Genomic DNA, 46,601 nt, shown 5'->3' with positions numbered 1-46,601 from the left:
GCAGTCCGGCCGCACGGGCCGAGCCGCCGCCCAAAACCCCAAACAAGGCGCCAGAGACTCACAAATACGAGCGAAATCCCTGCAATTTCTGCCCCCTCAACATCCCGGGCTACTGCGCAACAGGCCCACATGGGGGGGAGATTGGCAGGTCCGCCGTCCCGCTCTTCTTACGGCGTTGATAATTGGCGAAAGCGACTGAGCGCGTAATCTCCCCACTCGAGGGGGGAGATGTCCGGCAGGACAGAGGGGGGGTGCCTGGCGCCTGAGGTCCGTGCTTAGAACCGCTCTCAGTCGTAGGTCAGGTCGGTCGCCTTCCCGCCGAACACCCGGTAGGCATAGAACGAATAGAAAATGATGACCGGCAGCACGACCACGGTGCCGGCCAGGATAATGGCCAGGCTTTCCGGCGCCGAAGCCGCCTGCCAGATGGTCAGACGATCGGGCACCACGAACGGATAGAACGACCAGGCGAGACCGGCAAAGCCGAGCGCGAAGATGGCGGCCAGCGTCAGGAACGGAGTCAGCGAATGGCGGTCGTCGGGCCTGGGCAGATGAAAAGTCTGCCGCCACAGCCACAGGAACAACAGTGCCGACAGGATCGGCAGCGGCGACAGATAGAGCATCGAGGGCCAGACGAACCATTTGTCGAAGATGCGCGGGCTGGCGAAGGGCGTTGCCAGCGACACTGCGGCCATGCCGAGCGCGGTCAGCACAAGTGCGGTGCGCAGCCAGCGCACCGCCTTCCTCTGCAGATCGCCTTCTGTCTTGTAGATCACCCAGGCGGCGCCCATCGCCGCGTAAGCCGCGGCAAGGCAGAACGCCACCAGCGCGCCGAACGCCATGCCGCCCAGGCCGACATCGAGGCCGAGCACATAGACGCCGAGCATATAGCCCTGCGCCAGCGAGGCGATGACCGAACCCAGGAAGAAGATGCGGTTCCAGCGATGCTTGAGCTCGGTCGGCACCTTGGCGCGGAAATCGAAGGCGACGCCGCGCAGGATCAGCCCGACCAGCAGCACGAACACCGGAATGTAGAGCGCGGTCAGGATGACGCCGTGCGCCAGCGGGAAGGCGACCAGCAGCAGGCCGACGGCCAGCACCAGCCAGGTCTCGTTGGCGTCCCAGAACGGACCGATCGCCGCGATCATCGTGTCCTGCTCGGCGTCTTCGGCGGCGGCGAACAGGATGCCGATGCCGAGATCGAAACCGTCGAGAATGACGTAGATCAGGATGGCGAGGCCCATCAGACCGGCGAAGATCAGCGGCAGCAGGGTTGGCCAGTCGAAGGTCATGTCACTCTCCTGCAGCCGGCTGCGACATCGGCGCGTTGAGCACGCCCGGCAGCGGCGATGAATCACCGTCCTTCGCCGCCTTCAGCGCCAGGTGCACCAGCACGCCGAGATAGGCGATCAACAAAAGCACATAGAGGATGAGGTAGATGGCCAGCGTCAGCGCGACATGGCTGCCGGCCACCGGGCCGACGGCGTCGGCGGTCTTCAGCACGCCGGTCACCAGCCAGGGCTGGCGGCCGATCTCGGTGGTGTACCAGCCGGCCAGCGTCGCCAGCCAGCCCGACAGCGCCATCGGCACCATCAGCAAGGCGAGCGGCTTCGGCAGGCTGTGCCGGCGCTTGAGGAAGAAGGCCGCCGACCAGGAAACTGCAAGCATCAGCAGTCCCGTGCCGACCATGATGCGGAAGCTCCAGAAGATCGGAAAGACCGGCGGGTGGTTGCCGGGATAGTCGTTCAGCCCCGGCACCACGCCGCTGGTGCTGTGCCGCAGCACCAGGCTGGCGCCGTCGGGGATGGCGATCTCGAACCTGTTTTCCTTCGCCGCCTCGTCGGGCAGGGCGAAGAGAACCAGCGGCACGTTGGGGCCGGTGTTCCAGTTGGCCTCCATGGCGGCGATCTTCTGCGGCTGGTGCTCCAGCGTGTTCAGCCCATGCTGGTCGCCGGCAAGGATCTGGATCGGGATCAGGATCGCCGCGGTGAAAACGCCGGTGCGCAGCGCCTTCCACATCGATTCCGAGCGGTCGCCATAGAGATAGCGCAGCGCCGACAGGCCGGCGATCAGGAACGATACCGTCAGGCCGGAGGCCAGCAGCATGTGGACCAGCCGGTAGGGCATCGACGGGTTGAAGACGATCGCCCACCAGTCGACGGCGTGCGCGACGCCGTCGCGGATCTCGAAACCGGCCGGCGTCTGCATCCAGGAATTGAGCGCGATGATCCAGAAGGCCGAGACGGTCGTGCCACCAGCCACCAGCACCGTCGCCAGCGTGTGGATGCGGTTGGAGACGCGGCGGAAGCCGAACAGCATGATGCCGAGGAAGGCCGCTTCGAGGAAGAAGGCGGTGAGGATTTCATAGGCCAGGAGCGGCCCGGCGATGTTGCCGACCTTTTCCATGTAGCCCGGCCAGTTGGTGCCGAACTGGAAGCTCATGGTGACGCCCGACACCACGCCCATGGCGAAGGACAGCGCGAACACCTTCACCCAGGTGAAATAGGCGCGCATCCAGGCGGAATCGTTTGTCGCGTTGTAGCGGAGCTTGAAGAACAGCAGCACCCAGCCAAGCGCAATGGTGATCGTCGGAAACAGGATGTGGAACGAAATATTTGCGCCAAATTGCATGCGCGACAGGATGAGCGGGTCCATGGTGGGCTCCGGCTGCTTCTAATGAGGCAAGAATAGGCCTGTCGCGCGGGTCGGTCAAAGCGACGTGGCGCCGCGAGGCGGAACGCCGCAGCGCTCGGGCAAGATGACGCACACGTGCCGCTACCGTGCCGGGATTGCAACTGCCGCAGGCCACAATCGCCGGCCGGCAACGATTGTCGAGAACTGTCAGCAGCAGGATCGGCTTACGGTTGCACGCACCGACATTCAGCCTATATCAGGGGACCTCTTTCAGGCAGCCGTTTTCAGCCATGCCCTCCATCCTGTCCATTTCCGGGGTCTCCAAGACCTACGCCACCGGCTTCACCGCGCTCAAGGAAGTCAACCTCGACATCCAGCGCGGCGAGATCTTCGCGCTGCTCGGGCCCAACGGCGCCGGCAAGACGACGCTGATCTCGATCGTCTGCGGCATCGTCAATCGTTCGTCGGGCACCGTCACCGTCGACGGTCACGACATCAACAGGGATTACCGCGCCGCGCGCAGCCTGATCGGCCTGGTGCCGCAGGAACTGACCATCGATGCCTTCGAGAGCGTCTGGGCGACGGTCAATTTCAGCCGCGGCCTGTTCGGCAAGCCGGCCAACCCGGCGTTTGTCGAGAAGGTGCTGCGCGATCTCTCGCTGTGGGACAAGAAGGACGCCAAGGCGATCACCCTGTCGGGCGGCATGAAGCGCCGGCTAATGATCGCCAAGGCGCTGTCGCATGAGCCGCGCGTCCTGTTCCTCGACGAGCCGACCGCCGGCGTCGATGTCGAGTTGCGCCAGGACATGTGGGCGATGGTGCGGCGGTTGCGCGAGGACGGTGTCACCATCATCCTCACCACCCACTATATCGAGGAAGCCGAGGCGATGGCCGACCGCGTCGGCGTCATCAACCGCGGCGAGATCATCCTGGTCGAGAACAAGGCCGAACTGATGCGCAAGCTCGGCCGCAAGCGGCTGGTGCTGGAGCTGCGCAGCCCGCTGCCGGCGATTCCCGACGCCTTCTCGCGCTATGCGCTGGAGCTGTCGCCGGATGGCGGGCAGCTGACCTACACCTATGACAACCAGGCCGAGCGGCCGGGCGTCGCCTCGCTGATCCGCGATCTCGAGGCCGGCGGCATCCAGTTCCGCGACATCGACACTCAAAACAGCTCGCTCGAGGAGATCTTCGTCAATCTGGTGAGGAGAGAGCCATGAACGTGCGCGCGGCCATGAATCTACGTGCAGTATGGGCAATCTACCGGATGGAAATGGCGCGTGCCTTCCGCACCGTGCTGCAGAGCATCGTCTCGCCGGTCATCTCGACATCGCTGTATTTCGTCGTCTTCGGCTCGGCCATCGGCTCGCGCATCACCGAGATCGACGGCATCAGCTATGGCGCCTTCATCGTGCCGGGGCTGATCATGCTGTCGCTGCTGACGCAGTCGATCTCCAACGCCTCCTTCGCCATCTACTTCCCGAAATTCGTCGGCTCGATCTACGAATTGCTGTCGGCGCCGGTCTCCTATCTGGAGATCGTCATCGCCTATGTCGGCGGTGCGGCGACCAAGTCGATCCTGCTCGGCCTGATCATCCTGGCCACCGCCTCGCTGTTCGTGCCGCTGACCATCCTGCACCCGTTCTGGATGGTGGCGTTCCTGGTGCTGACGGCGGTGACCTTCAGCCTGTTCGGCTTCATCATCGGCATCTGGGCGAGGAGTTTCGAGCAGCTGCAACTGGTGCCGCTGTTGATCATCACGCCGCTGACCTTCCTCGGCGGCAGCTTCTATTCGATCAACATGCTGCCCGGCATCTGGCGCACGGTGACGCTGTTCAACCCTGTCGTGTATTTGATCAGCGGCTTCCGCTGGAGTTTTTACGGCAAGTCCGATGTCTCGGTCGGGGTCAGCCTCGGCATGACGATCGTCTTCCTGCTGGTCTGCATAACCATCGTCGCCTGGATCTTCAGGACCGGCTACCGGCTGCGCAACTGACGGGCGAAAGCACACTGAATCGCGGCTAAGGTCTGTTGAGATTCAGGTCAGGCCGGCATCACCTGAATCTCAACAGACCTAGATCGCCTTGACCAGCCGCAGCAGCCCCAGCATCTCGACATAAGTCCCCTCGCGGAAGGCGATGTAGACCGGCTCCTCGACACCGTGGAAGCGGCGCTTGAACGCCGCCTGGCCTTGCAGGTTGAACCTGCGGCGGTTGACCCAGGGCGAGTCGTAGGCGCGCTGGAAAGCGCTGCGCCAGAAATCGCTTTCGGCAAATCCGCTCGGGCCTACGTCAAGCATCGGCGACAGGCCGAGCGTGACCACCGAGATGCCTTGCTCGCGAAAACGGTCGACGGCGAATTTGGTCAGGCCGATCTCGGCGTGCGGCGAGGCGTCGATATGCTTGCGCTTGAACGCCGTGGTGTAGCCGATGACCTTGCCGTCGCGAAACAGCGGGTCGAAGTCGAGCAGGGCGACCAGCCCGCCATCGGGGCCGTGCAGCACGAAACGGCGCATGTCGGTGCCGAGATGGTCGGCGAACGGACGGTTGAGAAAGCCCATCTCCCAACGCTTGACGATGCGGTCGCCGCGCCAGTTTTCGGAGAGTCGGGCGATTTCGTCGAGATGGACGGTCCGCTTGTCCTCGTCGAACCAAAAGCCCTTCTTCAACAGCCAGCGCTCGGAATAGCGCACGGTCTCATTGCGCTTTCCGGAAAAATCATGGTCGGGCAGGTTGAGGCGGGTGTCGATGCCGAGACGATTGACCTTGTAGCCGAGCCCGGCCAGCACCCGCGCGGTCTCTTCGCCGATCTGCACGAACCACGGGCTGCCGGCGGTTTCGACGAAGCGTCTGATGTAATCGGGCCGATGTGCCGGAGCCGCCACCGGATCGCCGAGCGCGAAATGATGCCGCATCTTGGTGCCGAAGGCGATGTAGCCGCCGTCATCGCCGAAATAGGAAAGCTTGCCTTGCACGGCGGTCGAATAGGCAAGCGAGAAGTCGCCATGGCGGCGCACAAGCGCCAGGCGCTCGACATGGGTCAGCGCCTGCCGCGCCACCTTGGGCGCGGCGTCCTCAAGGATTTTGTCGAAATAGATCCGCAAGGAGGGCATGGTCGAGATTCCGCGTGCCGCCTACAGCGCCGCGCCCAGGACGCGCAAAGGTGCTGTAACACTTTGATTCTGCGCATGACCTCGGAAATCGAACTCGATTTCGGGCATGCACGTGGGGGATAACAGAGACCCGCCAGCCCCAGGGCCTCGAATCAATCACATTGCCGCGACCTGATTACCGTTGATATCGCGCATATGCCATATAGTGCGCAATCGCGGACGGCGCATGCTCGAAAATCGGGTTCGATTCGCGATATAAGTCATACGCGGGATCGAGCCGCCGCGGCCTCCCTTGGGGAAGCGTGGCGCCGGAAGGGTCGAATGGAGATCAGAGAGGGAATGGCTGAAGCGACTATCAGACCGGTGACGAACGAGCCGGTCGAGCCGGCAATCGTCGTCGGTGCCGGTGTCGCCGGGCTGGCCGTCGCGCATGCCTTGATGAACGCCGGCGTGCCGACGGCGATCCTGGAAAAGGAAAGCCGGTTGGCCGAACCCTGGCACCGGCGGCATCAGCAATTGCATCTCAACACCCACCGCGATCTGTCTTCGCTGCCCGGTCTCGCCTATCCGCCGGGCACGCTTGCCTTTCCGCACAAGACGGTCGTCATCCGCCATATGAATGATTTCAGGGAGGAAAACCGGCTGCCGGTGCAGTTTGGCGTTGCTGTCGAGGAGATCGTCTTCAAGGGCGATCACTGGGCGTTGCTGACCAGCGCCGGACTGCGCCTGGCCCGCCATGTCGTCATTGCCACCGGCCGCGACAGGCAGCCCTTCATTCCCGAATGGAAAGGCATGAAGGGTTTCGCCGGCCGCATCATCCACGCGGCGGATTTCGGCAACGCGCAGGACTATGCCGGCAAGAAAGTGCTGGTCGTCGGCGCCGGCAATTCGGGCTTCGACGCGCTCAATCATCTGGCCGGCATAAACACGGCCGCCATCTGGCTGTCGGCCCGCAACGGCCCCGCGCTGCTGCCCAAGCGGATCGGCAAGATCGCCGTGCATCGGCTTTCGCCGTTGATGGCGCGCTTGCCCTTGCGGGTCGCCGATGCGGTGATGGCGACAACGCAGCGCCTGGTTTTCGGCAACCTGACCAAATTCGGCCTGCCGCCCGCGCCTTCGGGTGGCGCCAGCCGCCTGACCTCGGACTATACCGCGATCGCCGCCGACGACGGCGCCGTCAGCGCCATCAAGTCGGGCAAGATCGTTGTGATGCCGGCCGTAAGGGAATTCACCCGCGACGGCGTGATCCTGGCCAATGGCAACCTGATCCATCCCGACATCGTCATTGCCGCGACAGGCTACCGCACCGGGCTGGAACCCATGGTCGGCAAGCTCGGCGTCCTCGACGGCAAGGGCGTTCCGCTCTTCAATGGCGGGCAGGCCGATCCGAAACTGCCCGGCCTGTGGTTCACCGGCATGCGGCCAAGCATTCGCGGCTGCTTCGCCAATGCCGGCATCCTGGCCAAGGCGATCACCAAACGGATTGCCGGCTCCGCCGGCGTCTCCCACCAATCCGGTGCTTCAGGCTGATTTCGGTTCGAGCCGTCGAAAACCGACGGCTTCCATCAGCATGTCCTCGTCGACCATGCCGACATTGTGGAGCGCAAGCGTCTCCGGCGGCACGGGTTTGACTCAGTTCTTGCCTTGTTATATAACATGTTATGGTTTGGCTAAAATGAGTTGATGATGGAAGACGTCCTGCGATCGCTTGGCTATCTGTGCCTGGGCAGCAGGCTGAAGCGTATCGGCGAGCAATTACAGGCCGATGCGCAGCGGCTGCTTGATGGCCTGGACGTTCCACTTCAGTCCAGCCAATACACGCTTTTGGCGGCGCTCGACAGGTTGGGGCCGCTGGCTGTTGGCGAACTGGCACAATCGCTTGGAGTAACCCAGCCCGGTGTGACGCGAAGCGTGTCGCTTCTGGCCGAGTTGGGACTGGTCGAGGCCATCCCGTCGAACGATGACCAGCGGCGCAGGATGGTCACTCTGACGGAGGCTGGTCAGCGCCTGGTCGATGTCGCAAAGCGAGACGTCTGGCCGCGCATCGACAAGGCCGTCGCCGATCTGTGCCAGGGTCTCTCAGGGCCTCTGCTCGATCAGCTGGCCGCGATCGAGGACGGTCTGGCTGCGGCCCCGCTCGATCGTCGAGTGAAAGAAGGTGCAGCGCAATGAAGCACTTGCTCGATCGCCCCATCTGGAGCGCGCTGGAAACGCGACATCGGGTCTTCGCGCAAGGCGACAATCTCGCCAGGCGCTACCCGTCCTCCATCGTTCCCTTCGCGGCCACTGCCGCGGACGACACGGAAAGCCTGCGGGCGCTCGGCAAGCTTGTTCCCCCGGACGAGAGCGTGATCATGCTTCAGGCGGACGCCATTGCTCTTCCTCCAGGCCTGGCTGCGATCTCGACCGCCCCCGGCGTCCAGATGGTGGCCGAGGCGCCATTGCAAACCGTGTCTGATCAGCGCGTGCAGCGTCTGACGCAAGACGATGCAGCCGAGATGCTCGCTCTGGTGTCCCTCACCAAGCCTGGCCCGTTCACGCTCGGGGCGCTGAGCCTCGGCGACTTCTGGGGTGTAAAAGTCGAGGGCAGGCTGGTGGCGATGGCCGGCGAGCGCATGAAGCAGCCTGGCTATACCGAACTCAGCGGCGTGTGCTCGCACCCGGAATTTCGCGGCGGCGGCCTCGGCCGGCTGCTGTCCCTGTTCGTGGCCAATCAGATCATGGCGCGCGGCGAGATACCCTATCTTCACGCCTATGCCAGCAATACCGCAGCCGTAGCATTGTACGAGACCATCGGCTTCAGATTGCGAAGCATGATCAACGTGGCCGTGGTTCAGCGCGCCGGGTGAGCGAACAAGGCATGGCCCGGCTTCAGGCCGACTTCGGTTCCAGCCGCCGAAAACCGACGGCCTCCATCAGCATGTCCTCTTCGATCATGCCGGCATTGTGCAGGGCGAGCAGGTTAAGCGCGATCTCCCGCGCCTCGGCCGAATCGGGAGATGCTTCGCGGCGCCGACAGGCTTCGTCAAAGACGCGCTGCAGCTTGGCGATATCGGCGGGCTTGAGCAGGCCACGGTCATAGACGGATTTCGGCATGGCGATCTCCTGGTAAAAGATCTAGGGCGCCACGTGTAAATTGCCAATCTTTCCCGGAGCTTGAGCGATTTCACGCAAAAAAAGGAGGGGTTTCGGATCACCGAAACCCTCCTTGAGATTGCAGTGCCTGATATCAGACCGCGATCTTGCCGCCGCCCTGTTTGGTGATGGCGACGACCGCCGGCCGCACCGGCATGTCAGGCTTGAAGTCGGGCCAGCGCGTCGACAGGTCCTCATAGTAGGACGGGCGGCCGAACGGCTGCCAGTCCTCGCCGCCGTCGCCCGGATGCTGGACGGCGACAAAGGCGGTCTGATCGTCAGGCGCAAACAGCGGGCCGCACATTTCGGCGCCGATGGGCACGCGGAAGAACAGTTTTGAGGTTGCCCGCGCCGAGCCTTCGGTGTCGACCGCCCACAGACCATCGGTGCGGCCGGTGGCTTTTGGGCCCTGGCCGTCGGTGGCGACCCACAGGCGCCCGGCCGAATCGACCGCGCAATTGTCGGGCATGCCGAACCAGCCATTGGCTGTCGTCGCCGTCGAGAAGGTGGCGCCGACATTGGCAACCGCCGGATCGCCGCATTTCAAAAGCACTTCCCACTTGCCCTTGGCAGCAGTGAAATCGCCACCATCCTCGGCGATCTCGACGATGTGGCCGAAAGCGTTTTCGGCGCGCGGATTGGCGGCGTCGACCTGGTCGGCCTTGCGCTTCGAATTGTTGGTCAGCATGACATAGACCTTGCCGTTGACGGCATTGGGCTGGATGTCCTCAGGGCGGTCCATCTTGGTGGCGCCGAGCAGGTCGGCGGCGCGGCGCGTCTCGATCAGCACGTCGGCCTGGCTGGCAAAGCCGTTTTCCGCGGTCAACGGACCTTGGCCGAAAACGATCGGCAGCCATTCGACGGAGCCGTCTTCCGCGAACTTGGCGACATGCAGCGTGCCGTCGTCGAGCAGATCCTTGTTGGCCGCGAGGTCATTGGGATTAAACTTACCGGTGGTGACGAACTTGTAGACATAGTCGAAGCGCTCGTCGTCGCCGAGATAGAAGACGACGCGGCCATCCTTGGCGACGATCGATTCGGCGCCCTCATGCTTGAAGCGGCCCATGGCGGTACGCTTCCTCGGCGTCGAGGTCGGATCGTTGACATCGACTTCGACGATCCAGCCGAAGCGGTTGGCTTCGTTCGGCTCCTTGGCCAGGTCGAAACGGTCATAGTGCGCCGCCCATTCATAGGCGCCTTCGGGAATGCCGAGGCGCTTGTAGTTGGCGGCTTCCTTGTGGCCCTCGGGCAATTCGCCGGAGAAATAGCCGTGGATGTTTTCCTCGGCCATCACATAGGTGCCCCAGGGCGTGACGCCGCCGGCGCAATTGTTGACGGTGCCCAACACCTTCGTGCCGGACGGGTCGGCATTGGTCTTGACGCGGTCATGGCCGGCGACCGGGCCGGACAGCGCCATTTCGGTGTTGGAGGTGATGCGGCGGTTGAGCTTGCCCTCGCGCACCACTTGCCATTTGCCGCCATCCTTGCGGATCTCGACGATGGTGCCGCCATGCGCCGCCATCTCGACATCGACCTGTTCCTTGCTGAGCGGCGCGATTTCGGCCGACTTCTTGCCGTCCTTCTCGACGATCTTCACGATGCCCGGGAACATCAGATGCGGGTTGGTGTATTCGTGGTTGACGACCAGCAGGCCGTGTTCGGCCGAGCCGTCGATGGCGATGTAGCCGACATAGTCGTTGTTGTAGCCGAACTGTTTCGCCTGCGCCTGCGCCGACTGTTTCGTCGGGTCGAACTCCGGCGAATCGGCAAACAGCGGATCGCCCCAGCGCAACAGCACATCGGCATCGTAGCCCGGCGCGACATGGTGCTTGTCGTCGATGCCGGCCTCCAACTCGTCGAACGCGAAGGCGGAGCCTTCGGCGGCCCGGGCCTGGTCGGCGCTGACCAGCGCCAGCGGGCTGACTGTGGCGGCGATCGCCGAGACGGCCAGCGAGCCTTTCAGGAAACAACGGCGCGAGAACCGCGCGGTGATGATCTCGCCCATGGTGCGGTTGTCGGTGAGGTTGGTGGCCGGGCCGTCGTTTTCCTCGAGCAGGCTGGTGCGGAATTTGGCGTCGGGGGAGCGGTGTTCGGTCATCTGGCTTGCCTCTGGCTTTAGGGGTGGCTGGAGCGTGTTGCCTGTTCAACCCCTTATAGCCGGCCGATCACATTTTCGTGACATCAAGAACTTTCAGCCGCAACAGGCATTCCGTGCTGTTGGCTAAGCATTCTGCGAGCAGCTCGGTGCGCTGGGACAATGGTCCCTTGCCGGGCCCGGCAAAGGTCCCCTGGTGGCACCGCATCGGTCGTGGGCCGGTTACCCAAGGCCGCCATGTCGGCGATGGTCGCCACTTGCGAACGCCTGCCCGAAATTCGCCTGCTTGAAATCCGCCGGCCTGATCGAAGAGGAGACCAAGGTGCGCAGATCGATCACGACCCGCAGTTGCTGGCTGGCGCTGAGGGCGACGTCGGCACTGGCGCTGGCCATCGCCCCCTGTCAACTCACCTTTCACGGCCCTGCTCCCGGCATCGTTGCCGCAAGCGCGCTTGCCAAGGATAGCGGACATGATAGCGGCGGTGGGGGCGGAAGCGGCAGCGGCGGGAGTGGCAACAGCAACAGCGGAAACGTCGGCGATGGCGGTTACTCCGGGTCCGGTGGCGGAGACGACGAAGAGGGAGATCATGTCAATGCGGCAACCGGCGACAGGGTCGAAGTAGAAGGCAACAAGATTGAGGTCGAGCATCCCGATGGCATCAAGGAAGAGATCGAGAACGGTCGTTTCGAAATGAAGGATGCACTCGGCCGCACGATTGTCGAACGTCCAGCGACGGCAAACGACATCAGTCGTCTTCAGGCTTTGTGAAGTAGATCAACAGGCTACAGCCAGCTTTACAAGTCACCTCCGCCGCCCCCGGCGGAGGTGACTTGATGTTCGGCGTGTGCAGCCGCCAGGCATCAGGAAAGCCCAGCTTCCCGTCGGCGATGGCGGTCGCCGCCGTCCATACGCGGCATTTATTAGCACATGCTTGGGACTTTAGTCCAATCTTGCGCTTGCAAAGGTCCTGGGTGACAAGCGCAACGGTCGGGTACGGCTTTCGAGGATCATTTCTTTCGGCGATGCTGTGCAACTGCAACGTCGACGGTGGCACGCCAGCTCAATCGACGGAGATCAGGATGCATGGATCGATGACGACCCGTTGTTGCCGGCTGGCGCTCAGATCGGCAGCCGCGCTGGCGCTGACCATCGCTCCCTATCAGATTGCCCTCCACGGCTCCGCTCCTGGGATCTACGCCGCTAGCGCTCAAGCCGGCAACGGCAACGGCGGCGGTGGCGGTGGTGGTGGTGGTGGCGGTGGCGGCGGCGGCAACGGTGGCGGTGGCGGCAACGGTGGCGGTGGTGGCAACAGCGGCGGCAAAGGAAACAGCGGCAACTCTAAATCCGGCCAGGGGCAGAGCGACAATGGCAACGGCCATCATGTCAACGCCAAGACCGGTGACCAGGTCGACGTGGAAGGCAAGACGATCACGGTCCGGCATCCCGACGGCATAACGGAAAAGATCGAGAATGGCCGTTTCAGTATGGAGGATTCGCTCGGGCGTACGATCATCGAGCGCGGAGCGACGCCTGCGGATGTCAGCCGCCTCAAAGCCTTGTGAAGTTGGCCAACAGGCAACGGCCAGCTTCACACGTCACCTCCGCCGGCCCCCCCGGCGGAGGTGACCTCGTTTTTGTCCGGCGTCACCCGCGGCATGGAGCGGTTTATCGTTTCACAGAAACGCAGAACCGCTCCATCTCTTTGTTTTGACGCAATTCCGGACGGAAAACCGTTTCACACTTTTCCTGGAATTGCTCTAGGAATGCCGAAGCCTCTACGAATGGTTCCGGTCCCGGTCGCGCGACTCACGCATCATCAAGGCTGCTTCGGTGCGGTTTCGCACATTGAGTTTCGAGAGCACGCCGGTCATGTGATGCTTCACGGTCTTCTCTTGCAGCTCCAGCCGCAAGGCAACTTCCTTATTGCTTAGCCCCTCCGCCACCAGCCGCAGAATTTCTGCCTGTCGCTCGGTGAGTTGCCGCAGCCGGTCCGCTATGCCGTCGGTCGGCTGCAGGGACTGGAGATCCGAAAGCAGGCGGGCCGACAGCGTCGGCGAAAGATAGCTTTCGCCGGCCGCCACGCTGTGCAGGATGTCGGCGAGCCCGCGCGACCCGATGCCTTTGAGGACATAGCCACGCACCCCAGCGTTCAGGGCCCTGGTCACATCGGCATTGGCCTCCGAGACGGTCAGCATGACGATCTTCTGGGCGGGATGGCCGGCAAGGATGCTTGCAACCGCGGTCAGACCGCCGCCCGGCATGGAGATATCGAGCAGCAATATGTCGGGCCGTACCGTCGACACGATGCGTTCGGCATCCTGCGCCGTGGCGCCCTCGCCAACCATCTCGAAGCCTCCGATTTCCGTCAGGCTGCGCGTCACGCCCTCGCGAAACAGGGGATGATCGTCGATAATGGCAATGCGAATGGCGTCGATCATGCTTGCTCCTCGACCGATAAACGGATCACCAATCGCGTGCCGTGCGGCCCGGTCAAGGTTTCGAACTGGCCGCCAATGCTTTCGACCCGCTCCCTGAGGCCGGCGAGCCCGAGGCCCTCGACGCGAGCTGGATCGAAGCCTGGCCCGCCGTCCGAGACTTCAACGAAAAGCCTGCCACCCTTCATCCCGGCACTCACCGCCTGATCCTTGCCTCGTCCGTGGCGATAGGCATTGTTCAACCCTTCCTGCACGAAACGATAGATGCTGATCTTCTCGGAGGCGCCGGGCTCTGGCAAGTGTCCGGCCAGCGTCAGTGTCACCGACGTTCCCGTCCTCAGCTCGTGTTCGTTGACGGCCAGCCGCAGAATGTCCGTTGTGGCAGCCGTCTCTATCTGCGGCAGGACGAGGCCGGTGCAGATACCGCGTATTTCGCGCATCGCGTCCTCCAGCGTCTTGCGGATCATCGCGACCTCGGTCGAGCGGCTTTCGCTCGAATGGCCATCGCCGGAAAATACCGGACTATCCATGCGCAGCGCCGCCAGCGCGACGAGTTGGGCCGGACCGTCATGGAGGTCGGCGCCGATGCGGCGCAGGTATCTTTCGTTGAGCGCGGTGGCGCGGCGGGACGCCCGCTGCACGCGTACCCGCAAGGCATTGTTTTGCGCCACCAGGCCCTGCAGCTCCGACACCTGGCGGCGCAGCGCCCCGCGCTGATCGTCGATGGTGCGACTGCCGCGCAGGACGATGCCGGACAGGAGCAGAAATGCCGCCAGGGTTGCGCCAGCCACGATCAGCCAGCTCGACAGCAGAGCGGAAGCCAGGGTGGCTTGGAAGTCGTCGGCGATTTCATAGAATTCGGTGACGGCCACCACTTCGCCAGACCAGGGTTCGCGCACGGGATTGTAGATCTCCAGCAACGGCAAGCCGATCGCCTCTTCCTGGATTTCGTTCTCATCGAACGTATCGAATTGGGCGACGACATTGCCCTGGAAGGCGGAACGCAAACCGTCGGTCAGATCGAAGCGGCGGCCAATCAAGGCTGCATCCTTCGCGTAGAGAACCGTGCCGTCACGGCGCCAGAGCCTGAACGATACGATGCGCTTGCCGAGCGCGCCTTGGCCAAGCGTCTCGTCGAGCGCCTGCTTGGCGCTGTCGCTGAGTTCCTGGCTCTTGCGCAAGTCGGGCAGCAGCGGCGCAATCACGCTGTCGACATAGAGGGCCGTCGTGGCGGCCGAATTGCGGGTGACGCCTTCCCGGATCTGTGACGTCACCCAGGCGCCCACCACCAGCATGACGGCCAGAAGCCCAAAGCCGCCGGCAACGAGGAATTGCAGGGCGAGAGAAAGCTCGCTCCAGCGTCGCGATACGTTTTGAAGAATGCGAATCATGGTCCCCGACCGCCCTTCAATCGATAGGCTGGGCGATACCGGCACATTGAGCTTCCATCTTGCGGTTGCCAAGACTTTGTTTGATCAAGGTCGCTTGACGTCCCGGCGCGCTTCGGAAACAAGTCCGCGATACACGCGGCGCGAGCCGCTTCGAGAGGGGACGGGACGTGAGCTTTTCGGGGTTGCTGCAGCTTGGCTTTTCGACAGTGATCTTCCTGCTGGCGGCGATGGCGGCCAAGCAATGGGGCATGGCGCCGAGCCTTGGCAAGATCCTGCTGACGCTGGCGCTCTATTCGCTGGGCAATCTGATCATGCTGCGGCTGATCCGCGAATTCGGCATGTCGGTGTCGTTCAGCCTGTCGGCCGTCATCCAGTTGGTGTCGGTGAATGTCGTCGCCCTGATGTTCTTCGGCGAGCGCGTCAACGCGCTGCAGGCGACCGGCATCGTGCTGGCGATCGCCGCTGTGGCGCTGATCACGCTCGGGCCCTATCTGCAAGGGCGGTTGTAACGGGCGAATTGCCGATGAAGAACGCCGCGAACGCTCTCATGAACCGGGTCGAATTTTCGGTGCTGCTGGCCGGCCTGGTCATCGCCGGCTGCCTGTGGGGGTTCGAGGAGTTGATGGAGGTGGCGCGCGCCACCACGCCGCACGCCTTCGACACCGAAATCCTGCTCGCCTTCCGCCAACCGGGCCAGCCGGGTGTGCCGATCGGCCCGTTTTGGCTGGAGGGTGCCATGCGCGACATCACCAGCCTCGGCAGCTCGGCCGTGCTGGTGCTGATCACGGCGGCGACGATCGTCTATCTGTTGTTGATCCGCCGGCCGGCCACGGCGCTGCTCATCTTCGTCGCTGTGGCGGGCGGCCAAGTGCTGTCTAGCCTGCTCAAAGTCGGCGTCGACCGGCCGCGGCCCGAGCTCGTTTCGCATCTGGTCAACGAGACCTCGCTGTCCTTTCCGAGCGGCCACGCCATGCTGTCGGCGGTGACCTATCTGACGCTCGGCTCGCTGGCCGCGCGCTTCCTGCCGGGCCGGGTGACGAAGATCTATGTGTTGTCGCTCGCAGTGCTGACGACGCTGCTGGTTGGCGTCAGCCGCATCTATCTCGGCGTCCACTGGCCGTCGGATGTGCTGGCCGGCTGGTGCGCCGGCTTCGCCTGGGCGATGCTGTGCTGGTTGGCGGCGCGGGCTCTGCAGCGGTGGCGCGGACAGAGCGACGACGCCTGATCAATCGCCGTCAGATCAGTCGGTTGATCAGCCCATGTCCGCAGCCTGCCAGCAAAAAAACCACCGACAGCAAGCATGCCGATGTCATGAAGGTCTTGAAAAGATTCACCCGCGTTGCCCCCTGCCCCAGATGGAGCACCCTAGCTCGCAATCCTCGGGAAGTATCTGACAAAATGGACAAGCAGGCGGCGGCGCTTACGTCTCAGACATTCATGTTGATGCTTGAAACATCACAATGATGGTATTATACGCTAGACCTGCAGACTCAGACGGGGATTTCGGCCGATGATCACTGCCGCGCAGATGCGCGCCGCAAGGGCGCTGGCCGGCATCGATCAGAAGACGCTCGCCGAACGCGCCGGCGTTTCGCTTCCGACCATCCAGCGCATGGAGGCGAGCGACGGCGTGGTCAGGGGCGTGGTCGATACGCTGATGAAGGTCATCCAGGCTCTCGACGAGGCCGGGGTGGAGCTGATCGGCGAGCACCAGACCAGCGAGCGCGGTGGCAGGGGCGTGCGCCTCAAGCCTGTCGTGCCGCCAGATCCAAAGGCTGAGCCGGCATAAAGTCGCGACGGCGACCGCCGACAGTCCTGCCGACGATCCCGCCGCCTTCTGGAGCGGAAGGCAGTTCATGGATCAGACGCAGCGGGCAGTGCATCAACCGGCCCAGAAGTCGGCCCAGAAGTCGGCGAAGCCGACATTTTCCGAATTGTTCACGCCAAAGCTGGTGACAGTCTGGCGCGAGGGCTACCACCTGCCGCAGTTCAAGGCCGACTTCATGTCCGGCCTGACCGTCGCCATCGTCGCGTTGCCGCTGTCGATGGCGATCGCGATTGCCTCGGGCGTGACGCCGGAGCGTGGCCTGTTCACCGCCATCGTCGGCGGCTTCATCGTCTCGGCGCTGGGCGGCAGCCGCTTCCAGATTGGTGGGCCTGCCGGCGCCTTCATCGTGCTGGTGGCGGCAACGGTTCAGCGCCAAGGTGTCGACGGACTGCTGTTGGCAACCTTGATGTCGGGCGTCTTCCTGCTCGCCATCGGCTATCTGCGTCTTGGCACCTACATCAAATTCATCCCCTATCCGGTGACGGTCGGCTTCACCGCCGGCATCGCGATCATCATCTTCTCCGGCCAGATCGTCGAACTGTTCGGGCTGAAACTTGCCGGGCCGGAGCCCGGGCCGCTGCTGCCGAAACTGATGGCGATCGGCGCGGCGGCCGGCACGATCAACATCTCGGCGACGCTGGTGGCGGTGCTGACCATCGTCACCATTGTCGCGCTGAAACGCTGGCGGCCGGGCTGGCCGGGCATGCTGATCGCCGTCGGCCTGGCCTCGCTGGTGGTGGCGCTGCTAACGCTGCCGGCGGAAACGATCGGCACGCGTTACGGCGGCATTCCGCGCAGCCTGCCGTTTCCGGCGCTGCCGGCGCTCAGCCTCGACAAGGCGATCGCCGTGCTGCCGGACGCCGTCGCCTTTGCACTGCTCGGTGCGATCGAATCACTGCTGTCGGCCGTCGTCGCCGACGGCATGACGGGCCGGCGGCACCGTTCCAATTGCGAACTGGTGGCGCAAGGCTTCGCCAACATCGCCTCGGCCCTGTTCGGCGGCATGTGCGCCACCGGCACCATCGCCCGCACCGCGACCAATGTCCGGGCCGGCGCGCATGGGCCGGTTTCGGGCATGCTGCACTCTCTCTTCCTGCTGGTCTTCATGCTGGTGGCTGCACCGCTCGCCAGCTACATCCCGCTTGCCGCCCTTGCCGGCGTGCTGGCGGTCGTCTGCTGGAACATGTTCGAGAAACAGGCCTTCGCCACGCTGCTGCGCGCGTCGCGTGGCGATGCCCTGGTGCTGATGGCGACTTTCCTGATCGTCGTCTTCCGCGACTTGACCGAAGGCATCGTCGTCGGCTTCGCGCTCGGCTCGGTCCTGTTCATCGACCGTATGGCCAAGTCGATCGCGGTCGAGGCGGACTTGCCGCTGGTGCAGGAAGATGTCGCCGACAGCAGCGGCCGCGCCTATGATGCCAGCGAGGCAAGCGACGTCGACACCGTCGTCTACCGCATCTCGGGCGCCTTCTTCTTCGGCGCCGCATCGACGGTCGGCACCGTGCTCGACCGCATCGCCGACCAGCGCAAGAACTTCATCCTCGATTGCTCGGCCGTGCCGTTCTTCGATTCGACGGCGGCCAATGTCATCGAGGGCGCCGCCCACAAGGCCAAGCGCGCCGGTGTCCGCTTCATCATATCGGGTGCTGCGCCGCCGATACGGCGCATGCTGATCAACCACGGCGTCAAGCGGCCGCTGGTGACCTACGCCGCCTCGATCCGGGATGCGCGGGCGCAGCTCAACGGGAAACGAGAGACGGAATAGCAAACCGCGATTTGCCGGCCGGTGGCCACGATGTCAGCATGAATCACCCGCCATACATTAGACAGCGCTAAAGCTTCTTCATTGTCCGGAAGCATGCGATCTGCTACTGTTTTGATACCGACAAACGGCTCTGGATAGCCGCGCGTCCGACATCATGCACAAGACCAACTCAAACCGGAGAACGGCCATGAAACGGCTTCTGACGGTCGCTGCCCTTTTGGCGGCGAGCAGCTTGTTTGCAATGCATAGAGCAGCGGCCGATGATGCTGCGATGATCAAGAGCGCTGAATCCGCCGCGCCCGCCGCAGTGGGAAGCGGCGCTGCGATCTACGCCATGGATGACAAGGGTGCTATGCGCACGCTGCGCGAGGGCAAAAACGGCTTCTGGTGCATGCCGGACAGCCCGTCCACGCCTGGTCCAGACCCGATGTGTGGCGATGCCAACTCGATGGAATGGGCCATGGCTTGGGTCGAAAAAAAGGAACCGCCCAAGGGCAAGGTCGGCTTCATGTATATGCTGTCCGGCGGCACCGACGGCAGCAACACCGATCCTTATGCGACGAAGCCCGAGGAAGGCAACAACTGGATAGAGACCGGCCCGCACGTGATGATCGTCAACGCAATGGACATGATGCAGGGTTATCCGACGGATCCCAAGCCTGACACATCCAAGCCCTACGTGATGTGGGCGGGCACTCCCTACGCTCATCTCATGATCCCAGTTAAGTAGCTGAATAGAGCGCCACGCGGGCGCAAACGCTTGTTTCGCCCGCGCGTGTTTGCGGGGATGATCGATCTTCTGATACGCGGCCACTGTCGCATCTCCAGATCGCTTTGACATGCTTGTGGCCTAAATCAGCATCGCGAGCCGATATCCGCCCTGTTCACGAACCTTCGAAACGCGTGCTAGGCTCGAAGCATGAAAAGACTTTGGCCGTTCACTTGTTTTGTCCTCACTGTTGCCTGCGCGTTCACCGGCGCGCGAGCACAGGATTTCGATCGTGCCCCAGGCGAGGACGACATGGCTTTCGCGAAACGTGTCGTCGGGTTCTCGAATGAGGCTGACCCGCACACGACAGCCGTAAGCTGGAACGGCCTTCAGACACTATTCGTCGACTACGAGACGACTGATGAATATCCAGAACGCCCGCTCGTAGCGCTGCAACAGCAATCCGAAAACGGGTACCGTACAATCCAAATCACGGTCGGTGAACAAGAGGGCGGCACGCCGGATATAGCGCTCGGCCTCGCCAACGCCGATCATGATCCGGCAAAGGAGTTGATCGTCATACTTGCCTGGCCTCAGAAGCACTACGATGTCGAGGGGACGCTTTACGAGGCACGCATTTTCGACAGCCCCAAGCCAGGCCGGAAGGCGCTCGCCCAGTTGAAAGTGAGCCAGAAGTTCGACGCCACATGCGACTGCTCGTGGCGCGATGGCACGACGGAGCGTTCCCGCTTCAAGACGATCGCGGCGGTCAAGGCTGAGCTGAAGCGCCTGGGCTATTAGCCGCCGCGGTGGTTTTCGCAGAATGCTGCCGCGGTCGCCTTGCTTACCGGCACAAGTTGTCCGCCGGTTGAATGTCAACTTTCGAGCCCAGAACGGCCTTCATCCGCCGGTCGATGCTGCCGTGAAAACCGCCAATTGAGCGTCGTAGGCACGCTTGAACGCCGGCCGCGCTTCGCCGCGGGCGACATAGGCGGCGAGGTTCGGATCCAGCAAGCCCGATCCGTTCAACCTGCGCAGGACACCCACCATCACGAGGTCGCCCGCGCTGAACGCACCATCGAGCCAGTCGGCATCGCCCAGGCGATTGGAGAGTTGCCCCACCCGGTCACGGATGCGCTTCTCGACAAGCGGCAGACGCTGCTCGTACCAGGTCTCGTCGCGCTCGAGGAACATGGCGGCTACGCGTTCGAGAATCGGCGGTTCAATCGTGTTGAGCGCGGCAAACATCCATGTGATCGCCCGCGCCCGGGCATTCGCATCGTCTGGCAGCAGGCCCGCATGGCGCTGCGCGATATGGAACACGATGGCTGCCGACTCGAACAGAGCGAGGTCGCCTTCTTGATAGGTCGGAATCTGCCCGAAAGGATGCAGCGCACGATGCGCGGGCTCCTTCATCTCGCTGAACGAAACAAGACGAACGTCGTAAGGCTGGCCCACCTCTTCGAGCGCCCAGCGAACACGCATGTCACGTGCCTGTCCCTTGCCGCGGTCGGGCGAGCGTTCAAAGGCTGTGATGGTCGGGATCATTGGAGGGCTCCTGGTGATTGCATGACGCTGTCGAGAGTTAGCTGCGGGATCTTTCTCATGGTCCGGTGTCCGGTTCTTGGCACTTTGCATCCAGAGGACGAACGACCGGCGTCACTCCCGACAACCTACCTCGTTTTTAGCCACGGGATTTCGCGGTTCGAACCTTGGCTGCCGTTCCGGAAATGCCGCACGTGTGGTCGAGCTTTGACGACGCCAGGAGAACTGCGCATGGTATGGAGAATCGATCCTGAGCGGAGACGGAAAACGTGACCCTGACCAATCGAGACCTTCTCGAGCTCACGGCGTGGCGGCGCAAGCTGCACCAGCATCCGGAAATCTCGAATGAAGAGGAAAAGACCGCGAAAGAGGTCGTCGACTTCTCGCCGATACAGGGCCGGACGAGGTGCTGACCAGATTGGGCGGACACGGCGTGGCGGCGATCTACGAAGGAAACCGCCTCGGATGGTGCTCGCAAGCGACTGATCTGACGGCTGTAGGCCTGAACCGGGGGGGACAATGGCGATAAGGGTAATCGGAACGGGCTTTGGCCGGACAGGAACGGATTCGATGCGCGAGGCGCTGACGATCCTTGGCTTCGGCCCCTGTCACCACATGTTCGAAGTCATGGCCAATGAAGACCAGAAGCGGCTTTGGCGTGCGCTGGCGCAGGGCGCGACACCCGACTGGAACCAGCTGTTTGCGGGCTACGCGTCCTGCATCGATTGGCCCTCGGCGCACTATTGGCGTGACCTGATTGAGTTCTACCCGGACGCCCGGGTTATCCTGACATACCGATCGCCGGAAAGCTGGTGGAAAAGCTTCGAGAACACGATCCTGGCAGGCATCAGCCAGAGCACGGATCAGGAGTCGCTGGGTCTTGCCTTGATCTCCAGGCAGGTCTTCGGCGGTCGGCCCCACGATCGCGCCAATGCCATAGCCGTCTACGACGCCAATGTAAGGGCGGTCATTGCGACAGTGCCGCCGGGTCGGCTGCTGGTCCACAATCTGGGAGACGGATGGGAGCCGCTCTGCCTGCATCTTGGCGTGCCAGTACCGGACCAGTCCTATCCCAATCGCAACAACACCAAAGACTTTCAGTCGGCTCTTGCTCAGAACTAGTCTGACCGTCTGCAATGGGTCAGGTCACGACGATGTTCGCGACGACATTCGGAACCGGACTTGGGGTAGCGTCAACTTTTGACCCAAAGGCGACCTTCGTCCCATCAATTTTCAACAGCGGCTTTGCGCCACAAGCTGGCTGGCGACCGCCGGCTGCAGCGCGCCGCCGCGGAGCGCGCTGCCGCGGTGCTCGAACCGCTGATAAAAACGATTGGCAAGCCGGCTTGATTGTATCCGGCCTGAAACAGACCAACACCGACCCGACTTAACCCTGAAACGAAAAGATCATATCGAATGATCACCAACAGCCACGCGCCCAAGAACTCAAGCGCCTGGAAAACGTTCACCATGGCCAGTTTCGCCATCGCCGCCTCGATGAGGGTGGACGGCATCTACTTCATGGAGGCATGATTCGCCGCCAAGGGGCTCCATTCGATGGCCGCGACGATGCTCGTGCATACCTCGATCATCATCACCAAGGCGCTGCGTGACGCGGAAGAAGCAAGCCGCTCCATCAACCGGCTGGAAGTTGTCAGACCGAGAAGCTGCTGATGGACGTCAGCCGCAGTAACGAAGTGTAACCGCGTTCCCGCTACAACAAGGCTCAAACCGCGCAAGACCGCTGGATCGATCCGGCCAGGATTTCAACGGCCTTGCCCAATGGAAGTCGCCGCTATGGACATCGCCCCGAACAATCATGCGAACGGCCATCTGATGACGTCACGGCGCTTTGCGCCTCTCTTCTGGACGCAATTCCTGTCCGCCTTCAACGACAATTTCCTCAAGAACACGCTGGTGTTCCTTATTCTGTTCACCCTGGCGGCGGACAAGGCGGCGTCACTGGTCACCCTGGCGGGTGCCGTCTTCATGGCTCCCTTCCTGCTCTTGTCCGCCCTCGGTGGCGAGATCGCCGACCGGTTCGACAAGGCCCTCATCGCCCGTCGGCTGAAATTCACCGAGATCGCCGCTGCTGCTGTCGCTGTCGTCGGCATCGCGCTGTCGTCGATCCCGGTGCTGATGGTGGCTTTGTTGATGTTCGGCATCATCTCGGCACTGTTCGGACCGATCAAATACGGCATCCTGCCGGATCATCTCGAGCGCAAGGAATTGCCCGGCGCCAATGCCTGGATCGAATCGGCGACCTTCGCCGCCATCCTCGGCGGCACCATCGCCGGCGGCGTCGTCTCGGCCGATGGCATAGGCGTCTCGGTTTTCGGGCCGATAATGATGATCCTCGCCGTCAGTTGCTGGGTTGTCAGCCGCTACATCCCGTCAACCGGTTCTGCCGCCCCTAACCTCGTTATAGACAGGAACATCTTTCGCTCGACGTGGCGTCAGGTCAACGGATTGCGTGCCGACAAGCGAATCTGGCGCGCCGGACTGATGACGTCGTGGTTCTGGCTGATCGGGGCCATCGTCCTTTCGATCCTGCCTACCTTGGTCAAGGATTCGCTCGGCGGCAACGAGATGGCGGTCACCGTCTATCTCGCCGTGTTCGCCGTCTCGATCGCCATTGGCTCCGCCATTGCCGCGTGGATGTCGCAGGGACGTATCGTGCTCTTGCCTGCACCGGTCGGCACGGCGCTGCTTGCGGTGTTCGGACTGGACCTGGCCTGGACCATCTGGAGCATGCAGCCTTCGCCCAGGGCCGAAAGCCTTGCCATGTTCTTCGCCGGGCCAAACACGATCCATGTTGCGATCGACCTCGCCGGCATGGCCATTGCCAGCGCTTTCCTTGTGGTGCCGACCTTCGCCGCCGTGCAAGCCTGGTCGCCCGAAGAGCGCCGCGCTCGCGTCGTCGCCGCCGTGAGCATCGTCAATGCAGGCTTTATGACGGTCGGCGGCGTGCTCGTCGCCGCGATTCAGGCAGCCGGCGTCTCCACTGGAGGCATCCTGTTCGGCCTCGCCGCGTTCAACGCCGTCGCCGCCTGGTTGATGCTGAAATACCTGCCGACGAACGCTTTCCGCGATTTCGTCTCCATCCTGTTCCGCGCCTTCCATCGCCTCGAAGTCGAGGGGATGGAAAACCTCAAGGCGGCCGGCCCGGCGCCGATCCTGGCGCTCAACCATGTCAGCTTCCTAGACGGTCCGCTGGCGCTGACGCTGACCGATGAGGAGCCGGTCTTCGCCATTGACTACACCATCGCCCAGGCCTGGTGGATGAAGCCATTCATGAAACTCGCCCGCGCGCTGCCGCTCAACCCGGCCAAGCCGATGTCGACCCGCACGCTGATCAAGATCGTGCAAGGTGGCGATCCGCTGGTCATCTTCCCGGAAGGCCGCATCACCGTCACCGGCGGCTTGATGAAGGTCTATGACGGCGCCGCCATGGTTGCCGACAAGACTGGTTCGATGGTCGTCCCGGTGCGCATCGACGGGCTGGAGAAGAGCTATTTTTCGCGGCTGACCTCGCTGCATGTGCGCCGCCGCCTGTTCCCAAAGGTCAAGGTGACCATCCTGGAACCGGTCAAGCTCGAAGTGCCGCAGGAGCTTAAGGGCCGCAAGCGTCGCGCCGCGGCGGGCGCCGCCCTCTATCAGGTGATGTCGGACCTCGTCTTTCGCACGCAGGACATCGACAAGACCGTGCTGGAGAAGATCATTGAGACGGCGAACGAACGTGGCATGAAGCAGCTCGCCGTTCAGGACCCGGTCACCGGTTCGCTGAGCTACGGCAAGCTGCTGACCGCTGCCGCAGTGCTCGGTGAGAAATTCGAGACGCTTTATGCCGGTCAGCAGACGCTCGGCATCATGCTGCCGAACGCCAACGGCTCCTGCGCGACCCTGCTCGGCGTCATGTCGGCCGGCAAGGTTCCGGCGATGATGAACTTCACCGCCGGCGCGGCCAACATCTTCTCCGCCTGCAAGGCCGCCGAGGTGCGCACCGTGCTCACGTCGCGCGCCTTCATCGAACAGGCCAAGCTCGGCGCCGTCGTCGAAGAGCTCTGCCGCTCGGTGAGCATCGTTTGGCTCGATGACCTGCGCGCCACTATCGGCCTCAAGGACAAGCTGCTCGGCCTCTTGCGCAAAAGCACGCCGCGCGTTGCCCGCAAATCCACGGATCCGGCCGTGATCCTGTTCACGTCAGGCTCTGAAGGCACACCGAAGGGTGTGGTGCTGACCCACCGAAACATCCTGGCCAACGCCGCCCAGGCCGCGTCGCGCATCGACTTCCATGCCGGCGACAAGGTCTTCAACGTGCTGCCGATCTTCCATTCCTTCGGCATGACGGCGGGCACGGTACTGCCGCTGATCTCCGGCGTGCCGATCTACTTCTACCCCTCGCCGCTGCACTACCGCATCGTGCCGGAACTGGTTTACGCGTCGAACGCGACCATCGTCTTTGGTACCGACACGTTCCTCGCCGGCTATGCGCGCACCGCGCACCCTTACGACTTCCGCTCGGTGCGCTATTGCTTTGCCGGCGCAGAGCCGGTCAAGCCTTCGACGCGCCAGACCTACATGGAGAAGTTCGGCCTGCGTATCCTCGAGGGCTATGGCGTGACCGAAACCGCGCCGGTGATCTCAATCAACACGCCGATGTACAATCGCTCCGGCAGCGTCGGCAAAATCATGCCCGGCATGGAGTATCGCCTGGATCCGGTTCCCGGCGTCGAGGATGGCGGACGGCTTTTCGTGCGCGGGCCCAATGTCATGGCCGGCTATCTCAGGGCCGAAAAGCCCGGTGTGCTCGAACCGCTTGAAGACGGCTGGCATGACACCGGCGACGTCGTCGCCGTCGACGACGCCGGCTTCATCACCATTCGCGGCCGCGCCAAGCGTTTCGCCAAGATCGGCGGCGAGATGATATCGCTGGCCGCCATCGAGGCGCTGGCGGGCGAATTGTGGAAAGGCTCGCTGTCGGCGGTCGCCGCCATGCCGGATGCGCGCAAGGGCGAAAAGCTGATCCTCATCACCGAGGCCGCCAACGCCACGCGCGCCGAATTTCTGGCCTTCGCCAAAGCCAACGGCGGCATGGACCTGATGGTGCCGGCCGAAGTGCGCGTCGTTGCGAAAGTGCCAGTCCTCGGCTCCGGCAAGCTCGACTTCGCAGCTGTGACCAAAATGGTGCGCGGCGAAGAAGAGATGAAGATCAAGGCGGCTTGAGCCAGTCGTAACCAATGGCCGACGGACCAAGCCGGCCCGTTAGCCTTGAGCAACTGAGGTCGTCTTTGGGTCAGAGATGCCGGTTCCGGCGAAGGTCCGCTTCGCTGCGTGTGTTATGCAGAATTCAGCGCAAGCGGAGACGGAAAACGTGACCCTGACCAATCGAGACCTTGTCGAGCTCACGGCGTGGCGGCGCCAGCTTCACCAGCATCCGGAAATCTCGAATGAAGAGGAGAGGACCGCGAAAGAGGTCGTCGACTTCCTCGCCGATACAGGGCCGGACGAGGTGCTGACCGGATTGGGCGGACACGGCGTGGCGGCGGTCTACGAAAGCGGCAAGGCGGGACCAACGGTGTTGTTCCGCTCGGAACTCGATGCGCTGCCGATCCACGAACTTTCGGACGCGCCACATTCATCGCTGGTGCCAGGCAAGTCGCATATGTGTGGCCATGACGGACACACTGCGATCCTGGCAGCACTTGGCCGTCAGTTGGGGCGCGAGAGGCCCGCTCGCGGCCGTGTCGTGCTGATGTTCCAGCCGGCGGAAGAAACCGGCAATGGCGCGGCCGGCGTCGTCGCCGACCCGCGCTTCGGCGCGATTGCGCCGGATTTCGCGTTCTCATTGCACAATCTGCCGGGCGTGCCGCTCGGCGAGGTCCGGCTCAAACCGGGCGTGGTGAACTGTGCCTCACGCGGCATGCGCATCGTGCTGGAGGGGAAGACCGCGCATTCGTCCATGCCCGAGACCGGCGTTTCGCCCATGATGGCAATCAGCCAACTGATGCCGGCCTTGCCGGCGCTCGGGCGCGGAACCTTTGCCGACGACGAATTCAGCATGGTCACCGTCACCCATGTCGAGATGGGCGAAGCCGTGTTCGGCATCGCGCCCGGCCATGCCGAGATCTGGGCGACGCTGCGCACCCGGCGCGACGACCGCATGGCCAACCTATGCGCCGCCGCGGAAGCTCTGGTCACGCGAATCGCCGCCGAGCATCGTTTGTCGCCTCGGTACGACTACCATGAGGTGTTCGTTGCCAGCGTCAACGCGCCGGAGGCGGTGGAGCATCTGCGGCGAGCCCTCGATGAAGAGGGCGTCTCGCACGGAGAAGAAAACCTGCCGATGCGTGCCTCGGAAGATTTCGGCGTGTTCGGCCACAAAGCAGCATCGGCGATGTTCTTCCTGGGTGCCGGCGAGCGGCACCCGGCGCTGCACAATCCGGACTATGACTTCCCGGACGACCTGATCCCGATTGGATCGAAGGTGTTCATGCGGACAGTGCGCAACCTTCTGGGCTGACGTCTGCCAATGCAGAAAACGACATTCCACCGACTCGTGGGGACACCGTTTCGTCGTGTGAAGTTGGCGAGTGCCGATATCGGCCGTACAGATCCGCTTTGCGGCTTCCTGAAAGCTGACGTCGTATGCGACCGCGCTCGAGGTCGGCGTGCGCCAGAAGCAGACGATGCGAAACCCCGCGATTATGCATTGGTCAGCGTTCGGGCAATCCCGCCACCCTCAGAGCTTCGGCCACCTGATCCGCCCACTCCGGCATGTGTCGGAAGAAAGGTAACGACCGATATCGCTCGATCGTGAAGCCCGGCTGGGCGGCGAGGAGCTTTTGCGCGGCCCATCGTGCGGTCTCGAGGTCTCCGTCCATCGCCGACCAGGCGGCGAGGTATCGATAGGACATGATGATGTCTGGATGGGCGGCGATGACCTCACGGGCGATGGCGGCGGCCTGGGAAAGAGAACCTGTCTTGGCCATGGCGGTGGCCATTCCCAGCCTCATGTTGAATGTGAGCGGATCCATTGGGCTCAGTGTCATCGCCTGCTGGAACCGTTCGGGCGCGTGAGCGACTTCGCCCTTGTAGATCGCGATCCAGCCATGGCGCGCCCATGCCCACGCATTGTTTGGATCAAGCTTGAGCGCCTTCTCGATAAAGGTGGTGGCGCGCTCCTGATCGCCGCACATGCTCATGGCCGAGCCGGCGGCGGTCAACGCGGTTGGATCGTCGCTGATCGAGCCTGCAGCCTCAACCGTCGCGCGCGCCTTTTCCAGCTCGTTCTCCGGCTGATCGGTCCACAGATACGCGGCCTTCGAGGCGTGGCACCATGCCAAAAGCGCATGCGCGCGACCATAGGCCGGATCGATCGCTATCGCCTTTTGCAGCAGCTCTATCGCCTGGTTGTTGGTGTCCTTGCGGCGGCCCCAAAGGTTCGGATAGGCGCGCATGACGAGATCATAGGCCCGCAGGCTGGTCGGCGGCTTGCGCTTGGCCAGCTCGATCTCGGCGCCGCGGATGGCCGGATGGATGGCGCCGGCCACCTGCGCGGCAATCCTGTCCTGGAACTCGAACACGTCCTCCGTCGCACCCTCGTAGCGCTCGGACCACAGTTGCGTCCGCGTTTCGGCATCGACCAGTTGCACGGAAATGCGCAGCCGGTCGCCGCCCCGCCGAACAGTGCCTTCGACCACGTAAGCGACGCCGAGTTCCCTGCCGACCTCGCGCACGTCGACGAAGCGGCCCCTGTAAGTGAAAGCAGACTGGCGCGCGATAACGAAGAAATCCCGGATGCGGGAAAGCGCGGCAGTGATCTCCTCGACAACGCCGTCGGCAAAATACTCGTCGTCCGCTCCACCAAGGTTATCGAAGGGCATCACCGCCACAGACGGCTGGTCATGCGGCCTCGCCGGGATGGTGACAGGCTGAGGCGGCTGGGCGGTGTCGAGCGCCGACGCAGCCTGTCGATTTCCGCTCCGCGTTTGCAGAGACGCCGCCAATGAGTGCGTCTCTGCCTCGGGTTGCACGTTCAGATGCTTCTTCAGCAGCGCGCGGCAGGACTCGAACTGGCGCAAGGCCGCATTTTCATGACCTCTGGCAGCGTGGATTCGCATGAGAGCTCGATGTGCTGGCTCCGCGGTCGGATCCGAGGCGAGCAGCCTTTCCGCGAGCCCTTCGCAAGCCGCTTGATCCGCGGATCCGGCTTCAGGCTGTGCCAGGCTCAGGCGCTCTACCAATTGCAGCGCTCTCTGCCGGTATCTGATCTGATACGGGCTGAACCATTCATCCAGACCGTCCGGAATGGCTTCACCGGCCAGGACATCGCCACGGTAGAGGTCGGCGGCGAAGGCGAGGTCCGCCGTCGCGCTTTCGGCGAGCTTCCGCTCAAAGAGCCAAATATCCGCGTCGTCCAGACTGGCTGTCAGCGCCACCGTCTCCTGATCCCCCTCGACATAGATGGCTGCGTCGCCGCTAGCGGGAAACCATCGCCTGATATCGGCCAGGGCCTGGCGCAGACTGTTGCGTGCCTGCGCGTCGCCTCGTCCTGGCCAGAACCCTTCAGAAAGTTGCTCGCGATGGTGGCCGCGACGACCCGCCAGGACCAGAGCAGCAAAAAGAAGCGCGGATTTACGCGTTGCGAAGCGGGCGGGCCGGCCCTCTCCGGAAGTCACTTCGAGACCGCCAAGCAACCGAATGCGCACGAGCCCTCTCCAGATTTCGAATGCGCTGGCAGCACAATAGCATCTTCGGCAGCCGATTTAACGCGGATTTAACGGCAGCCCCCCGTGCTTTCCTCCGTGGTTCACGCCCGACTGAACAGCCGCAAAGCGCCCGTGTGACAAGCTTCGATGGTAATCTGAAACGGGAGAGTAAAATGACTGACACGCAAGCTCGCGCCGAGACCCGCACATCGAAACGTCAGCTGCCTGGCGTAACGTCGAAAAGCGTGGCAACGGTGGTCGCCGCCTTCACGGCGTGGCAGCGAACCATTGCAGCGCGCAGGGCGACAAAAGACCTGACGCCTGATCAGTTAAAGGACATCGGCTATCCGGAGTCCCCTGCGCCAAAGTTCATCGTCAAGGTCGGCCTCATGACGGATCTGATGTCGATGAGGTAAGGTTGGCGATGATCCAAGTGGCGTCTTACCCTGGCGCAACTTCGCTTTTGGTCGTGGAGAGCAGACCGCTCCGCCCCTGGTTGCGCCCGTCGGCCATGCAAGAACGTATGGCCGCTTGGGGCCGGGAACGCGAGAAGACGCGCTTCCTCACACTGTCGCCTCGATCGGCTCGGCAAGCTTCGGGTTTGCGCGCGCGGCGATCAGGCAGCCGGCGACGATCAGGCATGCTCCAGTCAGCGTGGTCCAGGTCGCCTCCTCGTCGAAGAAGAACCAGCCAAGCGCGATCGCCCAGATGAAGGCCGAGTATTCCGTCGGGATCAGATATTGCGCTTCGGCGCGGGCGTATGACCAGCTCATCAGGAATTGCCCGGCAAGCGACAGCACCGTCACCCCGGCCAGGGGAAGCCAAAGATTGGTCGGCAGCGCAACCGCGAGCCACGGCGCGGCGAGGCCGAGGATAATGGCCACGCAAAGGTTCTGGAACAGCATGATCTCGATTGGTTTGGCCAACTGCGCCTGTTGCCGCGCCAGGATCAAATTGTAGCCGTAGAACACCGTCGATACGAGCACCGCTGCCGTGCCAAGCATGGCATCGTGCGAATAGGCTGCCTGGCCGAACTGGCCGGCCATGATGATCGCGACGCCGGCAATGCCGGCCAGCGATGCCCAAATGGCCTGCCGCCGGATTCGTTCGCCGAGCAACAATGCAGCGAGGAAGAGGGCGAACAAGGGCGCGATGAAGCTGAGCCCGATCGCCTCCGCCAGCGGCAGCCTGGCGAGGCCCCAAAAGAAGCATATCAGGACGATGCCGACGACAGCGGCACGCAGCGCATGCAGCCGCAGCACCGCAACGGTTGGCTTTGAGCGCGACCCTGCCGACCAGGCTGCACCGGCGACGACAGTCGCGACCATGCTGCGCCACAGCACCGTGTTGTAGACGCCGACGGCGATAACCAGGGTCTTCATCGCCGCATCCATCCCCGACAGCAGGAAGATCGCGAAGGCGCATACGAGCACCGGGGTCATCGGCGAAACGGCGCCGGTCAGGCTGGATGTCTTCACGGCGTCACTCATGTGCAGCCGGATATCTCAGAGCGCACGGCAGGACCAGATGGCAGCCCCGTCGATATGGCGGTCCAATCCGGAGCGCAGGATTTTGCGGCCCGGTGCATTCGCCAACAGCGCAAACGGGGCTTCGGGTCCTGCCTGCCTTTCAAGGGAGGAGGCGACTGTGGCCGTCTCTTATTGGCTGAGCGATCTTGGACCGCTGACGAACAGACTCTCCCTGACATAAAACCGCAGCAGGCGGTCCGCATCCTTCGAAATGCCGATCCTGATGCTCTGCCCGATTTCGCCGGGTTCGTGGCCGTCGCGTGCAAGCCACAAAGAACCTTCTCGGCAAAGATCGAGCCCGTCCAGCGAACGATCAATCCGCAGCGCCGCCGCGAGCCTTCCCGGTCCCCGTGCCAGGTCGCGTAGGCGCTCGACGCCGCGATTGAGGCGCATGATCGAAATGCCTTCGAGCGGCTCGAGTGCCCGGATCAGGACGCCGGTTCCGATCCCTTGCATCTCGCTCGAGACATTCAGCATGGTGGAGATGCCGTAGGCGAGATAGACATAGGCGTGCCCGCGCTCGAGAAACAGCGAACGATTGCGCGGGGTCATCCCCCGGTAGCCATGCCCGGCGGCGTCGCCGACGACATAGGCCTCGGTCTCGACAATGCGGCCGCTGGCGACGCCTTCCGGCAACTCGCGCACCACCACCTTGCCAATGAGATAGCGGGCGAGAGCGGCCGTATCCGCCGGCAGCTCCGCGCGGGCGAGCGGCGGATGATCATCCTTGTTGCGGTTCACGGCATCCGCTCTGCCCATTGCGCGCGCGAAAGCCCCGGCTCGAACGGATCGCCGAAATACTGGGTCTCGCGGGCCACCTTGCCATCGAGGAACTCCATGATGCTCACGGTGTAAGACGGCCGCCCATCATAGGCCAGGACATATTCAGTGACCCAGAGGTCGCCCGTGCCGATGATCCGCCGCACCGTTAAGCGCTTCCGGTTCGGCTGCGCGGCGCGAGACGATTGAATCTTCCGCCGCCCACGGACGCGCTCGCCCGATTGCGGATAGTCGAGCACCGCGTCCTCCCGGTAGATCTGGTGCTCCGCCTCGAAATCACTCGCATCGGAGGCGGCCCAGTGGCGATCCAGAGCCGCTAGTATCTCCCTGTCGTCCATATTAAATCTCCTTCGCCGCCGGCCGGCGCACCATACGCTGGCCTGGAGCATGATCCCGAAAAGTGGGTCCCGGTTTTCGGGATCATGCTCAAACAACAGATAGAGCGGGCCTTCCAGAGGGGCATCCCAGCGAAGGGGCGGGTCACGACGCTAGAGAGCCGGCTAACAATGTCGGGAGACAGTTCTCAGTCGAGTGTCAGCGCGGCCACTTCGCCCTCGTTCATCAGCGGCACATAGAGGATCGACTTGCCGTCGGTGCCGATGTCGGCGCTGCCCGGCTTGAAATGCGCCACCGCTTCCGGCGCGGCGCCGGCATGATAGCGGTAGAGCGTGCCGGTCATGTAGGCGGTGGCGTAGATGGTGTCGCCGATGGCGATGACGCCGTCGAGGTCGGCGAATTTCTGCGCACCTGGCAATGGCGAAACCACCTTGCTGGCGAGATCGACCGACAGCAGTCCGCCCGGCTCCGCCGTGTTGAAGTCGGGCTTGATGCCCTTGCCCCAGGAGGCAACGATCAGCCGGTCGCCATCGGCGAAGACGCCGTTGGGCGAAGCCAGCATCGCGTCCTTGATGAACAGTTCCGGCCGGTCGCCGTCGATGCGGTAGATGGCGTCGGCCAGCATGTCGGTGACATAGACCTTGCCGGATTGGTCTGATGTCATGTCGTTGAGGAAGACCGCGTTCGGCACCGTGATGCTGGAACCAGTTTGCCGCTGGCGAGATCGACGACGCGAACCTTCGTGATGTCGGCGACATAGAGCTTGCCACCCGATATCGCCATGCCCTTGGGTGCGTCCATGCCGTCGGTCCAGTGCTGGGTGACCGTCTTGCCGTCGATGGACAGCACCGACAGATAGCCGTTGCCGTCGGCATCGCCGGGATTGCCGACGATGTTGGAGACGATGATGCGGTTGTTGGTGGCGTCGAACAGCGCCGATTCCGGCTGTTCGAGGCCAGTCGCGCGCCAGAGTTCGCCCGCCTGGGCAGCAGGCGCCGCCGCGATGCCGATGATTGCGAAAAGGGCTGAGGGGATGAAGCGGTTCATGAGTGCTCTCCTGTTATGACGGGAAGAGCTATGGTTTTCGATACTTTCCGAAAAGGCCGATTACCGCTAGTATCGAAAGTCGATACCAAACTGCCGGCAAGAGGTGCATCCGATGAACGGTCTGATCTTCGAAGCGCTGAAACGGACGCTGAAGGCGAAAGGCGTCACCTATCGCCAGCTTGCCGAACGCATGGGCGTTTCCGAGCCGACGGTAAAGCGCATCTTCCACGAGCGCAACTGCAAGCTCGACCGGCTGATGGAGATTTGTACGGCTGCCGGGGTCGAACTGGAAAACGTGCTCGGTTCGATGAACCGCGGGCCGGGGCCGGTCAACCACATCGCGCCGGAAATCGAGCGCAAGCTCGCCGGCAGGCCGGCGCTGCTGTTCATCTTCGTCATGCTGTCGGAGAAATTCACCCCCGAAGGCATCATGCGCTCGCAAGGCCTGAGCGAGGCATCGATGTTCCTCTATCTTCGCGATCTGGAGGAGCTCGGCCTGATCGCGCTCGGCCGGGGTCTGACGGCGCGATTGTTGGTCGAGGCGCCGATCCAGTGGAATTTCGAAGGGCCACTGCGGCCCCTGTTCGAGATGACCAACAAGAATTTCATCGGCTGGGCCATCACCCATATCGACAAGGAAGCGACCTTCGTCAGCTTCTCCAGGCGGATGCGGCCGGAGACGGCGGAGATGGTGCGGCGCGAGGCGGAGGATCTGGCGGACCGCGCCAAATTGCTTGCCCATCACGACCAGCACACCACGCCGGAGGAGGGGCTGGTCGGCTACAAATGGACGTTTGCGTTTGGCGCAACGCCGTTTCCGGCGATCATGCCGATCGGCCCGCACCCGCGCGATGCCGGCGCGTTCGATCGGCCCGCCACTCCTGCAAAGGGACGCCGCCCGTTACCGGCCTGACACGGCCAACTATCCCGAGCAGGATAGGGCGCGTTGGGACAGAACAGATCTGGCACCAACACGGCGGGCCGAACGCATCCATGTAGAGAATGACGCCGGGCACTGCGGTTTTTTGGTGACCTGAACAGGGAAGTCTCCGCCTGTCCTGCTTCGGTTTTCACCATGATCTTTTGTCCGGACATTTTTGCTCTTTGCAGCCGCGTTTCAAAAATGAAATCACATTCATGATAGAGTTCGCGCACTGATTTGCCAGACTGTAGAGGGCGGGTTTGCCGAATGCGTGACACGTCCCCGTGAAATCGAAGTGATCCGATGCCGACCGCGCCAACACTTGAACTTCGCCGCTATTCGCGCCTGAAAAATTTGCGGGCGCGCGCAGAACGCCAGGGTGCTGCATTGCAGTTCTGGGCGCGTACGGCATCGCTCGCTGCGATCTCCTGCTTCTTTTCATTGATCAGTCGCTGGGATGCTTCGCTGCTCTTCGTGCTGGCGGGCCTCGTGCTGTTCCAACTCGTCGGCCTGATCCAGTTTCTCTTTGCGCGCCGTCGCACGGCGCGATGGTGGATCGGTTACCTCGTCGGTACGCTGGACATCATTCTTTTAACCGTTCTGCTGGTAACGCCCAACCCGTTTTCCCTGGAGGTCGCGCCGGCCGCGATGCAACTGCGCGAGGGCAGCTTCAAATTCCTGCTGATTTTCGTATGCCTTGGCGCGCTGACCCTTTCGACACGATTGGCGCTCTATCTCGGCGCGCTCGCTGCCTTGACATGGGCGATCGGGGTGGGATGGGTGATTTCTCATCCGGGAACCGTCATTCCGGCGACGAACCTCTATTCGCTGCCGATGACAGAGCAACTGAACCTCTATCTCAACCCCAATTTCGTCGATACATTTGCGCAGGCGACCAACGTGTTGGTTGTGCTGATTATCGGCGCGATCATGGCGCTGGTCGTCTTTCGTTCCCGACATCTGTCGGAAGACTATGTCAAGGCAGAGCGCGCCCGCGCCAATCTCGCCCGGCATTTTTCGCCCAATGTCGTCGACCAGCTCGCCACCGATGACGAGCCCTTCGGCCCGGTCCGCCGGCAGGATATCGCGGTGCTGTTCGCCGACATCGTCGGTTTCACACACTATTCCGAGGATCATCCGGCCGAAGCAGTGTTCGAACTTCTGCGTCAGTTCCACCGTCGTATGGAACAGGTCGTTTTCGACCACCATGGCACCGTCGATAACTATATCGGCGATTGCATCATGGCGACATTCGGGGTTCCGCAAGCCAGCCATGACGATGCGACTCGGGCCATCCAGTGCGCTGAAGCGATGGTCGCCGCTCTCGAAGACTGGAATGTACAGCGGGTGTCCAGGGGATACCCGCCGCTGGACGTTCGGATCGGTGCACAATATGGCGCAGTGGTTATCGGCGCGGTCGGCAGCGAGCGCAATCTGTCCTTCGCGGTGGTGGGCGACACCGTCAACGTCGCCAGCCGTTTGCAGTCGCTCTGCCGTGAGCTTCAGGCGAATATTTGCTTTGGGTCACGACTGATTGAGGCCGCGAAGGCGGAATCGCCCACGACACAGTTGAATGCGCGCGATCATGGACCGGTGAGCATCCGCGGCCGGGACGAACCGGTCCATGTCTGGGTCGAACACAGAGCCGAAAACCAGGGTGCTATTGCGGTTTCGGCATGATATAGGCCGCCATGTGAAACGCCTGCACCTCGGCTGGAGGCCGCGCCATAGGGGCATGTCCTGACCTAGGCCGAAAGCCATCACGTGTCTGAGGCGATTGCGCCAGCCTTTGCGGCTGCGGCGTCTGCGCTTGCCTTGTCGTCCCAGGTCACCGCCCGGTAGTCGAAACCATATTCCAGCGTCGGCTTGACGATGCGGAAATAGGGCGACAGGTCGAAATCGCGCGGCGTGTACAGCGAGTGGTGGCGGATGTGCAGGATTTCCTTGCGCGAATAGTTCGACTGCGCCGAAGCGCGGCCGGGCGCGCGGGTGATCTCAGGCAGGATCGGATAGCGGATCTGGCCATAGGCCTCGGCGATCAGCGAGGAACAGATGGCCCGTGTCGGGTCGCCGGAGCCGAACGCCAGCATGCGGCGGCGCCATCGCACTGGTACAGGTGGCGTCGGCAGAAAAAAACGCAGCATGTCGAAAATGTTCTTGAGATCGTATTTCAGGCCGAGCTTGCCGATCATGAAGGCGACGACCCTGTCGCGGTCCTCCGGGGACAACCCGCTCGCCCGGCAGATGCGGGTGTTGTAGGTGCGATAGCGCGACAGCGGCACGGCGACGCAGCCATCGCCCATCGTGACCTCGATCAGGCGCGGCCGCTCCGTTCCGTCCTGCGGTTCGGGCAAGGCGTCGCCGATATAGAAGGCGGCATGCGACCAGGTCGACTGGGTCAGGTACTTGATCACCGCCGAGATTTTCTGGTTGCCCTCGATCAGCATGATGTCGCCGGGCTCCAGCGTGCGGCGCAGCGTCTCGGCATCGGACGGTGTGTAGGGCTCGTAGCCGGAAGATTCTTCCTGCAGCCGGCCGGCGAGCCGGCGGCCAAGTCGATCCAGAAGCGTTTCGCCAAGCTCGGTCATGCCATATGGCGATTAACATATGCAGGCGGCTGGACGCCAGCCACACGTCCGTCAACTGGCGGTCCCGCGGCATCTTCCGGCAATGGGGCGGCAGCCAGGTCGTCGCGCGCCTTGCGGGCCAGTTTGCGTGTCGAGCGTTTGGGACTGTCGCCGAACAGCTCGGCCGCCTCGGCGAGACAGCTCTTCTTCAGCTGCTTCTCCGACCGCTTCAAAAGCTTGCCCAAGAGCTTGGTGTCCTCGGGCGGCCCGAGCGGACGGTCATCGGCCTCGAGCAGGTCGCGCATGACGAACACATCGTGCAGGTCGCCCAGCCTTTCACCCAGTTCGTCGACCGCCTTGCGCCTGGTCTTGATCGGCGTCGGCCACAGCCTGCCGAGCAGCGACAAATGCATGCCGTGCGTCTTGGCCGCCTTGCGCAGATCGTGGAAATCATTGGCCGCGCCGCGCGATCCGGCCTTGTCGAGCGCCTTTCTGGCCCGCCGCAAGGTGATGCGGGCGCCTTCGGCAAGCACGTCGGCGGCCTGTTCCGGCTGGTCGGGCAGAGCGAGTGTGTCGATCCGGTGCAGGCCTTCCTCGCAAGCGGCGGTCGCAGCAGCAATCGCCGCGTCGAGCCCGGCGCCTTCGTGCAACTCATGCTGGCGGGCAATCAGCCTGTCGCGCACCGCAGCCAGCCCATCGTCGGCGCTCTCCTTGGGAAAGCTTGCCGCCAGCCGGTCGATGGTCTCGATCACCGCCGTCGCCTGGCGCGGCCCGGCAAGCAGGCCCGCCACGTTGCGGTAGCATTGGTTCTCTGTCTCGCAGAATGTTTCGTCACCGGAACGAACAAGACGCAGCAAGGCTCGCGCGCTCTTCAGCCGCTTGCGGCATTTGTGCAGCCCATGTTCCGGCCGGCTGCGCGCGGCGTCAAGATGGGCCAATGCCTTGCCGATCTCCTCGGCTAGGATACGCCTGACCTCGCCGGTCAGCGGCAGGCGCGGATCGATGCGAAAGCTCATGCGGCGATCTCCGGAATCCCCCCGAGGGCGAGCGACGCGTTGTAAAATTCAGACTCGCCGGTGACTTCGCGGCCGAGCCAATCAGGCAGCATTTCGTCCGGCACGTCCTCCGGCGTCTCAAGTTCCGCGACCACAAGTCCCGCAAGCGGACCGCCAAAGACATCGACCTCATAGAGATAGCCGCGATGCCTAACATGGTGGCGTGTCTTCTCTATGACACGTCCAAGGGCGAATGCCAGCATCTCCTTGGCCTCCGCCAGCGGGATCGGATATTCGAATTCGTCGCGCTCGCGCGCCCTGCTGCCGAATTTGAGCGTCAGCTTGGCGGAAGCGTCGTGACTGATGCGGATGCGCAGGCTTCGACCGGGAGCCGCGGAAAGATAGAACTGGCGAATGCGGATATCCGCCTCGACCAAATCCCGCCATGCGGTGCCGGAGACCAGGAATTTGCGTTCGACTTCCTTGCCCATGGCCGCGCACTAAAGCGTTTGTCACCGAAGATGGCAAGACAGTCGCTCATACAGATTGACTCACGGATTGACTTTAATCAATCGATTGATTAAATAGACTCATGATCAGATTGCCGGAACCCAGGAGCCCCCGCCGCGAGCCCGCCGACATGACGCGCGCTGCCCTTGTCCAGGCGGCGCTGAAACTGTTCGGACGGCAGGGTTTCGACGGCACCTCGACGCGCCAGATCGCAGCCGAGGCGCAAGCCAATATCGGCTCGATCGCCTATCATTTCGGCGGCAAGGAGGGCCTTCGCACTGCCGCTGCCGACTTTATCGTCGAGACCATCCAGACGGTTGCCGGCCAGGCGCTCGGCAATGTGCAGGCACCCGCACCGGGACCGGCCAATCCGGAGGCGGCGCAAGCGCTGCTCTTCACGGCGCTGGAGCGCATGGTCGGCTTCGTTGTGGCCAGTCCGCAGGCCGGCGAGATCGTGCAGTTCGTGTTGCGCGAGCTTTCGCATCCGACGGCAGCGCTCGACCGTATCTATGACGGCGTGTTCGAGCCGACGCACCGCCGGCTGTGCCAGCTCTGGGAACAGGCGACGGGGGAGCCGGCCGAAAGCGAGGCCACAAGGCTCACCGTGTTCACGCTGATCGGCCAGGTCATCTATTTCCGCATCGGCCGCGAGGCGGTGATGCGCCGCATGGGCTGGAACGACATTGGCGGTGCCGAGGCGGCCAAGGTGGTGGCGGTCACGTCGGGCAATCTCAAGGCCATATTGGCCGCCCGCAAGGTGCAGGGATGAAGGGGCAAAGACCATGAGCGTTCTGTGTTCGCTGCCGCTCGCCGCGCAGCTTTTCAGCGCCTGTGCGCCGACAGCGCCGCTGGCCGTTGGCTATGTCGAGGGCGACTATGTGCTGCTGGCGCCGATCGAGGTGGCGCAGGTCGAGACCGTCACCGTCAAGCGCGGCGATCGTGTCACACCCGGCACGACCGTAGTGACGCTGGAAAGCGCCGATGCCAAGATTGCGGTTGCCCAGGCCGAGGCCGGCCTGGCCCAGGCGCAGGCGCAATTGGCCGACCTGCAGATCGGCAAGCGCCCGGAAGAGATCGCGGTGCTCAGGGCCGAGGTCGACATGGCCAGCGCGCAGGCCGCCGACGCCAAGCGCAAATACGACCGCGCCGCCGATCTGTTCAAGCGCGGCGCCGGCACGCAGGCCGATTTCGACACCGCTTCGGCGACGCTGGAGACGGCCAACGCGCAGGTCGGCCAGGCCAATGCCAATCTCGCTGTCGGCGGCCTGCCGGCGCGCCCGGAGACGATCAAGGCCGCCGACAATCAGGTCAAGCAGGCGCAGGCGGAACTGGAGCAGGCGCAGTGGCGGCTGTCGAAGCGGGTGCTGGCGGCGCCGTCGCCGGGCCGCGTCAACGATGTCATCCGCAATCCGGGCGACACCGCCGGCCCGACCGCGCCTGTCATCTCGATCCTGCCCGACGGCGCGGTGAAGCTCAGCGTCTACATTCCGGAAGCCGCCTTCTCCTCGATCAAGGTGGGCACTTTGCTCGGCGTCCATTGTGACGGCTGCGGCCCGGAGGTGAAGGCGCGAGTCAGCTACGTCTCGCCGGATCCCGAGTTCACCCCGCCGGTGATCTATTCGCTCGAGAACCGACAGAAGCTGGTCTATCTGGTCGAGGCACGGCCGGAGGGCGACGCCGGCCCACTGCAGCCGGGCCAGATCGTCGATGTCGATCTCGCGGATGGCGGAAAATGAACGCCATCGACGTCCATGGCCTGGTCAAGCGGTTTGGTGACAAGACCGTCGTCGACCATGTGACGATGACGGTCGCCGAAGGCGAGATCGTCGGCTTTCTCGGCCCCAACGGTTCGGGCAAGACCACCACCATCCGCATCATGTGCGGCCTGCTGACGCCCGACGAGGGTGAGGGCACGGTGCTCGGCTTCAACATCCGCACCGACAGCCTGCGCATCAAGCGCGAAGTCGGCTACATGACGCAGAAATTCTCGTTCTACGAGGATCTGACGATCGGCGAGAATCTCGAATTCGTGGCGCGGCTTTACCGGTTGAAGCCGCTCAACGAGCATGTCGCGACAACGCTCGAAGACCTCGGCCTGACGTCGCGTCGCAACCAGCTGGCCGGCACCTTGTCGGGCGGCTGGAAGCAGCGGCTGGCGCTGGCCGCCTGCATCATGCACAAGCCGAAGCTGCTGCTGCTCGACGAGCCGACGGCCGGCGTCGATCCGAAGGCGCGGCGCGAATTCTGGGACGAGATCCATCGCCTCGCCAGCGGCGGACTGACCGTGCTGGTCTCCACCCACTATATGGACGAGGCCGAGCGCTGCCACCGCATCAGCTACATTTCCTACGGCAAGATGCTGGCCACCGGCACCGTTGCCGAGGTGGTGAAGAATGCCGGGCTGACCACTTTCGTCCTGCAGGGCCCACGCCTCGACCAGGTGGCTGAGGCGCTTCAGGGCCGCCCCGGTGTCGACCAGGTGGCGCCGTTCGGCGCGACGCTGCATGTCGTCGGCTCCGACAAGAAGAAGCTGGAGGCCGCGCTCGCCGATGTCGAGAAAGAGCACAAGGGCGTGAAGGTGGCGCCGGGCGAAACCAGCCTCGAGGACGTCTTCATCCAGTTCATGTCCGGCTCGAAGGACAACATGGCATGAACAGCGTCTTTTCCTTCGCCCGGCTCGGCGCGCTGCTGATCAAGGAGTTCATCCAGATGCGGCGCGACCGCATCACCTTCGCAATGATGCTCGGCGTGCCGCTGATGCAGCTGGTGCTGTTCGGCTACGCCATCAACAACGATCCCAAAAGCCTGCCGGCGGCACTGGTGGCGACCAGCAGCGATCCCTATACGCGCGCCATGATCTCGGCGCTGCAGACGACCGGCTATTACCGCTTCGACCATGTCTCGCAAAGTGCTGCCGATGCGGAATTCCTGATGTCGCGCGGCGATGTCGCCTTCGTCGTCACCATCCCCGCTGATTTCGCCCGGCGGGTCGAGCGCGGCGACAGCCCGCAGATCCTGATCGAGGCCGACGCCACCGACCCGGCCGTCGCCAGCGGCGCCATCTCGACGCTCGGCACCGTCGCCAGCCAGGCACTGCTCAGGGCGCGCGGCATGCAGGAGGCCGCCGCCGAGGCAGCCCTCGGGCAGCTCGAAGTGGTGGTGCACCGGCGCTACAATCCCGAAGGCATTTCGCAATACAACATCGTGCCCGGCCTGCTCGGTGTCATCCTGCAGATGACGATGGTGATGATGACCTCGATCGCGCTGACCCGTGAGACTGAGCGCGGCACGATGGAAAACCTTCTGGCGATGCCGTCCAGCCCGCTCGAGATCATGATGGGCAAGGTGCTGCCCTATCTGGCGGTCGGCGGGGTGCAGGTGGTGGTGGTGCTGGCGGCGGCGAAGCTTCTGTTCGCCATCCCCTTCACCGGCTCGATGTCGCTGCTCCTGACCGCCGTGCTGATCTTCGTGCTGGCGCTGGTGCTGCTCGGCTACACGATCTCGACCATCGCCCGCACACAGATGCAGGCGCTGCAGCTCACCTTCTTCTTCTTCCTGCCATCGATCATGCTGTCCGGCTTCATGTTCCCCTATCGCGGCATGCCGGGTTGGGCGCAAGTCTTCGGCGAGATCCTGCCGCTGACGCATTTCCTGCGCATCATCCGCGCGGTGATGCTGAAGGGCGCCGAACTGCCGGCGGTGGCGACGGAGATCGGCTGGTTGGTGATGTTCGTGGCGCTGTTTGCCGGCGTCGCGCTGGTGCGGTTCAGGCGGACGCTGGATTAGAACAATTCCAGCAATCGGATATTGGCCGCGGCCTACCTCCCTCAGCCCTCATCCAAGACTGCCGGCGAAACGCTCGGCGAGGCGTTCGCGCCGGAAGGCGTCGACGATGAAATCGATGAAGACGCGGGTTTTGGCCGGCAGCAGCGTGCGGCTGGAGAAGTAGATCGAGAGCGCGCCGGCATCGGCATACCAGCGCGGCAGCAGGCGAACGAGCTTGCCGCTTTCAAGATGCGCCAGCGCGTCCGGCAGGGCGATCATGGTGACGCCAAGCCCGAGCAGGGCGGCTTGCCGCATGGCGGCCGGATCGTTGACCACAATGGTCTCGCGGGGTGATCCCGCCATCTCGGTGCCTTCCGCATCCCGCATCGTCCAGTGACGGATGCGGCCGGTACCGAGCGAACGCATGAGGATGCCGTCGAAGGCGGCAAGGCCGGAAGGGTCGGTCGGCGGTGTTCGCCCTGCCATATAGGCGGGCGAGGCAACGGCGATGACATGGACGGGCGCCAGCGACCGCGAAACGACGCCCGGCGACAGGTCGAAGCCGCCGCCGATTGCAGCGTCATAGCCCTCGGCCACCAGGCCACCTGCCGGTTCTCGAAATGCCATTCCGGACGGATGAGCGGATAGCGCATGAGAAATGTCGGCAGCAAAGGCAGGCAATAGGCAATGCCAAGCGTCGGCGACAGGCTGAGCTTGAGCACGCCGGCGGGTTCGCCGCGTCCGCCGGACGTAGCGGCAATGGCGTCCTGCAGCGCTTCGAGATTGCCGCCAATGTCGTGCAGGAAACGCTCGCCGGCTTCGGTCAGGGCCAGTTTGCGTGTCGAGCGCTGGAACAGACGCTGGCCGAGATTGCGCTCCAGCATGGCAACGTTGCGGCTGACGGCGGCTGGCGTCAGCCCGAGCAGGCGCGCGGCGGCGGAAAAGCCGCCCGCCTCGGCGCTGCGAACGAAGGATTCGAGATTGGCGAGCGTCTCCATCGGTCCTCCGCGCCGGACGATCTTCAACGGATACTTGAGAATAAAACAAGCAAATACCGACTAATCCTAGACGAATAAATCGACGATATCCACTCCCACCAGCCACCACCAGCGAACGGAGTGGACATCACCATGAACAGCATCGGCATCATTGGCGCCGGCAATATCGGCCAGGCATTCGCCCGCACGCTCGCCAGGAACGGCATCGAGGCCACCATCGCCAACAGCCGCGGCCCGCAGACGCTGGCCGAACTCGTCGCGTCGATCGGCCCCTCGATCAAGGCCGGCACGCGGCAAGAGGCGGCAGCCAAGGACATCGTGCTTGTCGCGGTCAACTGGTCGAAGCTTCCTGCAGCGCTCGCCGGCCTGCCCGACTGGAATGGGCGCATCATTATCGACGCCAACAATTCGATCGAGGCGCCGCTGTTCAAGCCAGTCGATCTCGGTGGCCGTTTCTCAAGCGAGGTGTTTGCAGGTCTCGTCCCCGGCGCAAGGGTGGTGAAGGCATTCAACCATCTACGGGCGTCCCTGCTGGGGAGCGACCCGGCGGCGGAGGGCGGCAAGCGCGTGTTGTTCTATTCGGGTGACGAGGCGCAGGCCAAGGCCGAGGTCGGCGCCCTGATCGACAGGCTTGGCTTCCACGGCATCGATCTCGGCCCGCTGACGATCGGCGCGCGTCTCGCCCAGTTCCCCGGTGGTCCGTTGCCGATCCTCAATCTCGTCCGCTTCGATTGATGCGCCCGGCGGCGCGGCACCAATCGAGATTCTATGCCGCCGCCATGATCTCGGCATAGGTGCCGAAATCGACATTGCCGCCGGACAGCACCACGGCAACGCATTTACCTGATAGCTCGATCTCGCCCGATGAAAGTGCCGCCAGCGCGACGCAGCCGCCTGGTTCGACCACCAGCTTGAGATAAGCCATGGCGTCGCGCATTGCCTGCGCCGTCGCCTTGTCGGAGACGGCGATGGCCCCGGCGAGGTTCCTGCGGTTGATTTCGAAGGTGATCACGCCCGGTTCGGCGGTCAGGATCGCATCGCAGATCGAACTGTAGCCCGGCTCGTTCGAAACCCTGGTGCCCGCGGCCAGCGAGCGGCGGGTGTCGTCGAAATTCTCGGGCTCCACCGCCCAGACCGCGGTGTCCGGCGAGGCGTCCTTGACGGCAACTGAGATGCCGCTCGACAGGCCGCCGCCGCCACAAGGGATCACGACCGCGTCGAGGCTGACGCCAAGCGCTTTTGCCTGGCGCATCACTTCGAGGCCGATCGTGCCCTGGCCGGCGATGATGGCCGGGTCGTCGAAGGGCGGCACCAGCACCATGCCTTTCTCGATGTAAGGGCGCACCACGGTCATGCGGTCGTCGCGAAAGCGGTCGAAAGGAACCACCTCCGCCCCCATCTTGCGGACATTGCCGATCTTCATCGCCGGCGCGTCAGCCGGCATGGCGATGACCGCCTTGACGCCGAACATCGCCGCCGACGCCGCGACGCCTTGTGCGTGGTTGCCCGACGAGAAGGCGACCACGCCACGGCTGCGCTCCTCTTCGCTCAGCGACGACAGCTTGTTGTAGGCGCCGCGGAACTTGAACGAGCCGGTGCGCTGCAGCGTCTCCGGCTTGAACAGGATGCGGGCGCCGAAGCGCTTGTTCAACTCCTGCGATTCGATCAACGGTGTTTCGACGATCAGCCCCAAAAGCCGGGCTGCGGCGCGGTGGATGTCTTCTATGCCGGGAGGGGTGGTCATGGCGGATCCTGCGAAAATGTGATCCGACCATGGTGCACGGAAAGGGCCGCGCGACACCAACGAAAAAATGTGACGGTTACAAAGTTTGGCGAGTCATGAGTGAAAGATCACCACGGCCTCGGCTGTCGCGCCCCCCTCTGTCCTACCGGACATCTCCCCCACACGGGGGGAGATCGGCCGTCACGACCGCTTTCGCCGATCGCCAAGGTGGGAAGAAGGGAGCTGCTGGCGAAGCTGCCAATCTCCCCCCTCGTGGGGGAGATGTCCGGCAGGACAGAGGGGGGCGCTGTCCCGCCGACGTCTCGCTCCGCTACTGCCGAGCGCCTCAGCCGGGGGCCTGCTGCCTGCGGCAGCTCCCCGGTTCGAGCCCTTTGAAAGGTCCACCGGACCTTTCAATTCGCCTGCGGCGAACCGTGCTCTCACCCCAACAACGCCCTCTGCCGCTTGGTGCCACCCAGCTTGCGCCAATTGTTAAATCGGTGCGTCGCGGCGGCGAAGGAGATTTTCATCTGCTGGGCGACCGAATAGCGCGACTTGCCTTCGTCGAACATGCGGTAGCAGCATTCGACGCCCTCTTCGGTCAACTTGCCGTCCGGGGCCTTGTTGTGCGGGTTGGCGGGATCGAATTTCTCGACCTGCTGCTCGACCAGGCCTTTCAGGCGCTGCAAATCGGCCTCGATGCTGGCGATGAGATCGAGAACAGGCTTGGGATCATAGTGGTGCGGGGGCTGTTTTGCCGTCATCTGCGGATTCCCTTTCTTGGCTTTGGCTCCCACATATAGGTGAACATTCACTGATAATGAAGAGGTGCGCCTCACGACTGGACTTCAACAATTCTTGACCGCGACCCAAGCGCGCAATTGACCTCGGGTGCGCCAAACCCTAGTTTAGAACAATTCTAAACTAGGGTGAATTCCTCATGCTTTCCCGTGTTTTCGGTTTCGGCCGCCGTCCTTTCGAATCGCTCTCCGAACAGGAGATCCTGGCGCTGGCCATTTCGTCCGAGGAAGATGACGGGCGCATCTACCGGGCCTACGCCGACGGACTGGCGGAAAACTTCCCGCAATCGGCAAAGGTGTTCGAGGAAATGGCCGAGGAAGAGGACGGTCATCGCGACGCGCTGATCGAGCTTTTCCGCAAGCGTTTCGGCGACCGCATTCCGCTGATCCGGCGCGAACATGTGAAAGGCTACTTCGAGCGCAAGCCCGACTGGCTGGTGAGACCGCTCGGCATCGAGCATGTGCGCAGCCAGGCCGAGGCGATGGAGCGGCGCGCCTATCTATTCTACGTCGAGGCGGCCAAGCGCACCACCGACGCCTCGACCCGAAAACTGCTCGACGATTTGGCGATAGCCGAGCAGGGCCATGAGACGCTGGCGCAGCGTCTGGAGCAAAAGCACGTGCCGGGCGAAGTGAAGGACGAAGAGGCCGTTGCCGAGCAGCGCCAGTTCATCCTCACCTATGTGCAGCCGGGGTTGGCCGGATTGATGGACGGATCGGTGTCGACGCTGGCGCCGATCTTTGCCGCCGCCTTTGCCACGCATGACACCTGGCAGACGCTCCTGGTCGGGCTTGCCGCCTCGATCGGCGCTGGTATTTCGATGGGTTTTACCGAGGTCGCGTCCGATGACGGCAAGCTGTCGGGCCGCGGCTCACCGGTCAAGCGCGGCCTCACCGTCGGCATCATGACGACGCTCGGCGGCCTCGGCCACGCGCTGCCCTATCTCATCCCGCAGTTCTGGACGGCGACCGCCGTCGCCGCGGTGGTGGTGTTCTTCGAATTGTGGGCCATCGCCTTCGTCCAGAACCGCTACATGCAGACGCCCTTCCTGCGCGCCGCCTTCCAGGTGGTGCTGGGCGGCGCGCTGGTGTTCGCGGCCGGCGTGCTGATCGGGAATGCTTAGCTTCTTCCTTCTCCCACAAGGGGCCTGTTGCGCAGTAGCCCGGGATGTTGAGGGGGCAGAAATTGCAGGGATTTCGCTCGTATTTGTGAGTCTCTGGCGCCTTGTTTGGGGTTTTGGGCGGCGGCTCGGCCCGTGCGGCCGGACTGC

At 63.4% G+C, this 46,601-nt stretch carries 46 protein-coding genes and 1 pseudogene; 26 read left to right on the top strand and 21 right to left on the bottom strand.

What is annotated here, in order from left to right; genetic code table 11:
- Positions 1–287 precede the first annotated feature (287 nt).
- Together B5V02_RS30770 and B5V02_RS30765 are read right to left on the bottom strand one after the other, a co-directional pair.
- Positions 288–1,292: a cytochrome d ubiquinol oxidase subunit II gene (locus B5V02_RS30770; RefSeq protein ID WP_111547778.1), complete on the bottom strand. Its 1,005-nt coding sequence runs from the start codon at positions 1,290–1,292 to the stop codon at positions 288–290.
- Between the two features lies 1 nt (position 1,293).
- Complete coding sequence (locus B5V02_RS30765; RefSeq protein ID WP_111547777.1) at positions 1,294–2,655, bottom strand: cytochrome ubiquinol oxidase subunit I; 1,362 nt, start codon at positions 2,653–2,655, stop codon at positions 1,294–1,296.
- A 269-nt stretch (positions 2,656–2,924) separates the two neighbouring features.
- On the opposite strand from B5V02_RS30765, the gene B5V02_RS30760 reads away from it, so the two are divergent.
- Together B5V02_RS30760 and B5V02_RS30755 are read left to right on the top strand one after the other, a co-directional pair.
- Complete coding sequence (locus tag B5V02_RS30760) at positions 2,925–3,851, top strand: ABC transporter ATP-binding protein (RefSeq protein WP_111547776.1); 927 nt, start codon at positions 2,925–2,927, stop codon at positions 3,849–3,851.
- 14 nt (positions 3,852–3,865) lie between these two features.
- Complete coding sequence (locus tag B5V02_RS30755) at positions 3,866–4,627, top strand: ABC transporter permease (RefSeq protein ID WP_111547788.1); 762 nt, start codon at positions 3,866–3,868, stop codon at positions 4,625–4,627.
- A 78-nt stretch (positions 4,628–4,705) separates the two neighbouring features.
- On the opposite strand, the gene B5V02_RS30750 is transcribed toward B5V02_RS30755, so the two are convergent.
- Complete coding sequence (locus B5V02_RS30750) at positions 4,706–5,743, bottom strand: phosphatidylglycerol lysyltransferase domain-containing protein (RefSeq protein ID WP_111547775.1); 1,038 nt, start codon at positions 5,741–5,743, stop codon at positions 4,706–4,708.
- A gap of 339 nt (positions 5,744–6,082) precedes the next feature.
- Between B5V02_RS30750 and B5V02_RS30745 the strand changes: the two genes are divergently transcribed.
- The 3 genes from B5V02_RS30745 (at position 6,083) to B5V02_RS30735 (ending at position 8,592) form a co-directional block, all read left to right on the top strand.
- Positions 6,083–7,273, top strand: a complete 1,191-nt coding sequence (locus tag B5V02_RS30745) for a flavin-containing monooxygenase (RefSeq protein WP_111547787.1) — start codon at positions 6,083–6,085, stop codon at positions 7,271–7,273.
- 156 nt (positions 7,274–7,429) lie between these two features.
- A complete protein-coding gene (locus tag B5V02_RS30740; protein WP_111547786.1) occupies positions 7,430–7,915 on the top strand; it encodes a MarR family winged helix-turn-helix transcriptional regulator in 486 nt (161 codons plus the stop codon).
- Positions 7,912–8,592: a GNAT family N-acetyltransferase gene (locus tag B5V02_RS30735; RefSeq protein ID WP_111547774.1), complete on the top strand. Its 681-nt coding sequence runs from the start codon at positions 7,912–7,914 to the stop codon at positions 8,590–8,592. Before B5V02_RS30740 ends, B5V02_RS30735 begins: the two co-directional genes overlap by 4 nt.
- 22 nt (positions 8,593–8,614) lie before the next feature.
- On the opposite strand, the gene B5V02_RS30730 is transcribed toward B5V02_RS30735, so the two are convergent.
- Together B5V02_RS30730 and B5V02_RS30725 are read right to left on the bottom strand one after the other, a co-directional pair.
- Entirely contained in the window at positions 8,615–8,839 is a 225-nt protein-coding gene (locus B5V02_RS30730; RefSeq protein ID WP_111547773.1) for a hypothetical protein, read from the bottom strand.
- 133 nt (positions 8,840–8,972) lie between these two features.
- The gene (locus tag B5V02_RS30725) at positions 8,973–10,976 is read right to left on the bottom strand and encodes a PhoX family protein (protein WP_111547772.1); all 2,004 of its coding nucleotides are present in this window, start codon (positions 10,974–10,976) and stop codon (positions 8,973–8,975) included.
- Positions 10,977–11,295: 319 nt separating this feature from the next.
- Between B5V02_RS30725 and B5V02_RS30720 the strand changes: the two genes are divergently transcribed.
- A complete protein-coding gene (locus B5V02_RS30720) occupies positions 11,296–11,742 on the top strand; it encodes a hypothetical protein (RefSeq protein ID WP_111547785.1) in 447 nt (148 codons plus the stop codon).
- Positions 11,743–11,804: 62 nt separating this feature from the next.
- A complete protein-coding gene (locus tag B5V02_RS41225) occupies positions 11,805–12,536 on the top strand; it encodes a hypothetical protein (RefSeq protein WP_342633887.1) in 732 nt (243 codons plus the stop codon).
- Between the two features lie 213 nt (positions 12,537–12,749).
- On the opposite strand, the gene B5V02_RS30710 is transcribed toward B5V02_RS41225, so the two are convergent.
- Positions 12,750–13,412, bottom strand: a complete 663-nt coding sequence (locus B5V02_RS30710; RefSeq protein ID WP_111547771.1) for a response regulator — start codon at positions 13,410–13,412, stop codon at positions 12,750–12,752.
- Positions 13,409–14,800: a sensor histidine kinase gene (locus tag B5V02_RS30705; RefSeq protein ID WP_111547770.1), complete on the bottom strand. Its 1,392-nt coding sequence runs from the start codon at positions 14,798–14,800 to the stop codon at positions 13,409–13,411. The genes B5V02_RS30710 and B5V02_RS30705 overlap by 4 nt, the downstream gene beginning before the upstream one ends.
- Positions 14,801–14,967: 167 nt before the next feature.
- Between B5V02_RS30705 and B5V02_RS30700 the strand changes: the two genes are divergently transcribed.
- The 6 genes from B5V02_RS30700 (at position 14,968) to B5V02_RS30675 (ending at position 19,903) form a co-directional block, all read left to right on the top strand.
- Positions 14,968–15,309: a hypothetical protein gene (locus B5V02_RS30700; protein WP_111547769.1), complete on the top strand. Its 342-nt coding sequence runs from the start codon at positions 14,968–14,970 to the stop codon at positions 15,307–15,309.
- Positions 15,310–15,323: 14 nt separating this feature from the next.
- Positions 15,324–16,025: a phosphatase PAP2 family protein gene (locus B5V02_RS30695; protein WP_111547768.1), complete on the top strand. Its 702-nt coding sequence runs from the start codon at positions 15,324–15,326 to the stop codon at positions 16,023–16,025.
- Positions 16,026–16,310: 285 nt separating this feature from the next.
- Entirely contained in the window at positions 16,311–16,589 is a 279-nt protein-coding gene (locus B5V02_RS30690; protein ID WP_111547767.1) for a helix-turn-helix domain-containing protein, read from the top strand.
- Between the two features lie 67 nt (positions 16,590–16,656).
- Positions 16,657–18,393, top strand: a complete 1,737-nt coding sequence (locus B5V02_RS30685) for a SulP family inorganic anion transporter (protein ID WP_111547766.1) — start codon at positions 16,657–16,659, stop codon at positions 18,391–18,393.
- A gap of 187 nt (positions 18,394–18,580) precedes the next feature.
- Positions 18,581–19,123 carry a hypothetical protein gene (locus B5V02_RS30680; protein WP_111547765.1) on the top strand — a complete coding sequence of 181 codons (543 nt, stop codon included), beginning with the start codon at positions 18,581–18,583 and terminating at the stop codon, positions 19,121–19,123.
- A gap of 291 nt (positions 19,124–19,414) precedes the next feature.
- On the top strand, positions 19,415–19,903 hold the full coding sequence (locus B5V02_RS30675) for a hypothetical protein (protein WP_111547764.1): 489 nt from the start codon (positions 19,415–19,417) through the stop codon (positions 19,901–19,903).
- A gap of 99 nt (positions 19,904–20,002) precedes the next feature.
- Here the strand turns inward: B5V02_RS30675 and B5V02_RS30670 are convergent, their stop codons facing one another.
- Positions 20,003–20,650, bottom strand: a complete 648-nt coding sequence (locus tag B5V02_RS30670; RefSeq protein WP_111547763.1) for a glutathione S-transferase family protein — start codon at positions 20,648–20,650, stop codon at positions 20,003–20,005.
- 266 nt (positions 20,651–20,916) lie between these two features.
- On the opposite strand from B5V02_RS30670, the gene B5V02_RS30665 reads away from it, so the two are divergent.
- Entirely contained in the window at positions 20,917–21,060 is a 144-nt protein-coding gene (locus B5V02_RS30665) for a hypothetical protein (RefSeq protein ID WP_245446305.1), read from the top strand.
- Between the two features lie 106 nt (positions 21,061–21,166).
- Positions 21,167–21,769 carry a sulfotransferase family protein gene (locus B5V02_RS30660; RefSeq protein ID WP_111547762.1) on the top strand — a complete coding sequence of 201 codons (603 nt, stop codon included), beginning with the start codon at positions 21,167–21,169 and terminating at the stop codon, positions 21,767–21,769.
- A 104-nt stretch (positions 21,770–21,873) separates the two neighbouring features.
- Here B5V02_RS30660 and B5V02_RS40875 read toward each other — a convergent pair whose 3' ends face one another.
- Complete coding sequence (locus B5V02_RS40875) at positions 21,874–22,161, bottom strand: hypothetical protein (RefSeq protein WP_208647164.1); 288 nt, start codon at positions 22,159–22,161, stop codon at positions 21,874–21,876.
- Between the two features lie 283 nt (positions 22,162–22,444).
- On the opposite strand from B5V02_RS40875, the gene B5V02_RS30650 reads away from it, so the two are divergent.
- Together B5V02_RS30650 and B5V02_RS30645 are read left to right on the top strand one after the other, a co-directional pair.
- Positions 22,445–25,873, top strand: coding sequence for an acyl-[ACP]--phospholipid O-acyltransferase (locus tag B5V02_RS30650; protein ID WP_208647163.1), 3,429 nt, complete (start codon positions 22,445–22,447; stop codon positions 25,871–25,873).
- 148 nt (positions 25,874–26,021) lie between these two features.
- Positions 26,022–27,170, top strand: coding sequence for an amidohydrolase (locus B5V02_RS30645; RefSeq protein WP_111547783.1), 1,149 nt, complete (start codon positions 26,022–26,024; stop codon positions 27,168–27,170).
- Positions 27,171–27,363: 193 nt separating this feature from the next.
- On the opposite strand, the gene B5V02_RS30640 is transcribed toward B5V02_RS30645, so the two are convergent.
- Complete coding sequence (locus B5V02_RS30640) at positions 27,364–29,358, bottom strand: BTAD domain-containing putative transcriptional regulator (protein WP_111547761.1); 1,995 nt, start codon at positions 29,356–29,358, stop codon at positions 27,364–27,366.
- A gap of 173 nt (positions 29,359–29,531) precedes the next feature.
- Here B5V02_RS30640 and B5V02_RS30635 point away from each other — a divergent pair, with 173 nt between their 5' ends.
- Positions 29,532–29,774: a DUF1127 domain-containing protein gene (locus tag B5V02_RS30635; RefSeq protein WP_111547782.1), complete on the top strand. Its 243-nt coding sequence runs from the start codon at positions 29,532–29,534 to the stop codon at positions 29,772–29,774.
- 147 nt (positions 29,775–29,921) lie between these two features.
- Here the strand turns inward: B5V02_RS30635 and B5V02_RS30630 are convergent, their stop codons facing one another.
- From B5V02_RS30630 to B5V02_RS41980, 5 genes are all read right to left on the bottom strand, one after another.
- Positions 29,922–30,848 (bottom strand): DMT family transporter, encoded by a 927-nt coding sequence (locus B5V02_RS30630; RefSeq protein ID WP_111547760.1) that lies wholly within the window; start codon positions 30,846–30,848, stop codon positions 29,922–29,924.
- Between the two features lie 168 nt (positions 30,849–31,016).
- Positions 31,017–31,646 carry a DNA-3-methyladenine glycosylase gene (locus B5V02_RS30625; RefSeq protein ID WP_111547759.1) on the bottom strand — a complete coding sequence of 210 codons (630 nt, stop codon included), beginning with the start codon at positions 31,644–31,646 and terminating at the stop codon, positions 31,017–31,019.
- Positions 31,625–32,005: a nuclear transport factor 2 family protein gene (locus tag B5V02_RS30620; RefSeq protein ID WP_111547758.1), complete on the bottom strand. Its 381-nt coding sequence runs from the start codon at positions 32,003–32,005 to the stop codon at positions 31,625–31,627. Before B5V02_RS30620 ends, B5V02_RS30625 begins: the two co-directional genes overlap by 22 nt.
- 185 nt (positions 32,006–32,190) lie before the next feature.
- Positions 32,191–32,694, bottom strand: coding sequence for an SMP-30/gluconolactonase/LRE family protein (locus tag B5V02_RS41985; protein ID WP_245446302.1), 504 nt, complete (start codon positions 32,692–32,694; stop codon positions 32,191–32,193).
- Positions 32,664–33,050, bottom strand: a complete 387-nt coding sequence (locus tag B5V02_RS41980) for an SMP-30/gluconolactonase/LRE family protein (RefSeq protein ID WP_245446300.1) — start codon at positions 33,048–33,050, stop codon at positions 32,664–32,666. Before B5V02_RS41980 ends, B5V02_RS41985 begins: the two co-directional genes overlap by 31 nt.
- Positions 33,051–33,162: 112 nt before the next feature.
- Here B5V02_RS41980 and B5V02_RS30610 point away from each other — a divergent pair, with 112 nt between their 5' ends.
- Both B5V02_RS30610 and B5V02_RS30605 read left to right on the top strand, forming a co-directional pair.
- On the top strand, positions 33,163–33,963 hold the full coding sequence (locus B5V02_RS30610; RefSeq protein ID WP_111547781.1) for a helix-turn-helix domain-containing protein: 801 nt from the start codon (positions 33,163–33,165) through the stop codon (positions 33,961–33,963).
- A 312-nt stretch (positions 33,964–34,275) separates the two neighbouring features.
- Complete coding sequence (locus tag B5V02_RS30605) at positions 34,276–35,652, top strand: adenylate/guanylate cyclase domain-containing protein (RefSeq protein ID WP_111547757.1); 1,377 nt, start codon at positions 34,276–34,278, stop codon at positions 35,650–35,652.
- Positions 35,653–35,732: 80 nt separating this feature from the next.
- On the opposite strand, the gene B5V02_RS30600 is transcribed toward B5V02_RS30605, so the two are convergent.
- From B5V02_RS30600 to B5V02_RS30590, 3 genes are read right to left on the bottom strand one after another with little or no spacing between them, the layout of a single operon-like run.
- Positions 35,733–36,560: a C40 family peptidase gene (locus B5V02_RS30600; protein ID WP_111547756.1), complete on the bottom strand. Its 828-nt coding sequence runs from the start codon at positions 36,558–36,560 to the stop codon at positions 35,733–35,735.
- Positions 36,557–37,555: a CHAD domain-containing protein gene (locus B5V02_RS30595; RefSeq protein WP_111547755.1), complete on the bottom strand. Its 999-nt coding sequence runs from the start codon at positions 37,553–37,555 to the stop codon at positions 36,557–36,559. The genes B5V02_RS30600 and B5V02_RS30595 overlap by 4 nt, the downstream gene beginning before the upstream one ends.
- Positions 37,552–38,025 carry a CYTH domain-containing protein gene (locus tag B5V02_RS30590; RefSeq protein WP_111547754.1) on the bottom strand — a complete coding sequence of 158 codons (474 nt, stop codon included), beginning with the start codon at positions 38,023–38,025 and terminating at the stop codon, positions 37,552–37,554. The genes B5V02_RS30595 and B5V02_RS30590 overlap by 4 nt, the downstream gene beginning before the upstream one ends.
- Before the next feature lie 101 nt (positions 38,026–38,126).
- On the opposite strand from B5V02_RS30590, the gene B5V02_RS30585 reads away from it, so the two are divergent.
- The 4 genes from B5V02_RS30585 to B5V02_RS30570 are packed head-to-tail and all read left to right on the top strand — an operon-like array spanning position 38,127 to position 41,830.
- Positions 38,127–38,813: a CerR family C-terminal domain-containing protein gene (locus B5V02_RS30585; RefSeq protein WP_111547753.1), complete on the top strand. Its 687-nt coding sequence runs from the start codon at positions 38,127–38,129 to the stop codon at positions 38,811–38,813.
- Positions 38,814–38,826: 13 nt separating this feature from the next.
- A complete protein-coding gene (locus B5V02_RS30580; RefSeq protein WP_111547752.1) occupies positions 38,827–39,780 on the top strand; it encodes an HlyD family secretion protein in 954 nt (317 codons plus the stop codon).
- Positions 39,777–40,697 carry an ABC transporter ATP-binding protein gene (locus B5V02_RS30575; protein WP_111547751.1) on the top strand — a complete coding sequence of 307 codons (921 nt, stop codon included), beginning with the start codon at positions 39,777–39,779 and terminating at the stop codon, positions 40,695–40,697. The genes B5V02_RS30580 and B5V02_RS30575 overlap by 4 nt, the downstream gene beginning before the upstream one ends.
- Positions 40,694–41,830 (top strand): ABC transporter permease, encoded by a 1,137-nt coding sequence (locus B5V02_RS30570; protein ID WP_111547750.1) that lies wholly within the window; start codon positions 40,694–40,696, stop codon positions 41,828–41,830. The genes B5V02_RS30575 and B5V02_RS30570 overlap by 4 nt, the downstream gene beginning before the upstream one ends.
- A gap of 48 nt (positions 41,831–41,878) precedes the next feature.
- Here the strand turns inward: B5V02_RS30570 and B5V02_RS30565 are convergent.
- Positions 41,879–42,807: pseudogene (locus B5V02_RS30565) on the bottom strand (LysR substrate-binding domain-containing protein).
- 87 nt (positions 42,808–42,894) lie between these two features.
- On the opposite strand from B5V02_RS30565, the gene B5V02_RS30560 reads away from it, so the two are divergent.
- Positions 42,895–43,542 carry an NADPH-dependent F420 reductase gene (locus B5V02_RS30560; protein WP_425374430.1) on the top strand — a complete coding sequence of 216 codons (648 nt, stop codon included), beginning with the start codon at positions 42,895–42,897 and terminating at the stop codon, positions 43,540–43,542.
- A gap of 31 nt (positions 43,543–43,573) precedes the next feature.
- Here B5V02_RS30560 and B5V02_RS30555 read toward each other — a convergent pair whose 3' ends face one another.
- Both B5V02_RS30555 and B5V02_RS30545 read right to left on the bottom strand, forming a co-directional pair.
- The gene (locus B5V02_RS30555) at positions 43,574–44,551 is read right to left on the bottom strand and encodes a threonine/serine dehydratase family protein (RefSeq protein ID WP_111547749.1); all 978 of its coding nucleotides are present in this window, start codon (positions 44,549–44,551) and stop codon (positions 43,574–43,576) included.
- A gap of 419 nt (positions 44,552–44,970) precedes the next feature.
- Entirely contained in the window at positions 44,971–45,294 is a 324-nt protein-coding gene (locus B5V02_RS30545) for a hypothetical protein (protein ID WP_111547779.1), read from the bottom strand.
- 176 nt (positions 45,295–45,470) lie between these two features.
- On the opposite strand from B5V02_RS30545, the gene mbfA reads away from it, so the two are divergent.
- Positions 45,471–46,454 (top strand): iron exporter MbfA, encoded by a 984-nt coding sequence (mbfA, locus tag B5V02_RS30540; RefSeq protein ID WP_111547748.1) that lies wholly within the window; start codon positions 45,471–45,473, stop codon positions 46,452–46,454.
- Positions 46,455–46,601: the final 147 nt, after the last annotated feature.

This window comes from Mesorhizobium kowhaii (assembly GCF_003253745.1).
Lineage (GTDB): Bacteria > Pseudomonadota > Alphaproteobacteria > Rhizobiales > Rhizobiaceae > Mesorhizobium > Mesorhizobium kowhaii.
Note: the sequence above shows the minus strand (reverse complement) of the source record. Positions and strands in the feature narration are given on the sequence as shown.

Excerpts from the sequence above, each read along its gene's own strand:
- B5V02_RS30760 (WP_111547776.1), top strand. The coding sequence starts at position 2,925 with ATGCCCTCCATCCTGTCCATTTCCGGGGTCTCCAAGACCTACGCCACC.
- B5V02_RS30755 (WP_111547788.1), top strand. The coding sequence starts at position 3,866 with ATGAATCTACGTGCAGTATGGGCAATCTACCGGATGGAAATGGCGCGT.
- B5V02_RS30725 (WP_111547772.1), bottom strand. The coding sequence starts at position 10,976 with ATGACCGAACACCGCTCCCCCGACGCCAAATTCCGCACCAGCCTGCTC.
- B5V02_RS30680 (WP_111547765.1), top strand. The coding sequence starts at position 18,581 with ATGAAACGGCTTCTGACGGTCGCTGCCCTTTTGGCGGCGAGCAGCTTG.
- B5V02_RS41980 (WP_245446300.1), bottom strand. The coding sequence starts at position 33,050 with ATGAACCGCTTCATCCCCTCAGCCCTTTTCGCAATCATCGGCATCGCG.
- mbfA (WP_111547748.1), top strand. The coding sequence starts at position 45,471 with ATGCTTTCCCGTGTTTTCGGTTTCGGCCGCCGTCCTTTCGAATCGCTC.
- B5V02_RS30580 (WP_111547752.1), top strand. The coding sequence starts at position 38,827 with ATGAGCGTTCTGTGTTCGCTGCCGCTCGCCGCGCAGCTTTTCAGCGCC.
- B5V02_RS30585 (WP_111547753.1), top strand. The coding sequence starts at position 38,127 with ATGATCAGATTGCCGGAACCCAGGAGCCCCCGCCGCGAGCCCGCCGAC.
- B5V02_RS30600 (WP_111547756.1), bottom strand. The coding sequence starts at position 36,560 with ATGACCGAGCTTGGCGAAACGCTTCTGGATCGACTTGGCCGCCGGCTC.
- B5V02_RS30690 (WP_111547767.1), top strand. The coding sequence starts at position 16,311 with ATGATCACTGCCGCGCAGATGCGCGCCGCAAGGGCGCTGGCCGGCATC.
- B5V02_RS30575 (WP_111547751.1), top strand. The coding sequence starts at position 39,777 with ATGAACGCCATCGACGTCCATGGCCTGGTCAAGCGGTTTGGTGACAAG.
- B5V02_RS30740 (WP_111547786.1), top strand. The coding sequence starts at position 7,430 with ATGGAAGACGTCCTGCGATCGCTTGGCTATCTGTGCCTGGGCAGCAGG.
- B5V02_RS30695 (WP_111547768.1), top strand. The coding sequence starts at position 15,324 with ATGAAGAACGCCGCGAACGCTCTCATGAACCGGGTCGAATTTTCGGTG.
- B5V02_RS30660 (WP_111547762.1), top strand. The coding sequence starts at position 21,167 with ATGGCGATAAGGGTAATCGGAACGGGCTTTGGCCGGACAGGAACGGAT.
- B5V02_RS30750 (WP_111547775.1), bottom strand. The coding sequence starts at position 5,743 with ATGCCCTCCTTGCGGATCTATTTCGACAAAATCCTTGAGGACGCCGCG.
- B5V02_RS40875 (WP_208647164.1), bottom strand. The coding sequence starts at position 22,161 with ATGCCGTCCACCCTCATCGAGGCGGCGATGGCGAAACTGGCCATGGTG.
- B5V02_RS30620 (WP_111547758.1), bottom strand. The coding sequence starts at position 32,005 with ATGGACGACAGGGAGATACTAGCGGCTCTGGATCGCCACTGGGCCGCC.
- B5V02_RS30735 (WP_111547774.1), top strand. The coding sequence starts at position 7,912 with ATGAAGCACTTGCTCGATCGCCCCATCTGGAGCGCGCTGGAAACGCGA.
- B5V02_RS30675 (WP_111547764.1), top strand. The coding sequence starts at position 19,415 with ATGGCTTTCGCGAAACGTGTCGTCGGGTTCTCGAATGAGGCTGACCCG.
- B5V02_RS30765 (WP_111547777.1), bottom strand. The coding sequence starts at position 2,655 with ATGGACCCGCTCATCCTGTCGCGCATGCAATTTGGCGCAAATATTTCG.
- B5V02_RS30730 (WP_111547773.1), bottom strand. The coding sequence starts at position 8,839 with ATGCCGAAATCCGTCTATGACCGTGGCCTGCTCAAGCCCGCCGATATC.
- B5V02_RS30650 (WP_208647163.1), top strand. The coding sequence starts at position 22,445 with ATGGACATCGCCCCGAACAATCATGCGAACGGCCATCTGATGACGTCA.
- B5V02_RS30685 (WP_111547766.1), top strand. The coding sequence starts at position 16,657 with ATGGATCAGACGCAGCGGGCAGTGCATCAACCGGCCCAGAAGTCGGCC.
- B5V02_RS30705 (WP_111547770.1), bottom strand. The coding sequence starts at position 14,800 with ATGATTCGCATTCTTCAAAACGTATCGCGACGCTGGAGCGAGCTTTCT.
- B5V02_RS30595 (WP_111547755.1), bottom strand. The coding sequence starts at position 37,555 with ATGAGCTTTCGCATCGATCCGCGCCTGCCGCTGACCGGCGAGGTCAGG.
- B5V02_RS30545 (WP_111547779.1), bottom strand. The coding sequence starts at position 45,294 with ATGACGGCAAAACAGCCCCCGCACCACTATGATCCCAAGCCTGTTCTC.
- B5V02_RS30605 (WP_111547757.1), top strand. The coding sequence starts at position 34,276 with ATGCCGACCGCGCCAACACTTGAACTTCGCCGCTATTCGCGCCTGAAA.
- B5V02_RS30625 (WP_111547759.1), bottom strand. The coding sequence starts at position 31,646 with ATGGGCAGAGCGGATGCCGTGAACCGCAACAAGGATGATCATCCGCCG.
- B5V02_RS30630 (WP_111547760.1), bottom strand. The coding sequence starts at position 30,848 with ATGAGTGACGCCGTGAAGACATCCAGCCTGACCGGCGCCGTTTCGCCG.
- B5V02_RS30590 (WP_111547754.1), bottom strand. The coding sequence starts at position 38,025 with ATGGGCAAGGAAGTCGAACGCAAATTCCTGGTCTCCGGCACCGCATGG.
- B5V02_RS30745 (WP_111547787.1), top strand. The coding sequence starts at position 6,083 with ATGGCTGAAGCGACTATCAGACCGGTGACGAACGAGCCGGTCGAGCCG.
- B5V02_RS30635 (WP_111547782.1), top strand. The coding sequence starts at position 29,532 with ATGACTGACACGCAAGCTCGCGCCGAGACCCGCACATCGAAACGTCAG.
- B5V02_RS30710 (WP_111547771.1), bottom strand. The coding sequence starts at position 13,412 with ATGATCGACGCCATTCGCATTGCCATTATCGACGATCATCCCCTGTTT.
- B5V02_RS30570 (WP_111547750.1), top strand. The coding sequence starts at position 40,694 with ATGAACAGCGTCTTTTCCTTCGCCCGGCTCGGCGCGCTGCTGATCAAG.
- B5V02_RS30610 (WP_111547781.1), top strand. The coding sequence starts at position 33,163 with ATGAACGGTCTGATCTTCGAAGCGCTGAAACGGACGCTGAAGGCGAAA.
- B5V02_RS30670 (WP_111547763.1), bottom strand. The coding sequence starts at position 20,650 with ATGATCCCGACCATCACAGCCTTTGAACGCTCGCCCGACCGCGGCAAG.
- B5V02_RS30555 (WP_111547749.1), bottom strand. The coding sequence starts at position 44,551 with ATGACCACCCCTCCCGGCATAGAAGACATCCACCGCGCCGCAGCCCGG.
- B5V02_RS30770 (WP_111547778.1), bottom strand. The coding sequence starts at position 1,292 with ATGACCTTCGACTGGCCAACCCTGCTGCCGCTGATCTTCGCCGGTCTG.